This window comes from Bradyrhizobium neotropicale (assembly GCF_001641695.1).
Classification (GTDB): domain Bacteria; phylum Pseudomonadota; class Alphaproteobacteria; order Rhizobiales; family Xanthobacteraceae; genus Bradyrhizobium; species Bradyrhizobium neotropicale.
Map to the genome: position 1 here is coordinate 1 of NZ_LSEF01000092.1, position 56,554 is coordinate 56,554.

The 56,554-nt window shown below is 63.4% G+C and carries 54 protein-coding genes and 2 pseudogenes (1 of these 56 cut by a window edge); 10 read left to right on the top strand and 46 right to left on the bottom strand.

The window, feature by feature from the left end; genetic code table 11:
- Positions 1 to 11: 11 nt before the first annotated feature.
- Entirely contained in the window at positions 12 to 1,142 is a 1,131-nt protein-coding gene (locus AXW67_RS31635; protein WP_063675747.1) for an IS630 family transposase, read from the bottom strand.
- Between the two features lie 38 nt (positions 1,143 to 1,180).
- Here AXW67_RS31635 and AXW67_RS41095 point away from each other — a divergent pair, with 38 nt between their 5' ends.
- Positions 1,181 to 1,462: a LexA family protein gene (locus tag AXW67_RS41095; RefSeq protein ID WP_063675745.1), complete on the top strand. Its 282-nt coding sequence runs from the start codon at positions 1,181 to 1,183 to the stop codon at positions 1,460 to 1,462.
- A gap of 5 nt (positions 1,463 to 1,467) precedes the next feature.
- Here the strand turns inward: AXW67_RS41095 and AXW67_RS44490 are convergent.
- From AXW67_RS44490 to AXW67_RS31660, 6 genes and pseudogenes are all read right to left on the bottom strand, one after another.
- Positions 1,468 to 1,686, bottom strand: a pseudogene (locus AXW67_RS44490) (oxalate/formate MFS antiporter); the annotation flags it as partial.
- A 131-nt stretch (positions 1,687 to 1,817) separates the two neighbouring features.
- Entirely contained in the window at positions 1,818 to 2,030 is a 213-nt protein-coding gene (locus tag AXW67_RS42330) for an MmyB family transcriptional regulator (protein WP_245315785.1), read from the bottom strand.
- Positions 2,031 to 2,551: 521 nt separating this feature from the next.
- A complete protein-coding gene (locus AXW67_RS31645) occupies positions 2,552 to 2,929 on the bottom strand; it encodes a TadE/TadG family type IV pilus assembly protein (RefSeq protein ID WP_245315786.1) in 378 nt (125 codons plus the stop codon).
- Positions 2,926 to 3,429 (bottom strand): TadE/TadG family type IV pilus assembly protein, encoded by a 504-nt coding sequence (locus AXW67_RS31650; protein ID WP_245315787.1) that lies wholly within the window; start codon positions 3,427 to 3,429, stop codon positions 2,926 to 2,928. Before AXW67_RS31650 ends, AXW67_RS31645 begins: the two co-directional genes overlap by 4 nt.
- Positions 3,430 to 3,440: 11 nt before the next feature.
- Entirely contained in the window at positions 3,441 to 4,754 is a 1,314-nt protein-coding gene (locus AXW67_RS31655) for a TadE/TadG family type IV pilus assembly protein (RefSeq protein WP_245315788.1), read from the bottom strand.
- A gap of 167 nt (positions 4,755 to 4,921) precedes the next feature.
- Positions 4,922 to 5,695, bottom strand: coding sequence for a helix-turn-helix transcriptional regulator (locus tag AXW67_RS31660; RefSeq protein ID WP_063681081.1), 774 nt, complete (start codon positions 5,693 to 5,695; stop codon positions 4,922 to 4,924).
- Between the two features lie 109 nt (positions 5,696 to 5,804).
- Here AXW67_RS31660 and AXW67_RS31665 point away from each other — a divergent pair, with 109 nt between their 5' ends.
- Complete coding sequence (locus AXW67_RS31665; RefSeq protein ID WP_063681082.1) at positions 5,805 to 6,884, top strand: zinc-binding dehydrogenase; 1,080 nt, start codon at positions 5,805 to 5,807, stop codon at positions 6,882 to 6,884.
- A 138-nt stretch (positions 6,885 to 7,022) separates the two neighbouring features.
- Here AXW67_RS31665 and AXW67_RS31670 read toward each other — a convergent pair whose 3' ends face one another.
- The 15 genes from AXW67_RS31670 to AXW67_RS31740 form a co-directional block, all read right to left on the bottom strand.
- On the bottom strand, positions 7,023 to 7,724 hold the full coding sequence (locus AXW67_RS31670) for an ABC transporter ATP-binding protein (protein ID WP_027550659.1): 702 nt from the start codon (positions 7,722 to 7,724) through the stop codon (positions 7,023 to 7,025).
- A 7-nt stretch (positions 7,725 to 7,731) separates the two neighbouring features.
- The gene (locus AXW67_RS31675; protein WP_027550658.1) at positions 7,732 to 9,012 is read right to left on the bottom strand and encodes a lipoprotein-releasing ABC transporter permease subunit; all 1,281 of its coding nucleotides are present in this window, start codon (positions 9,010 to 9,012) and stop codon (positions 7,732 to 7,734) included.
- Positions 9,013 to 9,085: 73 nt separating this feature from the next.
- Positions 9,086 to 10,405, bottom strand: a complete 1,320-nt coding sequence (proS, locus tag AXW67_RS31680) for a proline--tRNA ligase (protein WP_063681083.1) — start codon at positions 10,403 to 10,405, stop codon at positions 9,086 to 9,088.
- 153 nt (positions 10,406 to 10,558) lie between these two features.
- Entirely contained in the window at positions 10,559 to 12,121 is a 1,563-nt protein-coding gene (locus AXW67_RS31685; protein ID WP_063681084.1) for a copper resistance CopC/CopD family protein, read from the bottom strand.
- Complete coding sequence (locus tag AXW67_RS31690; protein WP_063681085.1) at positions 12,121 to 12,636, bottom strand: YcnI family copper-binding membrane protein; 516 nt, start codon at positions 12,634 to 12,636, stop codon at positions 12,121 to 12,123. The genes AXW67_RS31685 and AXW67_RS31690 overlap by 1 nt, the downstream gene beginning before the upstream one ends.
- A 20-nt stretch (positions 12,637 to 12,656) precedes the next feature.
- Entirely contained in the window at positions 12,657 to 13,079 is a 423-nt protein-coding gene (locus AXW67_RS31695) for a hypothetical protein (protein ID WP_035684112.1), read from the bottom strand.
- Positions 13,080 to 13,090: 11 nt separating this feature from the next.
- Positions 13,091 to 13,624 (bottom strand): copper chaperone PCu(A)C, encoded by a 534-nt coding sequence (locus AXW67_RS31700; protein WP_063681086.1) that lies wholly within the window; start codon positions 13,622 to 13,624, stop codon positions 13,091 to 13,093.
- A gap of 29 nt (positions 13,625 to 13,653) precedes the next feature.
- The gene (locus AXW67_RS31705) at positions 13,654 to 14,151 is read right to left on the bottom strand and encodes a TlpA family protein disulfide reductase (protein WP_063681087.1); all 498 of its coding nucleotides are present in this window, start codon (positions 14,149 to 14,151) and stop codon (positions 13,654 to 13,656) included.
- Positions 14,148 to 15,359, bottom strand: a complete 1,212-nt coding sequence (locus AXW67_RS31710) for a sialidase family protein (RefSeq protein WP_063681088.1) — start codon at positions 15,357 to 15,359, stop codon at positions 14,148 to 14,150. The genes AXW67_RS31705 and AXW67_RS31710 overlap by 4 nt, the downstream gene beginning before the upstream one ends.
- 26 nt (positions 15,360 to 15,385) lie before the next feature.
- On the bottom strand, positions 15,386 to 17,785 hold the full coding sequence (locus tag AXW67_RS31715; RefSeq protein ID WP_063681089.1) for a TonB-dependent receptor domain-containing protein: 2,400 nt from the start codon (positions 17,783 to 17,785) through the stop codon (positions 15,386 to 15,388).
- Between the two features lie 91 nt (positions 17,786 to 17,876).
- Entirely contained in the window at positions 17,877 to 18,254 is a 378-nt protein-coding gene (locus tag AXW67_RS31720; protein WP_201723742.1) for a DUF2946 domain-containing protein, read from the bottom strand.
- 90 nt (positions 18,255 to 18,344) lie between these two features.
- Positions 18,345 to 19,274, bottom strand: a complete 930-nt coding sequence (gene copD, locus AXW67_RS31725; RefSeq protein WP_063681091.1) for a copper homeostasis membrane protein CopD — start codon at positions 19,272 to 19,274, stop codon at positions 18,345 to 18,347.
- A 14-nt stretch (positions 19,275 to 19,288) separates the two neighbouring features.
- Positions 19,289 to 19,621, bottom strand: a complete 333-nt coding sequence (locus AXW67_RS31730) for a copper resistance CopC family protein (RefSeq protein ID WP_245315790.1) — start codon at positions 19,619 to 19,621, stop codon at positions 19,289 to 19,291.
- A gap of 39 nt (positions 19,622 to 19,660) precedes the next feature.
- Positions 19,661 to 20,713, bottom strand: coding sequence for a hypothetical protein (locus AXW67_RS31735; RefSeq protein ID WP_245315791.1), 1,053 nt, complete (start codon positions 20,711 to 20,713; stop codon positions 19,661 to 19,663).
- 2 nt (positions 20,714 to 20,715) lie between these two features.
- Positions 20,716 to 21,093, bottom strand: a complete 378-nt coding sequence (locus AXW67_RS31740; protein WP_201723743.1) for a DUF2946 domain-containing protein — start codon at positions 21,091 to 21,093, stop codon at positions 20,716 to 20,718.
- 480 nt (positions 21,094 to 21,573) lie between these two features.
- Here AXW67_RS31740 and AXW67_RS31745 point away from each other — a divergent pair, with 480 nt between their 5' ends.
- The 4 genes from AXW67_RS31745 (at position 21,574) to AXW67_RS31760 (ending at position 25,692) form a co-directional block, all read left to right on the top strand.
- On the top strand, positions 21,574 to 21,978 hold the full coding sequence (locus tag AXW67_RS31745; RefSeq protein WP_063681095.1) for a globin: 405 nt from the start codon (positions 21,574 to 21,576) through the stop codon (positions 21,976 to 21,978).
- A gap of 141 nt (positions 21,979 to 22,119) precedes the next feature.
- Positions 22,120 to 23,142, top strand: a complete 1,023-nt coding sequence (locus AXW67_RS31750; protein ID WP_027550645.1) for a sugar ABC transporter substrate-binding protein — start codon at positions 22,120 to 22,122, stop codon at positions 23,140 to 23,142.
- 6 nt (positions 23,143 to 23,148) lie between these two features.
- Positions 23,149 to 24,651 (top strand): sugar ABC transporter ATP-binding protein, encoded by a 1,503-nt coding sequence (locus tag AXW67_RS31755; protein ID WP_063681096.1) that lies wholly within the window; start codon positions 23,149 to 23,151, stop codon positions 24,649 to 24,651.
- A gap of 12 nt (positions 24,652 to 24,663) precedes the next feature.
- Positions 24,664 to 25,692 (top strand): ABC transporter permease, encoded by a 1,029-nt coding sequence (locus AXW67_RS31760; RefSeq protein ID WP_063681097.1) that lies wholly within the window; start codon positions 24,664 to 24,666, stop codon positions 25,690 to 25,692.
- Positions 25,693 to 26,041: 349 nt separating this feature from the next.
- Here the strand turns inward: AXW67_RS31760 and AXW67_RS44900 are convergent.
- Positions 26,042 to 26,806 (bottom strand): annotated as a pseudogene (locus AXW67_RS44900) (IS5 family transposase).
- A gap of 367 nt (positions 26,807 to 27,173) precedes the next feature.
- Here AXW67_RS44900 and AXW67_RS31770 point away from each other — a divergent pair.
- On the top strand, positions 27,174 to 27,656 hold the full coding sequence (locus tag AXW67_RS31770; protein ID WP_145928003.1) for a hypothetical protein: 483 nt from the start codon (positions 27,174 to 27,176) through the stop codon (positions 27,654 to 27,656).
- A gap of 357 nt (positions 27,657 to 28,013) precedes the next feature.
- Here AXW67_RS31770 and AXW67_RS31775 read toward each other — a convergent pair whose 3' ends face one another.
- Entirely contained in the window at positions 28,014 to 29,048 is a 1,035-nt protein-coding gene (locus tag AXW67_RS31775) for an IS110 family RNA-guided transposase (RefSeq protein ID WP_063681100.1), read from the bottom strand.
- A 376-nt stretch (positions 29,049 to 29,424) separates the two neighbouring features.
- Here AXW67_RS31775 and AXW67_RS31780 point away from each other — a divergent pair, with 376 nt between their 5' ends.
- Positions 29,425 to 30,165, top strand: coding sequence for a class I SAM-dependent methyltransferase (locus AXW67_RS31780; protein ID WP_063681101.1), 741 nt, complete (start codon positions 29,425 to 29,427; stop codon positions 30,163 to 30,165).
- 13 nt (positions 30,166 to 30,178) lie between these two features.
- Positions 30,179 to 33,175 carry an ATP-binding protein gene (locus AXW67_RS31785; protein ID WP_161491311.1) on the top strand — a complete coding sequence of 999 codons (2,997 nt, stop codon included), beginning with the start codon at positions 30,179 to 30,181 and terminating at the stop codon, positions 33,173 to 33,175.
- Between the two features lie 33 nt (positions 33,176 to 33,208).
- Here the strand turns inward: AXW67_RS31785 and AXW67_RS31790 are convergent, their stop codons facing one another.
- From AXW67_RS31790 to AXW67_RS31810, 5 genes are read right to left on the bottom strand one after another with little or no spacing between them, the layout of a single operon-like run.
- Positions 33,209 to 34,246 carry an ABC transporter ATP-binding protein gene (locus tag AXW67_RS31790; protein WP_063681103.1) on the bottom strand — a complete coding sequence of 346 codons (1,038 nt, stop codon included), beginning with the start codon at positions 34,244 to 34,246 and terminating at the stop codon, positions 33,209 to 33,211.
- A complete protein-coding gene (locus AXW67_RS31795) occupies positions 34,239 to 35,219 on the bottom strand; it encodes an ABC transporter ATP-binding protein (RefSeq protein ID WP_063681104.1) in 981 nt (326 codons plus the stop codon). Before AXW67_RS31795 ends, AXW67_RS31790 begins: the two co-directional genes overlap by 8 nt.
- On the bottom strand, positions 35,216 to 36,037 hold the full coding sequence (locus tag AXW67_RS31800; RefSeq protein WP_063681105.1) for an ABC transporter permease: 822 nt from the start codon (positions 36,035 to 36,037) through the stop codon (positions 35,216 to 35,218). Before AXW67_RS31800 ends, AXW67_RS31795 begins: the two co-directional genes overlap by 4 nt.
- Entirely contained in the window at positions 36,034 to 36,957 is a 924-nt protein-coding gene (locus tag AXW67_RS31805) for an ABC transporter permease (protein WP_027550637.1), read from the bottom strand. The genes AXW67_RS31800 and AXW67_RS31805 overlap by 4 nt, the downstream gene beginning before the upstream one ends.
- A 59-nt stretch (positions 36,958 to 37,016) precedes the next feature.
- The gene (locus AXW67_RS31810) at positions 37,017 to 38,606 is read right to left on the bottom strand and encodes an ABC transporter substrate-binding protein (protein WP_145928005.1); all 1,590 of its coding nucleotides are present in this window, start codon (positions 38,604 to 38,606) and stop codon (positions 37,017 to 37,019) included.
- A 264-nt stretch (positions 38,607 to 38,870) separates the two neighbouring features.
- Here AXW67_RS31810 and AXW67_RS31815 point away from each other — a divergent pair, with 264 nt between their 5' ends.
- Positions 38,871 to 39,755: a hypothetical protein gene (locus AXW67_RS31815; protein WP_063681106.1), complete on the top strand. Its 885-nt coding sequence runs from the start codon at positions 38,871 to 38,873 to the stop codon at positions 39,753 to 39,755.
- A 127-nt stretch (positions 39,756 to 39,882) separates the two neighbouring features.
- Here the strand turns inward: AXW67_RS31815 and mtnK are convergent, their stop codons facing one another.
- From mtnK to nuoE, 17 genes are all read right to left on the bottom strand, one after another.
- Positions 39,883 to 41,172 carry an S-methyl-5-thioribose kinase gene (gene mtnK / locus AXW67_RS31820; RefSeq protein WP_063681107.1) on the bottom strand — a complete coding sequence of 430 codons (1,290 nt, stop codon included), beginning with the start codon at positions 41,170 to 41,172 and terminating at the stop codon, positions 39,883 to 39,885.
- 118 nt (positions 41,173 to 41,290) lie between these two features.
- Positions 41,291 to 41,638, bottom strand: coding sequence for a hypothetical protein (locus AXW67_RS31825; RefSeq protein WP_027550633.1), 348 nt, complete (start codon positions 41,636 to 41,638; stop codon positions 41,291 to 41,293).
- Positions 41,639 to 41,663: 25 nt separating this feature from the next.
- Positions 41,664 to 41,939, bottom strand: a complete 276-nt coding sequence (locus tag AXW67_RS31830) for a DUF1467 family protein (protein WP_063681108.1) — start codon at positions 41,937 to 41,939, stop codon at positions 41,664 to 41,666.
- A 9-nt stretch (positions 41,940 to 41,948) separates the two neighbouring features.
- Positions 41,949 to 42,353: a methylmalonyl-CoA epimerase gene (gene mce, locus AXW67_RS31835; RefSeq protein ID WP_063681109.1), complete on the bottom strand. Its 405-nt coding sequence runs from the start codon at positions 42,351 to 42,353 to the stop codon at positions 41,949 to 41,951.
- A gap of 66 nt (positions 42,354 to 42,419) precedes the next feature.
- Complete coding sequence (locus AXW67_RS31840) at positions 42,420 to 44,090, bottom strand: ribonuclease J (protein ID WP_027550630.1); 1,671 nt, start codon at positions 44,088 to 44,090, stop codon at positions 42,420 to 42,422.
- The gene (locus AXW67_RS31845; RefSeq protein ID WP_063681110.1) at positions 44,090 to 44,896 is read right to left on the bottom strand and encodes a biotin--[acetyl-CoA-carboxylase] ligase; all 807 of its coding nucleotides are present in this window, start codon (positions 44,894 to 44,896) and stop codon (positions 44,090 to 44,092) included. Before AXW67_RS31845 ends, AXW67_RS31840 begins: the two co-directional genes overlap by 1 nt.
- Before the next feature lies 1 nt (position 44,897).
- Positions 44,898 to 46,334, bottom strand: coding sequence for an NADH-quinone oxidoreductase subunit NuoN (nuoN, locus tag AXW67_RS31850; RefSeq protein ID WP_027550628.1), 1,437 nt, complete (start codon positions 46,332 to 46,334; stop codon positions 44,898 to 44,900).
- Positions 46,335 to 46,356: 22 nt separating this feature from the next.
- Complete coding sequence (locus AXW67_RS31855; protein WP_063681111.1) at positions 46,357 to 47,862, bottom strand: NADH-quinone oxidoreductase subunit M; 1,506 nt, start codon at positions 47,860 to 47,862, stop codon at positions 46,357 to 46,359.
- A complete protein-coding gene (gene nuoL, locus AXW67_RS31860; RefSeq protein WP_063681112.1) occupies positions 47,863 to 49,938 on the bottom strand; it encodes an NADH-quinone oxidoreductase subunit L in 2,076 nt (691 codons plus the stop codon).
- An 8-nt stretch (positions 49,939 to 49,946) separates the two neighbouring features.
- The gene (nuoK, locus tag AXW67_RS31865) at positions 49,947 to 50,255 is read right to left on the bottom strand and encodes an NADH-quinone oxidoreductase subunit NuoK (RefSeq protein ID WP_008547737.1); all 309 of its coding nucleotides are present in this window, start codon (positions 50,253 to 50,255) and stop codon (positions 49,947 to 49,949) included.
- Complete coding sequence (locus AXW67_RS31870; RefSeq protein ID WP_027550625.1) at positions 50,252 to 50,890, bottom strand: NADH-quinone oxidoreductase subunit J; 639 nt, start codon at positions 50,888 to 50,890, stop codon at positions 50,252 to 50,254. Before AXW67_RS31870 ends, nuoK begins: the two co-directional genes overlap by 4 nt.
- 9 nt (positions 50,891 to 50,899) lie before the next feature.
- The gene (nuoI, locus tag AXW67_RS31875) at positions 50,900 to 51,394 is read right to left on the bottom strand and encodes an NADH-quinone oxidoreductase subunit NuoI (RefSeq protein ID WP_157283556.1); all 495 of its coding nucleotides are present in this window, start codon (positions 51,392 to 51,394) and stop codon (positions 50,900 to 50,902) included.
- 8 nt (positions 51,395 to 51,402) lie between these two features.
- A complete protein-coding gene (gene nuoH / locus AXW67_RS31880; protein ID WP_145928006.1) occupies positions 51,403 to 52,470 on the bottom strand; it encodes an NADH-quinone oxidoreductase subunit NuoH in 1,068 nt (355 codons plus the stop codon).
- 10 nt (positions 52,471 to 52,480) lie between these two features.
- Positions 52,481 to 54,556, bottom strand: a complete 2,076-nt coding sequence (gene nuoG, locus AXW67_RS31885; RefSeq protein WP_063681113.1) for an NADH-quinone oxidoreductase subunit NuoG — start codon at positions 54,554 to 54,556, stop codon at positions 52,481 to 52,483.
- Positions 54,557 to 54,561: 5 nt separating this feature from the next.
- Positions 54,562 to 55,887: an NADH-quinone oxidoreductase subunit NuoF gene (gene nuoF, locus AXW67_RS31890; protein ID WP_063681114.1), complete on the bottom strand. Its 1,326-nt coding sequence runs from the start codon at positions 55,885 to 55,887 to the stop codon at positions 54,562 to 54,564.
- 15 nt (positions 55,888 to 55,902) lie between these two features.
- On the bottom strand, positions 55,903 to 56,109 hold the full coding sequence (locus tag AXW67_RS31895) for a hypothetical protein (RefSeq protein WP_027550620.1): 207 nt from the start codon (positions 56,107 to 56,109) through the stop codon (positions 55,903 to 55,905).
- On the bottom strand, positions 56,109 to 56,554 hold the 3' portion of the coding sequence (gene nuoE, locus AXW67_RS31900) for an NADH-quinone oxidoreductase subunit NuoE (RefSeq protein WP_063681115.1). It continues 166 nt past the right edge of the window; the window shows 446 of its 612 coding nt (coding positions 167-612); the start codon falls outside the window, past its right edge; it ends in the stop codon at positions 56,109 to 56,111. Before nuoE ends, AXW67_RS31895 begins: the two co-directional genes overlap by 1 nt.

The following is a 56,554-nucleotide window of genomic DNA, read 5'->3' on the forward strand; positions in this document are numbered from 1 at the left end:
CTAGTGGTTCATCACAGTGGTTTTGACTCTTTGGCGGCAACTGGATAGGCGCGACCGAGTTTGGCGCGGGCTTTGTCGGTTGTGAACATCCATTTGATGCGGTCTCGCGCCTTGTTTCGCTGCCGTTGCCATGCTGCGATTTCTTTTCGAAGCCTTTTGGGATCGTCGATGCGACGGCCGAGACACTGGCGCTGCAGCACGCTGATCTCGCACTCGACCATATTGAGCCAGCTGGCGTGTTTCGGGGTGTAGTGGAACTCGAGGCGGCGCAGGATGCGACGGGCCTCGGCAGGCGCAAATGCCTGATATAGCGCGCCGGCCGTATGAATCGACAGATTGTCCTGCACCACACGGATGCAGGCGGCATTGGGATAGTGGACGTCGACGAGTTCGCGCATGCAGTGCGCGTAGTCGACCGCGGCGCGGTGGTCTGTAACCTTGACATTGCGCCAGCCGCGATGCGGATCGAAGGTGACGAAGAGATTGACGGTACCGTTGCGGCGATATTCGTAATCGTAGCGCTCGCGCTGTCCCGGTTGGGCAGGGATCGGCTGGCGTACCTCGCCGATCAGCTGGACTGGGGTCTCGTCGAAGCAAACCAGGGGCCGCTCGGGATCCGGCGCCTCGGCGTAGAGATCGAGCACATCCTCCATCCGGGCGACGTATTCGCCGTCGACATGAGGAATGCACCACATATCCCGGCGCCACGGCTTGAGGTCGTTGTCGGCCAGCCGGCGGCGCACGGTCTCGCCCGACAGGCTGGCGTGATCGGTGAGCTTGACCATCGCGTCGGCCAGCAATGTCAGCGTCCAGCGTTTGCGGCCGGCGGGCGGCTTGGCGCATGCCGTCGCCACCAGCAGGGCCTCTTCCTTGCCTGTCAGCTTGCGTTCCGCGCCCGGACGCGGCTCCTCACTCAAGGCCCGCTCCAGATTGCCTTCTACGAAACGGCGTTTGGTCCGGCCGACGGTGGAAAGGCTGACCCGGACGGTTCGGGCAATCTCCGCGTCGCAGCTGCCTGAATCGGCCGCCAGCACAATCTGAGCCCGTTTGAGTTTGCGGGCGGAATGCGTGCCGCCGCCGAGCATTGCCGTCAGTTCGTCCCGCTCGGCTTGGCTCAATTCGACCCGATAACGTACATTCATGCTTCGCCTCCTTGTCGGAGGCCGGGACGAATCCAGCTATGAGTCAAAAATCAGGCGCGCACTTCACCGAGAAGCAGGGACACTATCTCGCTTTCATCCATACCTACTCGTACATGTTCGGACAGCCGCCCGCCGAGGCCGACATCCAGCGGCATTTCCGCGTCAGCCCGCCGTCAGTCCACCAGATGATCCTCACCCTCGAACGCAACGGGTTCATTCGTCGCCAGCCCGGCGTCGCTCGAAGCATCGAGATCCTCTTGCCACCCGAAAAGTTGCCTATCCTCGGATGGCTCGGTATCAAAACGTCAAAATCACTGTGATGAACCACTAGCCAGGTTTCAAACAGCACAAAAAGCGTGAACGCCACCTGGATCGAGGCCAGGTTCCAGCCGTGCTTCTGGCTGATGGGAATTGTGAATAGCGTCCAGCCGTACTGGAGATTGGCGATCATCACCATGCAGATGATGCCGATGATCAATTGGCTCCAACGGGTAGCTTCGGAGGCCTGCTCCGCAGGCCGATCGGTACGTGACACAGCAGTCATCGGGGCACTCCTTCACCCCCCTGACCCCTCCGAGTCTTGCTCAGGTTCTGCAGGATCACCATTAGACGGAAGGATGAAGCGAGGCTACGCCCTACACCGGCGTGTAGATCACGGGCTCCAGCGCGGGATCGTCATTGGCATGAAAGCTCGTGTGCTCGAACTCGAGCAGACCCCTTGGTCGGATGGTTCATGGTCTTGCGACCCGACGCCGTGCTGCGGATCTCGTGCGCGTCCCACCATTTGACGAATTCCGGACTGCGCTGGCATAGCCGCGTCCGCAATTCCGTGAGGGCGATCAGTGCAAATGCCCGCTCGGCCGGAAGGCGACATCGCGGCGTTGGCATGATATCAAAGGGCCGCCAACTGAGGCGGCTTGGTCATGTCGTTCACTTCAAACGCGGTCTGGTTAGTCTGGTTGGTGGGCATACCAAGTCTTGGCTTGGCGAATGCCTACTTCATTTGGAAAATGCGCCGAAGCTTGGCACCGGGCTTGGCTCAGTTCAACGGCTATACCGATTGGCGGATTGAGGGGCGGCGCCCCTCCTTTTTGCGAGACCCGTCGGCTTACAGTGAGCGCGGCAAGAAATATCGACGCTGCGCTATCGTGGTCGAGTGTCTATTCCTGCCCTGGTTTTTCGGGGGATTGTTGATGCTGGCATTCCTTCATAGTCGATAATTTCTTCAAGGCCGACGTCCCAAAGTTCGGGGCCGCGTCCGTTCGTGGCCGGACGCGACTTTGCTCTGCGGGGCGGCGATGTTTCCTCCCGGCGCGAGAAGCTGACGCTTGGCCTTTGTGCTCTACGCCCTGGACCGGCGAGCAAATCACGAGCTTCAGCGCAGGATCTTCGTTGGCTTGGCTGCGAGCTCAACTCGGAAAGCATGCCCGGGCAGTCAGCGTCACCGGGGAGAGATTGAGAATTTGCGGAAACTGAAATGCATAACTCGCGCTGACCTGGTTGCCGCATGTTGGCGTGGAATAGGTGAATGTCGCCGCTGGAAGCGTGAGGCCGAACGCCTGCTGGGCAGCGTAATTCGTTATGGCACTGCCGCTTGGGCAGAGCGTGCTGTTGACGGTTGCGCAACGCGCCGCCATTTCAGTCCCATGCTGAATCCCGAGCTGCGTCCAAAACAGCAATCCGAATTCGATGATCCCGAAAATGAACAGGAAAAACACGGGAGCGGTCAGGGCAAATTCCAGCGCGGACGCGCCCCGATTGTCTTGCCATAACGCTGTGAGTTTCACTGCAGCCTCGCAGTGGACTGGGCGCTATAAGAGTACGTGGCCGCCACGATCTGGTAGTTGATGAGCGTATAGTACGTCGCTTGCGCCGAGACCGTCGCATATGTGCCGGCCTGCGCGCCACCGGTGCAAACCGCACCGCAACTGACAGCGCTAACTCCAGCATTCGTTGGGCATCCGCAAAACTGGACCGGCCCAGGTGAAGCGGTGATGGCAGTGGAATTCGTGGCGCTTGTTACGGCGTTGGAAATGCCACTCGCGTCAAAGCCGCGCGCAATTGCGTATTGCGCGCCCGCTTGTGCGGCATTTTCAACCTGCATCTTGCGATAGATTGCGAGCCCAATGTCGGTCACTGAAACGACCATCAGGGACAGCAACGGGATCATGATGCCGAATTCGACGGCCGCGACGCCACGTCTGTCGCTGACCGCAGCGCGCACGTGTCCCGTTAGAGAATCAATCAGTCGATCGCGGATCTTGGATGAAGACTGCTGAATCTGCATCGGGGCCAACCTCATTCGATGAGTTGCGCGGTTTGCGAGCCTATCGTCGCGGTGCCGAGCGCGGAACAATTAACCTGAAGGTTCGAGGTGCCGGTGAACGTCAGCGTATCCGCGATGATTTTGGTGCAGGATGTGCTCGTGCCGTTACCACCACTGAAGCTGAGATTGGCCTTTGGCAGGTAGATGGCACCGCCGAAGTTCTGGGTGCTACCACCCGTGAGATTAAAAGCGGTCCCGGCCGGCATATTCCGGTCGCCATACATGACGATGCCTTTCGTGGAGCCGGTGGTCGGCGCCGTCAAATTGATGGTCGCGTTGCTGCCGATTGAAGCGGTGCCCCAGTTGCTTCCCGACCCCGTAAAAACCAAGGTCACGCCGTTGCCCGTGATTGTGGCGTTTCCCGCGACGCTCAGGTTGGCGCCGTCCAGATAGTAGATACCCGGATCAAGGTTCAGAGTTGCGCCGGCATTGACCGTAACGCTACCCGCGTAGCAGCCGGGACTGAGGGAGTTTGTTTTTCCATTGGCGTTGATCGTGTACTTCTTGCTATCGCAGCTCGGCTCCGATGGGGGAGAGACGTTCGCATAGGGATCAGCGACCGGCTGTATGTGCGTTTTAACGCCATTGGTCGCCGTGATGCTGCTCGCGCCGGAGACGTCGCCGACGACGCCGACCTGGTTCGCAGAGACCGATGCACTGCCGGCAACGTTCAGCGATGGGCTCGCACTCGAGTTGCTGTAAAGATTGCACTTGATCAGGTTGAGCTGGTTGCTGCCGCTCACGTTGACTGCGGGACTCGCGCTCGCGTTGAGCGCAAGCACGCAGCCTGTCCCGGAATTGGGCAAGGCGACCGCGCGCGCGGTGATGAGTACAGGATCCGAGCCGAACAAGCCTGATAACAGCCGCTGTTGCGGTTGGCTCACGATGACTTCGATTGCTTGCGGATTCGAAGTATAATTGCCCGTTTTCGGCGGTTGGTTCACCGTGACCGTGACGTTGTTTGCCGCGTTCGCGTAACCGTAATTTGCCGTAACCGCATTGGCTTCGGACAAGAGGTCGGTGCCTGCACTTGCCGCTGTTGCAGCGCTCACAGCGCCCGAGTCAGCAGCGCTCTGCATATTCTTATGTTTGTAGTACCACCATCCCACTTCAGTGCCGAGCCCTGCTGTGCCGACCAGGACCGGCATCAGCAGCGCTGAAATAATGACATAGCTGCCCGACTGGTCTCGAACGAATTGTTGGAACAGGCTGGCGCTCTGTTCGTACAGACGAGCATTACCCCATGGTGCCTTGAATGAACGACTGCAGGGTCTCCGGCGCTCCATGTCCTCTCCTGGGGCGATTGCCACTTTTTCCCGGATGCTGATGCAGGCCGACTTAAACCCGCCCCAACGCGGGCGAGACAATTTTAGAGAAACTGTGCGAGAACTGATTGCCGCCCTTTTCGCTCGTCCGTCAGAAGCCGAGGCTTCGCTCTTGTGAGCCTGCGCTCCTACACCGGCGTATAGATCACGAGCTTCAGCGCGGGATCGTCATTGGCCTGAAAGCTCGTGTGCTCGAACTGGAGCAGGCCCCTGGTCGGATGGTTCATGGTCTTGCGGCCCGACGCCGTGCTGCGGATCTCGTGCGCCTCCCACCATTTGACGAATTCCGGACTGCCCTGGCGTAGCCGCGTCAGCAATTCGGTGAAGGCCGGATCACCGGCCCAGACGTCGTGGGTGGCGCGAAACATCGCGACCATGCTCTTGGCAACGTCAGCCCAGCCCGCGCCGTAAGTTTTTCGCGTCTGCTTGTTCGTCAGTACCAGGAGCAGCGTATTGCGATCCTGCTCCGGCAATTGCCCGAACGCGAAGATGTCCTCGGCGGCCGCGTTCCAGGCCAGCACGTCCCAGCGCCGCCCGGTGATGTAGGCCGGCTGCTTCAGGCTCTCGATCATCCGCCGAATGGGCGGTGGCACGATCTCGGGCGTAAACGGGCGCCTGTCGCCGTCGCGCGCCAGCGCCTTCAGATGTGCGTGCTCGGTCTTGCTGAGGCGCAGCGCACGGGCCAGCGCGTCGACCGTAGTGACTGAGGGGCTCACGGTGCGGCCCTGCTCGAGCCGGATGTACCAGTCGACACCGATGCCGGCGAGCTGTGCGACCTCCTCGCGGCGCAGGCCCGCGGTGCGTCGCCTCCGCCCTGCGGGAAGCCCGACCATCTTCGGCGACAGCTTCTCGCGGCGGGACCTGAGGAAATCGCCGAATTCGACGCGGCGTGGGTCGGCCATGGCTTGCTCGCTGCGATGGAGGGTCCAGAAAATACTAGGATAATACCAGGCCTTCCTGCGCCTTCAAGGCGGCCGCATATTCGCTTCACCCGAATATGAGGTGAAGCCCATGAAAGCTGCCGTGCTCAAATCCTTTGGATCGCCGCTCGCGATCGAGAACGTCCCCGACCCGGTGCCGGGCACCGGCGAGGTCATCGTCGACGTCGTCGCAACGCGCGTCTTGTCCTACGCGGGCGAGGTCTTCAGCGGGATGCGCGCCTACGCGCTCGACCTGCCCGTCATCCCCGGCCCCGGCGGCATCGGCCGGGTCCGCACGATCGGCCCGGACGCGACCAAGCTTGCTGTCGGCGACTGGGTGTTCTGCGATCCGACCGTGCGCTCCCGCGACGACGCGATGGCGCCCGACATCACGCTGCAGGGCTGGAGCGCGCGCGACGAAGGCGGGATGCGCCTGCAAAAGCATTTTCGCCACGGCTCCTTCGCCGAGCAGATGATGGTGCCGACGGAGAACGTGAAGCGGCTCGGCAAGATCACCTCCGACGAAGCCACGCAATGGTGCGCGCTGGGGACGCTGCTCGTGCCCTATGGCGGCTTCCTCGCTGCCGACCTGCGGCCGGGCGAGACCGTGCTGGTGAGCGGCGCCACCGGCAATTTCGGCAGCGCGGCCGTCGCCGTCGCGCTCGCGATGGGCGCGGCCTGCGTGGTGACGCCCGGCCGCAACGACAAGGTTCTCGCCGACCTCGTCCGCCGCTTCGGGATGCGGGTGCGGCCGGTCAAGCTGTCTGGCGACGAGAGCGATGATCGCGAGCAGATGAGGCGCGCGGCACGCGGGCCGATCGATTGCGTGTTCGACATCATGCCGCCCTCGGTCAGCACGAATGTGGTGCGCGCAGCGATCATGACGGTGCGCCCTTACGGACGCGTCGTGCTGATGGGCGGGGTCGGCATGGCGGGTGGCGCAGGCCTCGACCTGCCCTACCCCTGGATCATGCGCAACTGCGTCACGATCCACGGCGTCTGGATGTATCCGCCGGACGCAGCGACGCGCCTGATCGCCCTGGTGCGCGCGGGCCTGTTGCGGCTCGAGGACTACGAGGCGAAGGCGTTCGACCTCGACCATACCAACGAGGCGGTGGCCTATGCGGCGGCCAATGCCGGCCCGTTCAAGATGACGGTGCTCAGGCCGTAGTGCTCGCCCGGGTTGGCATAAGCCATCGCCCTGCCACTGCTGCGAGCATCGCAACGTGCCGGTGTTTTGCCCGACGTGTCAAATGGCAGGCGTCACCGGCAGCGGCCGGCTACTTTGCATGGGATTGTTTTCGCGTTTTTAGTCGAGCTCGACCACCTGGCCGTTCGACAGCGACACGCGCCGGTCCATGCGGCCGGCGAGCTCCATGTTGTGGGTCGCGATCAGCATCGAGACCCGGGTCGCCTTGACGAGCTGCATCAGGGCCTGGAACACGTGGTCTGCGGTGTGCGGATCCAGGTTGCCGGTCGGCTCGTCCGCCAGCAGCACGCGCGGTGCATTGGCGACCGCGCGCGCGATCGCGACTCGCTGCTGCTCGCCGCCGGACAGCTCCGCCGGTCGGTGCGTGATGCGGTCGCCGAGGCCGAGATAGGACAGGATCTCCTTGGCGCGCTTGATGCTCTCGGAGCGCTTTAGGCCGCGGATCATCTGCGGCAGCATCACGTTCTCCAGTGCTGTGAATTCGGGCAGGAGCCGGTGCGACTGGTAGACGAAGCCGATGTCGGTACGGCGAAGCTGGGTGCGCTCGATGTCGGGCAGCTGCGAGGTCGGCGCGCCCCCGACATAGACCTCGCCGGAATCGGGCGCCTCCAGAAGGCCCGCGATGTGCAGCAGCGTCGACTTGCCCGAGCCTGACGGTGCCACCAGCGCCACCGATTGCCCGGCCCACAGCGCCAGCTTGGCGCCGTCCAGAATGGTCAGCGGCGCCTCGCCCTGCAAGTACTGCCGCTTTATCTCGTGGAGATAAATGACCGGTACATCTTCAGCCCCCTGCTGCTCCATCAGCCCCTCACTCGTACCGGAGCGCTTCGACAGGGTCGAGGCGCGCGGCGCGCCAGGACGGATAGAGCGTCGCCAGGAACGACAGCGTCAGCGCCATGATGACCACCGCCGTGGTCTCGCCGATGTCGATCTCGGCGGGCAGCTTCGAGAGGAAGTAGAGCTCCGGCGAGAACAGCTCGGTGCTGGTCAACCAGGACAGGAACTGCCGGATCGACTCGATGTTGAGGCAGATCACGAGCCCGACGATGAAGCCGACCAGCGTGCCGACCACGCCGATCGAGGCGCCCGTGATCAGGAAGATCCGCATGATGGAGCCTTGCGAGGCGCCCATCGTGCGCAGGATCGCGATGTCACTGCCCTTGTCCTTCACCAGCATGATCAGGCCGGAGACGATGTTCAGCGCCGCGACCAGCACGATCATGGTCAGGATCAGGAACATCACGTTGCGCTCGACCTGGAGCGCGTTGAAGAAGGTCGAGTTGCGCTGCCGCCAGTCGACCAGGAACACCGGGCGGCCCGCGGCCTCCGTCACCGACTTGCGAAAGGCGTCGATCCGGTCGGGATTGGTGGTGAACACCTCGATCGAGGTGACGTCGTTGCTGCGGTTGAAATAGGCCTGCGCTTCCGCAAGCGGCATGAACACGAAGCCGAGATCGTATTCGGACATGCCGATCTCGAACACGGCGACGATCTTGTAGGGCTTGATGCGCGGCGTCGTGCCCATCGGCGTGACCGCCCCCTTCGGCGCAACCAGCGTGATGCTGTCGCCGGCATGGAGCGACAACTGGTCGGCAAGCCGCCGGCCGATCGCAACGCCCTGCCCCTCGTCAAAGCCCTCGATCGAGCCCTGCTTGATGTTCTTGGCAATCGAGGTGAGGTTGTTGAGGTCGTCGGCGCGGATGCCGCGGACCAGCACGCCAGAGGCATTCCAGGGCGAGGACGCCAGCGCCTGGCCGTCGACGACGGGGGCCGCGAGTCGGATGCCCTGCACCTGGCTGATGCGTTCGGCGACGTCCTTCCAGTCGGTCAGCGGCGATTCCAGCGGCTGGACCAGGATATGGCCGTTGAGGCCCAAAATCTTGTCGAGCAGCTCTTTGCGGAAGCCGTTCATCACGGCCATGACGATGATCAGCGTGGCGACGCCGAGCATGATGCCGAGGAAGGAGAACCCGGCGATGACCGAGATGAATCCTTCCTTGCGGCGCGCCCGCAGGTAACGCGCCGACAGCATCCACTCGAATGGCGCGAAAGGCGCGGTTTGCACGGTTTCGGTCATGGCCTCATCCATCGCTCGATAATCCCATGATTCGGGGTCAATTGTGGCCGGATTGGCAGCCTCGATATCGCGCGATGAACAATATTCAGCCGACCAGGCGAGCGACCGCGTCGGCCGGCGACATGGTCTCGCGGGCGCCGTCGCTACGGCGCTTGATCTCGACCTTGCCGTCGGCGAGCCCCTTCGGGCCTATCATGATCTGCCAGGGAATGCCGATCAGATCGGCAGCGGCGAATTTGGCGCCGGCGCGCTGGTCGGTGTCGTCATAGAGCACGTCGACGCCCTTGGCGCTGAGCTCGGCATAGAGCTTTTCGCAGGCCGCATCGACCGCGGCGTCGCCCTGCTTGAGGTTCAGCACCACGGCGCGGAACGGGGCCACCGCCTCCGGCCATTTGATGCCGGCATCGTCATGGCAGGCCTCGATGATGGCACCGAGCAGGCGGGAGACGCCGACGCCGTAGGAACCACCATGGATCGGCACGTCGACGCCGTCGGGACCCGCCACCAGCGCCTTCATCGGCTCGGAGTACTTCGTGCCGAAATAGAAGATCTGGCCGACCTCGATGCCGCGAGTGTTGAGCCGCTTGTCCTCGGGCACTTCCTTTTCGAAGCGCGCGGCGTCATGGACGTCCTCGGTGGCGGCGTAGACCGACGTCCATTGCTTGATGATCGGCGTCAGATCGCCGTCATAGTCGACGTCCTCGCCCGGCACGGGAAGATCCAGCACGTCGCGATTAATGAACACGCCGGATTCGCCGGTTTCGGCGAGCACGATGAACTCGTGGCTGAGATCGCCGCCGATCGGGCCGGTCTCGGCGCGCATCGGGATCGCCTTCAGCCCCATCCGCGCGAAGGTGCGCAAATAGGCGACGAACATCTTGTTGTAGGCGACGCGCGCGCCCGCTTCACTGAGATCGAAGGAATAGGCGTCCTTCATCAGGAATTCGCGACCGCGCATCACGCCGAAGCGCGGACGCTGCTCGTCGCGGAATTTCCATTGGATATGATAGAGATTGAGCGGGAGGTTCTTGTACGACTTCACATAGGCGCGGAAGATCTCGGTGATCATTTCCTCGTTGGTCGGCCCGTACAGGAGCTCGCGCTTGTGACGGTCGGCAATGCGCAGCATCTCCGGGCCATAGGCATCGTAGCGGCCGCTCTCGCGCCAGAGGTCGGCGAGCTGGAGCGTCGGCATCAACAGTTCCAGCGCGCCGGAACGGTCCTGCTCCTCGCGCACGATCTGCTCGATCTTCTTCAGCACCCGGAAGCCCAGCGGCAGCCAGGCATAGATGCCGGCCGCTTCCTGCCGGATCATGCCGGCGCGCAGCATCAGGCGATGCGAGACGATCTCCGCCTCTTTCGGATTTTCCTTCAGGATGGGCAGAAAGAACCGCGACAACCGCATGGAGACACTCGAAGAATCAGTGAGGGGTTGCAGTGAAACCGGATTGGGAGCGAAAACACAAGACCGGGAATGAGGAAAAGCTGCTAACGCAGGGAAATTCCTGTCATTTTTCCGTCGACTTCAGGTTCAGCTTGAACCGCCCTGTCCGGGACCTCACGGCGGCGCGACCTCGAGCTCGTCCTCGAGCGTGATCTTCTCGAAATCGGTCACGAGGGCGTCAATTCGCACATGCCAGCGGCCGGCGAAGGGCAGCTCGGACTTGCGCACATGCCAGTAGCCGTCCGGCCCCAGTTTGGCCTCGCGCTCCATCGGCTCGATGCCGCGCTCGGGCAGGCTCAGGGTCAGCGTCGCCTCCTTGGCCTTCAGCGGCGTCGCCTCGCCGGTCATGAGCTGGAGCACGAAATCGTTCGTGCCGGCCTTGCCAGGCGAAACCAGCACCTGGAACATCGCCTTGTCGCTGTGGATGTGGATCGCCAGCGGCGTCTCCGGAACAATGGTCCGCGGCGGCGGCGTGAAGCGCCAGCCGGCGACGACGGCGAAGATGCCAAGAGCAATTCCGCATTCGAGGAGGATTGAGTGCTTCAGCGCCGGTGCGGCCTTGTGATCGCGCGCGATTGCCGGTGTCAGACGGAAGCGATTGAGCGCGGCGAGCGCCAGCAACACGAGAACCAGCGCCAGTTTGATCGAGAGGATGAAACCGTATCGGGTCTCGACCAGCGCGGCCAGATTTTCGAGCTGGATAATCGCCAGCGCGAGGCCGGTCAGAGCCAGCACGGCGACCACTGGCACGGCGATCCGAGAGAAGCGGTTCAGGATTGGCAATGTTGCGGCCGTGGGGTTCGACGCCAGCGCGGCGAGCGGCGCGAGAGCGCCGATCCAGTAGGCGACGCCGAGGCCATGCAGGAACATGGCCGGCCGCGTCAACATCTCGGGCGGCGCGGTTGCCGCGTGCCCGGTCATGGCGAGCGACAGTCCAACGCCGACGAATGCGATCACCGATAGCCTACATGCATCCGCCGCCCGCTGGAGCGCAAACAGACTGATCAGCATGGCCGCGATGGCAACAAGCAATGCCGGCCCGGCGCTGGTCGCGAATGCAACCTTCCAGGGCGCCGACGTCAACAGCGCCGCAGCTGACAGGCCGAGGAGATCGGCGCCCACCAGGCCAAGCGAGGCCACCGCGCCCAGCACCCCAACGAAGAGCGCCGCACGCGGCACGGCCGTTCCGACGGTCGATCCGGCGATCGCGCGCGCAAAGAACACACCACCGACGCCGACGAAGAGCCCGAGGTAGAGACCGATCCGCGCCAGCCAGATCAGGATATTCAATCCGCCGTCCGCATTTGCGGGCGGCTTCGTTGCCGTAGGCACGCCGACCGAGAAGGTCACCGATCCCGCGACCGGGTGGCCATCCTGGGAAATGACGCGATAGCTGACCACCGCCGTGCCCTGTGGCAGGCCCGCCGGCATGGCGATCGAGATCGTCTCACCGGATGCGCTGACGCGGGTATCGTCGCGCGCCCTCCCCGCACCGTCGATGAGGCGGATCGTACCGGGCGTCACGGCCTCGTTGAAGCGCAGCTCCACCGCCTTCGGCGCGCTCGTCAATATGCTGCCGCTCGCCGGCTCGACCGAGATCAGCGCCGCGTGTGCCCGGGCGCCGGTCGCGAAACCGGCGACAAGGAGCAGCGTCGCGAGCGCGCCGAGAAAGCGCATCAGGGCTTTGGCAGGAGTTTTACGCCCGGTGCCGGCGACTTGCTCTCGGAATGCCCTGCTCCCTCCGTGGGGATCTCGATCCAGCGGCTGACGCCGGTCTCGCACTCCTGGACGACGGGAAAATACAAGGTCGTGTTCGGCTTGAGCGAGTCAGCGAGGACGGTATGCATGATGAACTCGTCATAGTTCTTGTCCGAGAGCCTGCCGCCGGACCACGCCACCTCCTTGACGCCCGAGGAGAGCTTGTTGCCGTGATAGTCGTACTCGCTGGCATATTTGCCCTCGACGACGTCGACGTTCCAGCCCGCCTTCGGCATCGGCTTCACCGCGATTACGCCTTCCGGGATCTGCACGCGGATCTTCACCGTGGGCGAGCCCGCGCAGCCATGCGGCACAGCGAATACGGCCTCGTACGATGCTCCGACCGTGGCCTGCTTCGTTTCCAGAGTGACATGCGCGGCCGCCGGCGATGCGACGAGCGCGGCGATCAGGATCAGGCAGGATCGCTTCGACATGTTCGGCCTCTTCCACAGGGTCACTTGATCAGGATCGGCGATTCCACGCTCACATGATCGGCCTCGGAGATCGAAATACCAAGACCCAGCATCCAGCGTCCGGGCGTCAACTGCGCCACCTTCACGCGCCAGCCCTCATCGCCGTCGCGCGAGGCCTCAACCGGCGCCAGCTTCTTGCCGGTCTGCATGTCCGCGAGCGTCACCGACACGGCTTTCGCAGTTAGCGGCGCCTCGTCGGTGGTCTCGAGCTGGATGGTGATCTCGACCGGACCCGCGCGGCCAGGCGAGACCGTGACATTGGCCATCGCCTTCTCGGTGTGCAGATGCGTGAAGAAGCTGTCGTCGTCCGTCGCCGCCGCAAGCGGCGTGGCGACAACGGCGAGTAGCGCGGCTGCTCCGAGCGCAAGGCCCTTGATGGTTTGGCGCAAGGTCATGGGAATCATGATCGGTTCCCTCACATCTTCATTCCCGAATGATCCGGCATTTTCTTCATTTCCATGTGTCCGGAGTGGCCTGCATCGCCGGGCGCCTGCGCGCCGACGCCCTGGACGTCGAGGGAGATCGCGACCTTGCCGGCCTTCTCGAACTCCAGCGTCACCGGAACCTTGTCGCCCTGCTTGAGCGGCCCCTTCAGCTCCTGAAGCATCAAATGAAAACCACCGGGTGCGAGCTTCACGGTCTTGCCGGGATCAATCGCAAGTCCCTTGTCGAGCGCGCGCATCTTCATCACGCCATTGTCCATCGCCATCTCATGGACGTCGGCCTTGCCCGCAATCTCAGTCGAGACGCTGACGAGCCTGTCCGGCGCCGTCCCCTTGTTCTCGATGGTGAGATAGCCGCCGGCGACCTTTGCGCCGCTCGGCGTCGCCCGGCTCCAGGCCTGCGAGATCACGAGGTCGCCGGCCTTGACGTCGTCGGCGCGTGCGGGGGCAGCGATGAGAGCGAGAGCGAACGTTGCGAGCAGCAGATTTTGTACGATAGCCTTCATGTCGGGTCTCCTTTTTTGCAGACTGAGCATCAGTGTGAGAAGCGTTGTTCGGCGGACCATTTCTCGAGATCGGCAATTTCGGCCGAACCTTCGATCGTCGTGATGGTCCCGTTCTGAGAGATCAGCATTGTCCGGGGAATGTCGCCCTGCCAGGCAGGATCGATCTCGAACCTCAATCGCTCGACAAAGCCGTCGCTGAATATGAAATTCTCGGTCGACGACAGCCCCGCCTTGTCGAGCATGGATTGCGCCGCTGCCGGCAGATTCGGCACGAGATCGGCACTGATCGTGATGACATCGATATCCGGGTGGTCTTTCGCAAACTGCCCGAGCAGTGGCAGCTCGACCTTGCAAGGCCCGCAAGTCACGCCCCAGAAATGCACGAGCGTTGGACGACCGGCGTGATCCCGGAGGACGCGTTGCCAGGTGCCGCGCTCGAAAGGTTTGAGAGCCGGCTGCGCTCCAAGAGCAGATCCCGACGCGAGCAGGATGCCCAGGCACAGAATGCCAGCAATTCGACGCTTCATGGCTGGTCCTCGATCGGCATGAGACGATAGCCATCCGCCTTCGTCATCCATGACAGATAGGACTGCCGGCCATTGGAGACGAGCAAGGGATGGTCGGATGTGTCAGTCGTGCTCGAAATGGTCTTGGGCGGCGACCACGTCGCGCCATCGTCACGGGAGATCATCATCTGGACCGTGGTCTTCTCGCCGTCGAACTCCTTCCAGACCATCACCGTTTCCGCTGCGCCCGCGAGCACAAAGGGCCGCGCCGGATTGCGATCTGGCCGTCCCACCGCCATGGGCGCAGAGAATGTCCGGCCCTCGTCGCGCGAGTGCGCGTAGAACAATCCCTTCCGCGCTTTCCCGTTCGTATACCAGGCGACGTGATAGGTCCCGTTTGGCGCAACCGTCAGGCTCGGCCCGTGATGCGGGCACGCATTGATCTGCCAATCGTCGTTGCTGACCCGATGGATTTCACCTGGGGTCGAGACGTCAGTGAACGTCATCACCGCGTGATCGCGTACGCCGCCCTCGAAGATATTCCTGAAGATCACGACGGGCCGCCCCGCCGCCGCGAAGGCCAGACCCAACCGGCAACATTCGCAGGTGTTGTCGTGCGCGAGACGGGCCTCCGCGTAGGTCGCTCCGCCATCACGTGACGACGCGAAGAAGAGCCCTGCCCCATCGTATTTCTGACCCGCCTGCTTCGCAGGGACACGATTCCGCTTGTCGAGCCAGGCGGCAAAGACCGTCCCATCCTGATCGAGCGCCAGCGCCTCAAAGCGTTGGCTCTCATTGTTTGCGGTGATCGGCCTCAATTCGGCAAAACTCTTCCCGCCGTCGGCCGAGCGCGTGTAAAGCACCTGACCGTTGAATGCTTCATCCCTGAATGTCGCGAACGCGAGCGCGATTCCGCCCTGACGATCGACCACGATTTTGGGCCGGGCGTCCGGCCCCCAATCAAGATTCAACCCCCTTGCTGTGACCTGGACAGGCGCTGAAAAAGTGTGTCCCGCATCATGCGAGTTTGCGACGGACACCTGCCCTCCCGCCATCCAGACCAGCCACAGCGTCCCGTCGTGACCGAACGCAGGCGTCGCCTTGGTCGCACAGCGTAACATGGGCTCTTCGCAGGCGGCTTCGGACGCATGCTGACCATGCATCTGTCCGTGCGCTGCGCCTTGCAAACATGCAAGAGCGAGTATCCCGAGCAAGCCACTTCGAACCATGGCCCTACTCCCTGCGAGAGCCCGCATCATCTGAATGCCACCTTCATACCCGCGACGAACGTGCGGGGCGAGCCCGCGTAGATCGATCCCGTTGTGTTTGCCAGCACGCTCGCGGGGTTTTGAACGCCGGCCGCTGTGACCGAGTTGGTGATGTTGTTCGCCGAGGCAACGTAGGTTCGATCGAACACGTTCCTGACTTCAAAAAACAGGTTCAAAGATCTGAAGTACTCGGAAAGCAGATCCGTCTTGTAGTGGACGTTCACGTTGACCAGCTCATAGCCCGGCGCCTTCAGCAGGTTTGCGTTGTCCATGTAGAAGGAGTCCTTCCACTGCACCTCCACAAAGGCTCCCAGGCCCGCCAGGGGCCCGGCAAACTCGTCGTAGCCGACCCGGGCCGTCAGCTCGTTGGGCGAGATACCCGGAATTTTGTTGCCGGCTCGATTGAAGCTGAAGACGGTCCCGTTGGTGAAGTTCTCGACGTATTCGGTATAGACCTCGTCGAGATAGGTATACGCCGCCAGGAGCCGCCAACCGGGATAGAACTTCCAGTCGGCCGCAAGCTCCACGCCCCGATGTTCCGATCGCGGCGCGTTGAACGCAAAGGTTACCCCGGCGATCGGAGTTGCCTGGTTGACGATCTCGTTGCGGAAGAACTCGTAGAAGCCGGTTGCGCTGAGCTTAAGCGTCCTGTTGGGCGTCCAATCGAAGCCGATGTCGTAGCCAAGATTTTTTTGAGTTTGGAGCTGGGTATTGTTGCCCGACAATCCCGTCGGGAGAACGAAGAGGTTCGAAACCTGAGGCGTACCATACCCGGTCGCAACCCGACCACGAAACAGCCATTCGTTGTTCAGATTGAAAAGCAGCGCCAGCTCCGGTGCGGTGTTCTGAAACTGGCGGTCCGCAGTCGTGATCGCCGTCGTCGTGATTCCAGTGGGACCAGCGTATGAATACGCCGTGTTTATTCCCTTCAGAACGGTGGTCTCCCACCCGATGCCCGCGACTGCCGTCAAGGACGAGGTGAGCTTGAGCTCCTCCCTCGCGCGAACGCCGTAATTGGTCGTTTCGCTGTAGAGATTGCTCGACAGCCGGCCGAGCGTGGCGTTACCCCCGGGCATCAAGTTTCGCGTGTCGCTCGACGCCGTCAGGGTGTTGTAGAAGGCGCCAAAGAACGCGGTCGACTCCAGTCCGAGGATTTCGCCACGCTTGGTCAGATCGCTCATGTAATTGTACGACGGAAAATCCCCGATGGCGCTGGTCGAGCCGGTCGGCTGATTGATGTTCCTGTCGTCGAAAACGAACTGGTTTCGCCAAGTCAACGTATTGTCGAAATCGTGCTCCCACCGGCCGCCAACGATGGTCCGGCGGTCGTTGCGGCCGAGCCCGGCCTGCACGGCCGTCTCCTTGTCGGTGCCGGCCGCCGTGTTGAATCCATTGTTGAACAAGGTCACCGTGCCGCATCCGGGCGCAGCCGTGGCACCGGTCGCGCAGCCCTGCTGCAAGGGGTTTTGATAATACTGGTTCAGCGACTGCCGGATCGGCAACCGCGTGCTGAGATCATTGTTGATGATCTTGACCGTGAAGCGATCGTCCGGCGTCGCCTTGAGCGTTCCGAGGAAATTGACAGTCTGCGTATTGAACCAGCTGTTGCCGATATAGCCATCACCCCGCACGTCGCTCGCAAACAGCGAGCCCTCGAAATTACCGACCTTCTTGCCGGCCGCCAGATAATTGTTGAGGTAACCATAGCTGCCGCCGTCGACTCCGTATTCGACGCCGTCGATCGTACCACCCGGCCGGGTTCGAAAGTTGAGCGCGCCGCCGGTCGCATAGTTGCCATAGAGGGCCGACGAGGGACCTCGGATCACGTCAATGGCGCTATAGGCACGAGGGTCGATCAGGTCGCTTCGCGACAGCCCGTCCGGCTGCGTCACCGGAAAGCCGTCCTCGAAAATCACGAGATTGCGGATGCCGAACCCGTTCCGGGCGTTGGATCCGCGAATCGAGATGCCGAAATCACGGGGGCCATTCCCCTGCTTGACCGAAACGCCCGGACTGTCCCGCAAGACATCGCTGACCGAAAACGCCGGTCGGTTGTCGAACTGCCAGCGATCGATGGTGGTTTCGGTCTGACCGGTCGGCGATTGATAGAGACTGGCTCGCGCTGCGCTGGCGGTCACGGTGTTGTTCTGGGTGGGGCCACTGCCGGTCGAATTCGCTGCGAGCGGCCTGGTCGAGGGGCTGGCCGAGGCAGAGCGCGGCCTCGATGGCCGGGTTGGAGGCTTGGGACGGGCCGCCTGCGGCGCCTCAACGGTGACCGGCGGCAGCGTCTGCTGCGCCTCCTGGGCATGGGCGTTGGAGCCGATCGAGGACAGCACGCCGCAAAGCACGGGCAAGCTCGCGCTGCTGATCGCACGAATACGTAACATCTTGAATTCCTGACGTCCGGCGCGTCGGCCGGTTCATTGAGCACGCCGTCGGCACGGCAGCGCCGGCCCAACGGTTCGGTGTGTCGTTAGGTCAAGAAACCTGCGGAGGTGCGCGCGCCTGGGCGCTGGAGCCGCGTGGAGGTGCGGCGACATGGTCCGCCGCGTCATGCCAAACCACGCTCTCGGCGTGGCGGAAAGGACTCGAGAACGTCGCTGGCAGCGGCGAATCGAGGGAGGCGTTGGCCTGTGCGAGGCAGCACAGCGCGCACGCACCGGAATGCGCAGTCGGCGCTCCCGTCTGATCATCGAGGCCGGCGCCCTGCTCGCCTGCGCTATGACAGATGACGGCGGTCTGGAGCGGATCGGCAACGGCCTGACCGGCCGCCCAGCACGCGGCAATCGGCGCCAGTACCTGCATCACCAAGGCGAGCAGGACGATGGGTAGGAATTTTTGCAGCCGCGCGCGCATCCGCCGAACCATTCGTTCGCTTACTAACTAGACACGATCCGTCACGGAGTCGAGATCGCTTCTTGCACCAGGTTGACGCAGAGCAATCATTCAGTTCACGAGGTGTATCGCAGGGTGCATCGTGCCAAGCAGCCCGACAATGGCGAGAATGGCGAGGCCGAGAGCAAGCTCGATGGCGCAGTTGCGCTTGAGCCAGTGCAAGGCGCCGTTGCCGAACGCGGAAAGTCGCGGCGTCAACACCAATCGGTTGATCAAGGCGAGTAGTAGCATGAGCGCGACGAGGACAAGCTTGACCAGCAAGAGCTGTCCATAGTCGGTTACGACCAGCGCATGCAGCGAGCCGACAAGGATGGCCGCGTTGATGAAGCCGGTGAGCAGGAGCGTGATCACACTGACCATGCCCATGATGGAAAACCGCCCTACGACGTCGCAGGTGACCGAGACTGCCTTGCTCTGGTAGGCCGCCGCCAGGAACAGTATCAATGACGCCAGGCCACCGATCCAGGCCGCGGTGGCCGTCAGATGCAGCGCATCTGCGGCAAGATGCAGGTACCCCGCCTCGCCAGCGGTCGAGCCGGCATGGCCAATCCAGGCGAGGCTGGCGGCAAATGCGACCGCAGCCGCAAATCCGAGCCTTCGCGCGATCGTCACGCGATGACAGACGAGGCAGGCGGCCAGACAGACTGCAAGGCCTGCCCGAAGCGTCGTCACCTGACCGAACTGCGTTTCGTTGATCACAGTCGACAACACGTCCGCCGACATTGCCTCATCGAGCGGCATCCCACTCATCGAGACGGCTTGAAGCAACAGCCAGATCGCGCCAGAGATCACGGCAACTCCAAGACCGAGCCACGAAACCCGTAAGGTCGGCGCCCTGAACGCTGCAGGCATAACCGCATCAGGGCGGAAGGCTGACGCGGCGATAGTCCGGAACATGACATCTCCGACCGTGATCGCAGTCGCGGCAAAATGCACGGCGCGGGTTGCGACCAATGGCGCTTGGGCTGCTGACCAATCCATCGGCGGTCAAGCCCTTATGGACCGACCTGGAACGTGAAGCTCCCATCGGTCGTGTGAGCATCCACGGACAGCACGCGCCAGTTCACGTGGTACGTGCCCGCCCCTGCCGGCTTCAGCGAAATTGACATCCGGTCGCCGCTGACGCGCGGCTTGCCGGCGTCCACGCGCTGCCCGGAGGGGCCCGTGACGGTTATCGAACTGAAGGCCGCCTCAAGTTTCTGGGTGAACCAGAGCGTCACATCGCGCGGAGGGCTCGCGACCGTGTTGCCGACGCGCGGTTCGGCATGGTCGAGAAAGGCGTGGGCGCACGCTTCGCCGGACATCACCGAAGCCAGGAACAGGACCATGAACGGTATCATCGAACTTAGAGATGAGCGTCGCATCGGTCAGTTCCTTGCGAAGGGGCTGGCGGGCTGGACCGCCCCGCCGAAGAGCGGCTTGCCTATGCCGCGTGGATCAATGTCGTCGAGATAGAAGTGCAGCTGCCCGATCACACCGACACGCGTTCCGCTTTGCCGGTTGATCGGAATCAGTGCCTCGATGCCCACCTGATACTTGTTGCCGACCCAGAGGACGCCGGGATTGATGGTACCTGTTGTCGTTGTGCCCGAGGTGAGCGTATTCGCGACCGGTGTTTGCAGATTGGCTTCGACGAGCGGGATCAGGTGATTGAGGAACTCCGGCAAGCCGAGGTCCACGACGGATGATTTCAGGTAAGGCAGGCTGTACTGGATGGTTCCGCCCCAATTCAGCACGCGCGGATGGAATTCGGCATCGGCGGTCAAATCGCCGGTATCGGGATCGATCCCGAAAGTGGTCGTGACATTCCTGGCGGGAATCGCGTAGCCGACCTGGCCGGTGATGGCCACGGGGCGAAGCCAGGAGAACCTGTCCGGCAGGTCGCCAAAACCTTTGCCGAACCACAGCATCGGCGTGTAGGTGTTGAAGGGATCGGCCCCGACGTTTTGCGCGCCAGTGCCGCCCCATTCGATGTTGAGACCGACCGACATCACGAATTCATGCACGGGATCTCTGAAGACCCGGTACTTGAACGTGGTCTCCAGGTTCTGAAATCCGTTGGCGCCCGGGATAGTCGGATCCCTCGGATTGAGAAAGGTGTAGGTCGAGCCAAACGACACCGCAAAATCCTCGGTGATACGTTTGGAGAACTCGCCGGACACGTCGTGCTGCCGAACGGGCGGAACATCGCCGGTCTTGAAACTGTCGACCGTTGGAAGCGACAGCTCATCGTTGACGCCGGGATCGTCGATGCTGAGCGTTGCCGGGAAGAAGCGGTTGCCGACGATTTCGTGGGCCATGCTTCCGGAAAGAGGAAGAATCGCGATCGCCACCGCCAAAAGGCTGGCACGCGGATGAGAGATAGGCATGGAAGGTCTCCGCCAACTGACGTGCAAGTTCGGCAGCCGGACGGCCGCCATGCTCACGCCAACTGCGGAGGCGCGCGGGCCTGGGCGCTGGAGCCGCGATGAGGTGCGGCGACATGGTTCGCCGCGTCATGCCACGCCACGCTTTCGGCATGGCGGAAGGGGCTCGAGAACGTCGCTGGCAGCGGCGCATCGAGGGAGGCGTTGGCCTGTGCGAGGCAGCACAGCGCGCACGCGCCGGAATGCGCAGTCGGCGCTCCCGTCGGATCGTCGAGGCCGGCGGCCTGCTCGGTTGCGCTATGACAGATGACGGCGGTCTGGAGCGGGTCGGCAACGGCCTGACCGGCCGCCCAGCACGCGGCAATCGGCGCCAGTACCTGCATCGCCAGCGCGATCAGGACGATGGGTAGGAATTTTTGCAGCCGCGCGCGCATCCGCCGAACCATTCGTTCGCCTGTTAACTAAACACCCCAACCAGCCCGAGTCGAGGTCGCTTCGGCCGGCTTTTTGTCCTAGGGCAAAATTCCGGAAAACTGTGCGCGAGCGCCCCGGCTCAGGACGCGGTCAAGCCTTTCAGGCAGCTGTCGCAGCCCGGCATATCCACAGATTTCTTATATCTGTCATATACTTATGGAGCGAGAAGCCCGATCATTTCGTCAGCTGCTCGAATTTTGAACAATCGTTGCCGAAAATGATGACAAGTGAGAAAAGTTGATCTAGCATCCCTCTTGCTCAGGCTGGCCGCGAGGTCGAAGTCTGGTGGTCCAAGTCTCGGGAGGAGCCCCTGACGCGCAAAACGCAGCGTCGCCCCGTCAATCAAGATCAAATCTTAGAATCGGGGATAATAGGGTCGACACAATTTTTGAGCGGGGCCAGGGCCCCGCTCTTTTTTTGCGTGCATGGCTTCTGCGCCGATGAGTGCTTCCCCCAATCCGGTTGAACTGAGCTTTGATCTCGCGGCGATGCGCTGCGCGGACCTCACGCCGCTGGTCTATCAGCGGCTGTTTCACGAGCATCCCGAAGCGCGGGCCATGTTCCGCGTGCAGGGAAGCGAACTCGTGCAGGGATCGATGCTCGCGCTGACGATAGAGGCCATCCTCGACTTCGCCGGGACACGGAGCGGGCATTTCCGGCTGATCGCCTGCGAAGTGTCCTCGCATCACGCCTATGGCACGCCCCGCGAGCTGTTCATCGCCTTCTTCGCCGTCATCAGGGATACGCTGCGCGACCTGCTCGGCGATGACTGGTCACCTGACGTGGCGCGGGCCTGGGACAAATTGCTCGCCGACATCGAGGCATTCGCCAGCGTTTCGGCTTAGCGCTTCGCGCTGCACCAAGGCGCCGCGGCGATTTCCCGCGCGATTGCAGATTGGGTGGCGTGAACTCATCGATTGTGAGAGACTTTCCGCTCGGCCGCGCAATCAATGACGCGCCGACGATAAGATATATGGGAGCGAGCGATGTCCGGGACGAAAGATTTCTCGACGACGAGGCGCGATCTTCTTCAGGCGGCAGCGGCCGCCGGCGCCGCGACTGCCATGCTCGGCAGCATGGGCATAAACCCCGCATTGGCAGCCGAAGTCGGACGATCCGAGAAGCCGCTGAAGGCGGCGTTCTCCAATGCAGGCCTGCAGGCGACGTGGTGCGCGCAAGGCAAGCAGGCCGCCGAGTTTTGGGGCAAGCTGTTCAACGTGGAGGTGACCTGGTTCGACGGCCAGCTCGACGCCGTGAAGCAGCGTGCCGCGATCGACAACATGGCCTCGCAAAAATGGGACTTCGTCGCGATCCAGGCCTTCGGCATCGGCACCCTCACCCAGCCCGTGCAGAAGATGATCGATGCCGGCACGCCTGTCATCGACATGGACACGCTGATTGCTCCGCTCGACCAGATCAATGTCCACTCCTTCCTTGCCCCCGACAACGAGTTCATGGGCGCCTCGGTGACGCAGGCGCTGTGCAACGCCATGGGCGGCAAGGGCAAGATCATCATGACGCAAGGTGCGCTCGGCCACACCGGGGCACAGGGCCGCGCGAAAGGCTTCAATGCGGTCGTCAAGCAGTTCCCCAACATCGAGGTGCTCGACACTCAGCCGGCCGACTGGGACGTCTCCAAGACCGCGCGCCTCTGGGAGACCTATCTGACGAAATATCCGCAGATCGACGCGGCGTTCTTCCACAATGACGACATGGCGCTCGCCGCCTACAACATCATGAAGGCCCGCAACCGGACCAACATCCTGATCGGCGGCGTCGATGCCATGCCGCCGGCGATCCAGGCGGTGAGCGAAGGCCGCATGTTCGCAACCGTCCGCAATCCCTCCTGCCGCATCCATGGCGGCGCGATCATCGCGGGCGTTGCCGCAGTCGTCGGCGGCGAGAAGAGCGGACAGGGCATCCCCAAGAACGTCGTCACCGACGGACCGGTCGTGACCAAGGCCAACGCCGCCGGCATGCAATGGATGGAAGACCACTTCCTGATCTGAGCCTCCATGCCCGAGGGTCGCTCGCCCATCCTTGAACTGCAGGGCATCACGAAGAGCTTCGGCGGCGTCGAAGCGCTTCGTGGTGTCGACCTCGCGCTCTATCCCGGCGAGATCCACGGTCTCGTCGGCGAGAACGGCGCCGGAAAAAGCACGCTGATGAAGATCATCGCCGGCGTGCACACCGAATTCTCCGGCCGCTTCCTGATCGAGGGGCAGGAGACGCATTTCCGCTCGGCCCGCGACGCTCACGCGGCCGGCATTGCCATGGTGCACCAGGAGCTCAGCGTCGCACCCGACCTGACGGTCGCGGAAAACGTCTTCCTGGGCAATCAACCGACCAACCGATTCGGCCTCGTGCAGTGGCGGCGCATGGCGCGCGAGGCCGGCGAGCAGCTCGCCCGCTTCGGCATCGACGTCGACCCGATGTCGCGGCTCGCCGATCTCCCGATCGGGCTCCAGCAGCTGATCGAGATCGCCCGTGTTCTGTTCTCGGGTGCGCGCATCGTCATCCTGGACGAGCCGACCTCCGCCCTCTCCCCGCCCGAGGTCGAGCGGCTCTTCTCTACACTCCGACGATTACGCGAGGAAGGCACCAGCATCGTCTTCATCTCGCATTTCATCGAGGACATCTTGCGCGTCTCCGACACGGTGACCGTGTTCCGCAACGGCCGGAAGGTCGCCGAGACCGCGGCCGCCACGACCAGCAAGGGCGCTCTGATCGAGGCCATGATCGGCCGCGGCGGCGAAGCACTCGAGCACAGCTATACCGACGATCTGATGCTGCCGCGGCCGAGCGACAGCAAGGTGGTCCTGAAGGTCGACCGGCTTTCGCTGGCCCGCAGCCTCCAGGACGTTTCCTTCGAGGCGCGCGCCGGCGAGGTGCTCGGCATCTACGGTTTCATGGGTTGCGGGCAACAGGAACTCTCTCGCATCCTGTTCGGCAAGCTCAAACCGGACAGCGGCACGCTGGCCGTGGGCGGCACGCCAAAAACCTTTGCCAGCACCGCGGCGGCGCGGCGCGCGGGCGTGGCGCTGGTCCCGGAAAGCCGCCGCGCCATGTTGTTCCACCAGGAGCCGGTCTACAAGAACATCTCGATCAGCATCCTGGATCGCATCTCCGCGCTGCTGCTCAAGCCGGCGCAGGAGCGCGACATTGCCAAGCGCCAGGTCGAGCAGTTGCAGATCAGGCCGCCCGTCGTCGGCCTCGACCTCGGCATGCTATCCGGTGGCAACCAGCAGAAGGTCGCGCTGGCGAAATGGCTGACCTATCCGCCCAAGCTGCTGGTCCTGTGCGAGCCGACCCGCGGCATGGATGTCGGCGCCAAGAACGACGTCATCAACATCGTCCGCGACCTCCGCGCCAAGGGTCTTGCCGTCATCGTGCTGTCGACCGAGCCGGAGACGGTGCTCTCGCTGGCCGACCGTATCCTGGTGCTCAAGCGTGGCGCGCTGGTGCGGGAATTTGCCAACGAGCCGGTCAGCAAGGACCGCCTGCTGGAGGCGGCGTGACGGAGAAGCACAATGGCGAGCAGTGAGACGGTTCCAGCGGCGGGTCAGCGGGCGCGCGGCCTTGCACCTTTCCTGCGCTCGCAGATGCGCAACATCGCACCGTTCCTCACCCTGATCTTCCTGTCCGGCTTCTTCGCCTTCGCCAGCCCCTCCTTCGCGACGCTCGACAATCTCGGCAACATCCTGACGCAGGTGTCGGTAACCGGCATCATCGCTGTTGGGCTCACCTTCGTGATCCTCTGCGCCGAGATCGATCTGTCGATCGCCAGCATCGCCAACGTCACCGGCATCGCGGTCGCCTACTTCACGCTGCAGGAATCCTACGTCAACATCGCCAACGTGCCCTTGCCCGGCGTCGCCGCAATCCTGTTGTCAATCCTGCTCTGCGCCCTGCTCGGGCTCGTCAATGCGTTGGGACTGACCGTGATCGGCATCCCCTCCTTCATCATGACGCTGGCGATGATGCAGATCGCGGCCGGCATCTCCGCGCTGCTGGTGCGTGGCCAGATCGCCTACAAGGTGCCCGACCTGATCGCGACGCTCGGCTCCGGCTCGATCGGCGGCATTCCGTGGATCGTCGTCGTCGCCGCGGTGATGCTGCTCGGCGGCCATCTGGTGCTGACCTACACGCGCTTCGGCCGCTACGTCTACATGGTGGGCGGCAACCGCGAGGCGGCTGAATATTCCGGACTCAACGTCAAGCTCATCCTCGGCGCGGTGATGGTGATCTCCGCGGTGTGCTCCGGCATCGGCGGCATGCTGGGTGTGGCCCATTTCGGCAGCGCGCAGCAGAACGAATTCGACACCTACCTGCTCGATTCCATCGCCGCCGTCGTTGTCGGCGGCACCAGCCTGTTCGGCGGCCGCGGCGGCATCGGCAACACCATCGTCGGCCTGTTCGTGCTTGGCGTCCTCAACAACGGACTCGACCACGTCAACATCGACAGCTTCCTGAAGATCCTGATCCGCGGCCTGATCCTGCTGGCAGCGCTGATCATCAACGTCTATGCCCAGCGGCTGCGGGAGAAGGCGGCGGAGTAGATGGACGTTCTTACGGTGGCGGTTGAGGGGCCTTTCTCCCCACGTGAGACCGGCGAGATACCCCCCTCACCCGCATCGCAAGAGCGATCCGGCCCCTCCCCGCAAGCGGGGAGAGGTGCAAGGGACGGCGCGATACCCGCACTCAAAAAATCTCGAAAACAACCCCATGCAAAGTGGAAATCGCTCAACAATCCGTCACGACGTGACTTTACCCTCGCCGTGAAGGCGTTTGACACGTCGGGCAAAACAGGAGCACAACTCCATCGTGGCACCGATCGCGTGTCTGGAGCGTTAAGCTCAAGCCGGGCACGCCCGGCTGTGTCGTCGACAGCAGACCTATTGTGCTCAGCTAGGGCGTGGACTCATAAGCGCGCAGCCAGCCACAGCCTGATTGACGCGAGTTGAACGAAGGCAAGGTAATTGGCTGCAAGCCTGTCGTAGCGGGTCGCGACGCGACGACATTGTTTGATCCTGTTAAAGAAACGCTCGACATGGTTGCGAGCGCGGTAGAGATGGCGGCTGAAGCAGATTGGATCGCTGCGGTTGCTTTTCGGCGGTATATTGGCCCACGCGCCCTTCTTCATGGCAAGCTCCCTAATCCAGTTCGCGTCATAGCCACGGTCCGCAAGCAGCATTGACCCAGGTTTCAGACGAGACAGCAGTTTTCCGGCAAGACGAACGTCATGGGCCTCGCCGGGGCTCAGCGCCAGCCGTATCGGCAGACCATTGCAGTCGACCACCGCATGGACTTTGCTGGTCAAGCCGCCGCGAGACCTACCCATCGATGGCGCTCTTTTCCTGTGATGCAGGATCCATGCTGATGCACGCGGACAATGGAGGTGTCGCTCATCTGGACGGCGGCATCTTGCGCAACGGCAAGTGCGTCTATGATGCGGCCCCAGACACCAGCCCGCCGCCAGCGAACGAACCGGTTGTAGCACGTGGTGTATGGGCCAAACGCTGCCGACAGATCACGCCAGGGTGCTCCAGATCGGAGGACCCAGAAGATGCCATTCAGGACCCGTCGGTCGTTCACCCGAGGAACGCCACGTGGCTTGTTCGGCAGCATCGGCCTTATGGCAGTCCATTCATAGTCGGCGAGTTCATGCCGCATGCTTCGAGCCCCCAGTTTGGGAGTTTGAATCACTGGGTCCAGCCAAACGCAACGCATCCGGCTCGGGCCCCGTTGGGCGCTTGCGGGCAGAAGCCGACATCAACCTGCCGACAATCCCTGATAAATCGGTCGAAAAATGACCCTGAGCGAACGGACCTAACTTGCGCGCGTGTCACGGTAGGCACTTCACGGCCGCAATCTGCACAAGGCGGGCTACGCCGTATTGGAGGAGTTTCTTGGAATGATCGTTACATGCCGCTTGTTGACCGTTGCATGCTGCTTCGTTGGCACAGCAACTTTGGCCGCAGAGCCAACGAGGACGTTTAAGTGCGAAGGGCCTTTCGGACGCGAGGCAACTCACGCCAAGTTGGCTTCAAAGTACGGTGCTGCCAACATTGCGACCGAGTACGACGGCGAGGCCGACGCGGAAGTAACGATCTTATTTCCTAATGATCCCGAGCGCCGACTAAGAGTCCAATGGAAAGATCAGAAGGCCCGACGAAACCCCGGATACTTCACGATCGAAGGGCGCTCATCGTGGTCGGTAGCAGGAGTTACGATAGGAACCTCACTTATTGAACTCGAGCGCCTCAACGACGGACCATTCAAACTTAACTATTTTGAAGGCGACTACGGCGGTGCGATCACCGATTGGCTCAAGGGCCGCTTCGACGCCCCGGTATCGGGTGGTTGCGTGCTTGGAGCCTTTGTCGGAATTGACGAACAGCTTCCCGAAAGCAAAGCGCTAGACGAGGAAGTCACGCCAGATCGATCACTGCATTCCAGTGGGGCGAAGTTGCGCGCCGCGAAGCCGGTGGTGAGCAAAATGATTGTCAGCTTCCCAAGATAGCATGGGCTTTGTGGCCCATCGCGCCGTTCGCCGCGGTTGCACAAGGGCGGTCGGTATCGGCGTGAACCGGACATCGACGAGATCTATGAGTACACGCCCTTCTGTAATGGGCCTGATGATGTCAAGCCTCCCGAGTGGACGTCACGCCGCCGAGCTCATGCTTCTGTCCGTGGTCAACGCCTGGCCGCCACATCATGCTGTTAGAGGGAGCGGTGAGCCTATCTAGATACGCGTGGTTCGTCAGATGACGGCCACTGGGCGTGTAACGGCTTCACCGGATCCACCGTCCCGGCGACGGGACTTCGGGCACTGGGCTTCAGTTTAGCCCGGTTGCGTTCTTAATTTCCTCCACATGTTCTATGCTGCAGTCGGCTCCGCCTCAGCCCATCGGTAAGTTGTGCCGTCGACCCAGATCCGATGCAGGATCACTGCGAGCTTACGTGCCAGGGCGACTTTCGCGCGCTTCGAACCGCGCCGCTTGGCGACGTCCATCCCCCAACGCTTGAGTTTTGAGAACCGCGTGATGCGCGATAACAGAACGTTGGCAGCCTCGTACAACACCGTGCGCACTATCTCGTCTCCGGCCAGCGTGATTCCGCCCGTGACGTCCTTTTCTCCTGATTGGTATTTCTTTGGCGTGAGCCCGAACAGCGCGCCTGCCGCCTTCGATTTTACGATGCGATGAGGGTCATCAATCGCCGATTTGTAGGTAACAGCCACCAGGGGACCAACGCCCGGCACTGTCATGAGCCGGCGACAAACCGCATCGTCACGCACAATTGCCAGCACAACCTTGTGTAGCCTTCCGTACTCCACCTTCAAGGCCGATCGTGCCGAAAGCATCGCTGAAGCGACGCGCTCCAATGTCGCCTGACCCGCAACCAACTCTCGGATCCGCGCTTCGAAGTTCTTCCGCGTGACCGGGCCAACCTTCAGCCCAAAGCCACGCAAGATCCCGCGGATGCTTAACTCCACGTCGATCAGCCGCCCGAGAAGCTGTTTACGTGCGATCAGGAGGGCCCGGATCTCCTGCGCATCGACCGACTTTGCGTGGACCGGCCGGAACCATCCCATCCGGATCAACTGGGCGATCCCGCACGCATCCTTGCGATCCGTCTTGACCGTCATCGCAGACAGTGCGGCCTTGACATGCCGCGTTTCCAGCAGAACCGTCTCGAGTCCTGCTCTTTTCAGGCCCGCATGCAGCCATTGCGACAGCGGCCCAGCCTCCAGACCGATCCGCTGCACTGCAAAGCCAAGCGTCTTAAAAAATCCAACCAAGGCGTCGGGTTCGCTCGCGACCTTCGCTTCCTTCAGGATTTTACCCTGGGCATCCACGACGCATACGCTCGACAGTTCCAATGACACATCGATTCCGGCATAGTTCTCCACGGCTGTCCTCCGTCTCTGGATGCTTGGGGCCGACTCAAGTCGTGACCCCGTTTCATCATCTATCGGGGGACAGCCACCATCATCACCCCTTGCTCGGAGCAGGGCCCATTACGGCATCTAGAACCTTGTCGTTCATGACTCACTTCAGACGTCATCCATTTCGCTATACGATTTGAAAGAGACTGCCGATGACGGAAGCGCGAGAGCGCTTTCGGCAAGAGCGACCTCGGAGGTTCCCGTGGTCACCAAGAGAGCTCACAGATCTTTTCGCTACAAAGCCAAGACCGCTTGGACTTCCACAAGGCACGGGGCACTTTCGGCCACCGGAAAATCTTCGCAAAGTGGACGACCGCGCATGGTTCCTGGCGGATCCTCAATGACGCTAGTCCGCACGGTAACGATTGTCGTGGCACTGGGTGCAACTTGGGCAGGCGCCGCAGACATTGGTTATCTGAGCCCGCCAGGAGTCCCTGCAAAGGAGTTTCCTTCACCTCGGCGTCCGGTTGCGCCGATCGCCAGCCTGAGCCGCTCAGCCGACGAGCACCGCGACTCCCTGAATGAGGTCGGCGAGGTCGCACGCCTTCTTGAGCTGAAACCAGGCATGACGATCGGCGATATCGGCGCAGGCAGCGGCTACTACACGGTCCGTCTCTCACACCTCGTCGGCCCCAGCGGCTCCGTCGTCGCTCAGGACGTCATGCGGGATTACCTCGTCGAGCTCCGTGCGCGAACGGACCAACTGGGGCTGACAAACGTCACATTCGCGATGGGCGAACCACACGACCCCCGCCTCCCCACTTCCTCGCTGGATGCCGCCATCCTCGGGCACATGTATCATGAGATAGCCCAACCCTATGCCTTCCTCTACAATCTCGCGCCCGCCCTGAAGCCGGGCGCGCAGATCGGAATTGTCGACTTCGAGCGTCCGATCTCAAAGCATGGCACGCCGATTGAGCTATTGCGCTGCGAACTGACCGCCGTTGGCTATCGCGAGGTCGCGACATATCAGCTCGCGGGCGATGGCGGATACTTGGCGGTGTTCGTTCCACCGCAAGAAGCGGGTCGAAAATCTCCCGGCTATATCGTTGCTTGCGCGCATCGTGCTGGCTCTCGCTGATTATAGATGCTGGATGCTGGCAGGAATCCAGGCCGGCATCGTGAATGAGAGATGCCGCGATCCGGGAAGCCAAAATGCGATCCGAGGAGCTGCTCGTGCGCGGCCAGATCGCCTACAAGGTGCCGGACCGATCGCCACCCTCGGCTCAGGCTCGACGGCGTTGCACAACACCATTCCGCGAATTAGAACTGAAAAAACCCTGAAACAGGACGTCAACTTGGCTCCGTGCGAACAAGGCGTTTTTGGCTCCAGCGAGTGGGAGCTCGATCTTTCGACGCGCCAGTTGCGCGCCAATGGCGTCACCGTTTCGATCGGCAGCCGCGCTTTCGAGATCGTCGAGACGCTGGTGAGATCAGATGGCCAGCTCGTGACCAAGGACGAGCTCGTGAGGCACACCTGGCCGGGCGCCACCATCGTTGAAGATGGCACGATCCGGGTTCATATTTCGGCCATCCGCAAAGCGCTTGGCGCGGATCGGGGTATCCTGCAAACAGTGTCCGGTCGCGGTTATCGCCTGCTCGGCAACTGGACGATCCGGCAGGACCGTGCCCCTGCCGAGCCTGAGCAAGCGACAGCGGCGCCAACTTCGTTTCGGACAAATGTTCCGATAGCGGCAAGCGCGCTCGTCGGTCGAGAATCGGCGGTGCAGCACCTATGCAATCTCGCCTCTGCTTACCGTGCGGTGACGCTGACGGGACCCGGCGGGATCGGGAAGACCGTGTTGGCATCCGAGGTGGCCCGAAGGCTCTTTGCGACCATCGCCAGTGACGTCTTCTTCGTCGAACTGGCCTCACTGTCGGATCCCGCCTTGGTGCCGTCCACAGCGGCGAGCGTGCTGGAGCTTCAATTGGGTAGCGACGATATCACGCCGGCTTCGGTCGCCCGGGCCATCGGCAAGAGGAAGGTGCTGCTGGTCGTCGACAATTGCGAGCACGTCATCGATGCTGCGGCGGAGTTGGCCGAGACTCTCCTTCACCGGTGCCCACATACGACACTGCTGGCGACCAGCCGGGAGGTGCTCCGGATTGAGGGTGAGTTCGTTTACCACGTCGCCCCGCTGGACGTGCCATCGCAGCATCAGGAAGCATCGAGCGATGTTCTTGCACGCAGTGCCGTGCAACTGTTCATCGCAAGAATGGGTTCAGTGCAGGAAAACGTCCTGGCCCAGGACGAGAACCTTCCGGCGATCAGATCAATCGTTCGACGGCTGGACGGCATTCCACTTGCCATCGAGCTTGCCGCAGCGCGCGCCGCCACGTTTGGCATCCAGGACGTCGCCGCCCGTCTCGACGATCGCTTCGCGTTGCTCACGGGCGCTCGGCGTACGGCGCTGCCACGGCATCAGACGCTCCGCGCGACGCTCGATTGGAGCTACAAGCTCCTGCCCGAGACAGAGCGGGTGCTGCTGCATTGCCTCGCGATCTTCGTCGGCCCGTTTTCGGTGGACGCGGCCAGCGCGGTTGCGAGCATGACTGAGGCGGATCTTGTCGACAGGATCGGCGGTCTTGTCGCCAAATCATTGCTCCTGAAAGTCGAGAACTCCGTCGGCCCGCAGTTCCGCCTGCTGGAAATGACGCGCGCCTATGCTTTCGACCGGCTCTCCGAGAGCGGCGCCTTTGCTGAAGTGGCCCGCCGTCACGCCGAGTATTTTCTGAAGGTGCTGGGCCAGGCCGAAGTCGGAGCACAGTCGTCCGGTCAACGTCCTGCCGCGTCCGGCCGCCGTGCCGATGAGATTCACGCGGCACTGGATTGGGCATTCTCCGGCGCGGGGGACCCGTCGCTCGGGGCGGCGCTGACGATCGCGGCCGTTCCTTTGTGGTTCGACCTGTCCCGACCGACGGTCGCCCGTGGTCGCATCGAACAAGCTCTGCCCCATGCCGAGATGGGCGGCGATGACGAAATGCAACTGCGCATCGCCCTGGGTTATTCGTTTTGGTACCTTGGCCCAGCTACGCACGCCATCGGAGCGAACTTTGCGCGTGCGCTGGAAATCGCCGAACGCATCGGCGCCGTTGCGGTGCAGACCAGGGCATTGTGGGGACTATGGGCGGCGCATCGCGGCAGGGAGGATCATCGTGCCGCGCTCGACGTCGCGCTTCGCTTCGCGGATGCTGCCCGCAAGGCGGGCGATCTCGGCGCCACCCATCTCGCCGACCGCGTCATTGCTCTGACCCATCATCTGCTGGGTCATCAACAACTCGCGCAGGAATTGACTGAGCGCACGCTCCGCCAGCCGCACCGCCTCGCCCCTTCGATGGGCATGGGTTATCAGGTCGAAACACCAGTTGCGATGCCGGCTCTGCTGGCTCGCATCTTGTGGATTCGGGGATTCCCGGATCAGGCGTTGGCGGCGGCGGCGGCGGCGACATCGGCCGCAGGCGCGACTGGACACTCGTTCGCCCTCGCCTATGCATTGGCTTTTGCGGGCTTGCCGGTGGCGCTGTGGACCGGCGCGCCCGAGGCGGGACGGCTGCTCGATATGTTTGCCACACACGCCGCTGGAAATCGGAACCTGGAAGAATGGCGGCTGTGCTATGCACGAGCGCTCGAATTTCGGCAGGGCAGCGAGGGTGAGGCGTTGATCGCGTCGTTTGTCGAACCGCGTGTGGACCCGTCGCGGATCGCGCCGTTCGCGGATCGGCCGATCGGGACGCACATCCTGGTGCCGCCGCCAGGCGAGCCGCCGGTCGACCTGCCCTGGAGTGCGCCGGAGCTGCTTCGGGTCGATGCCATGTTGCTGCTCTGGCATCGCGCGCCAGGGGCCGATGACGCCGCGGAAGCCAAGTTGCTCCGCGCCCTGGAAGTGGCCGGCGAGCAGTCGGCATTGTCGTGGGAGCTGCGTGCCGTGATGAGCCTTGCACTGTTGTGGCAGCGTCACGGCCGAACCGTTGAGGCGCGCGATCGGCTGGTCGCGACATACGAAAAATTCACCGAAGGGTTCGGCACCCGCGACCTGGTCCAGGCGAGAAGCCTGATCGCGGACCTGGAATCGGACAAGACATCGGCATGACGCGGACGCCAACCGCCGCCGTCGTGATCCCATCTAGGGATGTCCACCCTCGGTCGAGACTAATGCCGTCTGAGCGGCAATCTCGTCAGCTCGCCAGCACCGAACCGAGTGCCCGTCGGGACGCATTTCAAGCGATGGACTGGGCTCGCGGCGACAAACGGCCTCGGCGTAACGACAGCGAGGGCTGAACGCGCATCCGTCCGGCGGATTGAGCGGATTGGGGAGGTCACCCCCTGTCGTCGCGAGCGGTGCATGGCGCAGCGGATCGGGGATGGCGGAGATCAGGGCTTGCGTATACGGGTGCGCCGGCCGTTCGAAGATTTCCCGCCAGTCGCCATTCTCCACGATGCGGCCGAGATACATCACGGCGACCCTGTCGCTCATATGTTCGACGACGCCGAGATCGTGGCTGATCATGATGTATGAGAGACCGAGAGTTTCCTTCAATTCCAGCAGCAGATTGATGATCTGGGCACGGATAGACACATCGAGCGCCGATACCGGTTCGTCGCAGATGACGATCCTGGGATTGAGGATCAGCGCGCGCGCGATGCCGATACGCTGGCGCTGGCCACCCGAGAATTCATGCGGGTAGCGGCCGGCCTGTTCGGGCCGCAAGCCCACATGCCGCAGCATCGTCGCAACGCGCTCCTCGATCTCGCTTGCGGCGGTCACGCCATGCACGCGCAGGGGATCTTCAAGCGTGCGGCGAACGGTCTGGCGTGGATTGAGCGAAGCGTAGGGATCCTGGAAGACCATTTGGACGATGCGGGCCAATGACTTTCGATCGCCGGATTGCCCGCCCGTCACGACCTGTCCGCCCACCTCGATGCGGCCGCGCGTCGGCGTCAGGAGACCAAGGATCGACAATGCGACCGTCGACTTGCCAGAGCCGGACTCGCCGACGAGGCCGAGGCATTCGCCTCGTTTCAGCTTGAGATCGACACCGTCCACGGCACGGAGCAGCCGCCGGCCGCGGCCCAGCAAGCCGCCTCCCAGAGGAAAATGGACCGCGAGATCCTCGACGCTGAGAATGAGATCGTCGCCCGGCCTGCCCTGCGGCTCATGCATGGTGGTGACACCTCACCAGACCGCCAGCTTCCAGCAAATCCGTCTCCGGCGTGACGGTTCGGCAAATATCGGTCGCCTGCGCGCAGCGCGGGTTGAACCGGCACCCATCGGGGAAACTCGTGATCGCCGGGACGACGCCCGCGATCTCCTTGAGCCGGATGCGGCCGAGCGCAGCACGACTACCGAGCCGCGGCAGCGAGGCGACCAGGCCTTGCGTATAGGGATGCGAGGGTGCCCGGAAGATATCGGCCGAGCCGCGCTCCTCGACGATGCGGCCGGCATACATGACGGCAACGCGGCGGCAGACATTGGCGACCAGGCCGAGATCGTGGCTGATCATCAGGATGGCCGTTCCCCTCTCGGCGCACAGATTCCGCATCAGCTCGATGATTTCGGCCTGCACGGTCACGTCGAGGGCGGTCGTCGGCTCGTCGGCGATCAGAAGATCCGGACCGCATGCGAGCGCGATGGCGATCATTGCGCGTTGACGCATGCCGCCGGACAGCTGGTGCGGGTAATCGTTCACGCGCCGCTCGGGCGCGGGGACGCGGACACTCGCCAGCGCCTCGACCGCCAGCTGGTTGGCTTCGCGCCAGCTTTTGCCCTTGTGCAGCACGAACATCTCGGCGATCTGCCGGCCTACGGGCGAGACGGGGTTCAACGCCGTCATCGGCTCCTGGAAGATCATGGCGATGCGATTACCTCGCAGCTCTCGCTGCCCGGCGGCGGAGAGCCGCTGAATCTCCCGCCCCTCAAACCGGATGACGCCGCCGCCGATCGACAGCGGTTGCCGCAACAGGCCGATCAAAGCCAGCGCCGTGATGCTCTTGCCGCAGCCGGATTCGCCGACGAGGCCGAAGGTCTCGCCGCGATCGATGCGGAATGAAATGCCCTCAGCCGCCGCAACGCACCTCGATCCATCGTCGAGATCGATGCGTAGATCCTCAACTTCGATCAGCGGCACGCCCGTCATGTCCGCCGGCTCCGCGATTGTGGGTCGAGAACGTCGCGCAGGCCATCGCCGAGCAAATTGAGCCCGAGCACGGTCAGGAAGATGGCAAGGCCCGGAAATACGGAGAGCCACGGCGCCGTCGTGATCTGGTCGCGGGCGTCCGACAACATGCTGCCCCAGCTCGGAAAAGGCGGGCGCACGCCGAGACCGAGGAACGATAATGCGGCTTCGGACAACACCGCGCTGCCCATGCCCAGTGTGCCGATGACGACGATCGGCCCGAGCATGTTCGGCAGGAGCTGCGTGATCATGATCCGCAGATCGCCGTAGCCGAGCACGGTCGCCGCCTGCACATAGCCCTGGCTCCTCAGCGACAGCGCCGAGGCCCGTGCAATCCGGCACGTAAAGGACCAGTTGGTCAGGCCGAGTGCGATCAGCAGGCTGGTCAGGCCGGGGCCCAGCACCGCCATGATGGCGAGCGCGAAGATCAGCGAAGGGATCGCGAGCATGAGATTGGTCAGGGCGTTGACGACATCGTCCCACCAGCCGCCCCAATAGCCGGCGCTCAGGCCAAGGGCCACGCCGATCACGCTGTTGATGAGCTGCGAGACGATGCCGACCGTCAGCGAGACGCGTGCGCCGTACACGACGCGGGAATAGATGTCGCGGCCCTGGTCGTCGGTCCCGAACCACCAGGTCCAGCTCGGAGGCTCTTCCGCGTTCAGCAGGTTGGCGTCCAGGACGGGATCGGTGTGCGCCAGCCAGGGCGCGAGCAGGCCGACCAGGATCGCGAGCGCGAACAACGCGCCGCCGATGATGAGATTGGCGCGGAGCTTCATGCGTATCTGATCCTGGGATCAATCACGCCGTAGAGCACGTCGATCAGCAAGTTGATCGCGAGAAAGAACAGCACCACCACGAGAATGGAGCCCTGGACGGCCGGAATGTCGCGCTGCAGGACACTGTCGACGAGCAGCGAGCCGATGCCCGGCCAGGAGAACAATTTCTCGACCACGACCGCCTGCCCCATCAACGCGCCGAACTGCAGGCCGACGGTGGTGAGAATGATGACGAGCGCATTGCGCATCACGTGCCACTTCACCACCCGGGTCTCGCTCATGCCCTTCGAGCGCGCGGTACGGACGAAATCGGCGGTCATGATCTCGAGGACGGCGGCGCGCGTCGTCCGGGCCAGCAGCGCCATCGGCGAGACACCGAGTGTCACGGCAGGCAGGAGCAGATATTTCAGCCCCCCATCGCCATAGCCGAAACTCGGCAGCCAGCCGAGCTTCAAGGCAAAAAGATACATCAGCACCAGTCCGAGCCAGAATTTGGCAATTGAAAGACCCGACACCGCCACGACCATCGCGGCACTGTCGACGAGACCGCCCGGCCGCAATGCGGCGATGAAGCCGAGCGGCACGCCGAGCACGATGGCAAACGCCATGGCTGTGAAGATCAATTGCAGTGTCGGCCATGCCCGTTTGGCGATCATGGTCGTGACCGGCTCGCGCGTCCGGAACGACGTCCCGAAATCGCCGGTGGCGAGCTTGGCGATGTAGACGCCGAAACGCACATAGACGGGATCGTCGAGGCCGAGCTGCTTCTTCATGCGCAGTTCGACCTGAGGATCGGCGTCGTCGCTCATGGTCGAGACGATGCTGCCGGGAACGACGCTGAACAGCACGAAGACCAGCAGCACGACAGCGAGCACGGTCGGAATGGTTTGCAGGAGTCGACGGATCAGGAAGGAGAGCATCGGCACTTTCTTCCCTCCCCCCATCGCTTATTGCGATGAAGGGAGCACGAGAATGCGTGTCACTTCGCGGGCGAGGTCTCGTCGATCCATAGGTCCTCGACGTTCTGATGGGTCAGCTCCGTCGCATTCAGCTGAATCCCCTTGAGCCACGGCTGCACCGCCATGACCGCCTTGTTGTAGTTGAAGAACCAGACCGGCGCCTCTTCATAGAGCAGGGCATTCGCCTTTTGCAGAAGCTGGCCGCGCTTTGCGGCGTCGTCGGCCTGCCCTGCCTCATCGATCAGCTTGTCGAACTCGGCATTCTTGTAGTTCATGTAGTTGCAGGCCGATTGTGGCGTCGACGAGTGGAAGCATTTCAGCGCCGCCTGGGGATCCGGGCCGCTCTGCTGGGAATAGATAAAGGCCTGATAATCGCCGCTGCGGATCACCTCCGACAGCACCGCGGTCTCGACCTGCTTGACCTTCGCCTTGATGCCGACCTTGTCCAGCATCGGGATGACGGCCGCGACGATCGGCAAGCCCCAGCTCTCATTCTGGCTGGTGGTCCATTCGAACTCGAAGCCCGCGGGATAGCCCGCTTCAGTGAGCAGCTGCTTGGCCTTGGCGGGATCGTAGGGGTACGGCTTCATGGTCTTGTCGTAGAGCGGCGAGGTCAGCGGCAGCCAGCTTGTAGCGCGATAGGCCTTGCCCTTGACCAGCTTGTTGATGATCAGGTCGGTATCGATCGCGTAGTTGATCGCCTGCCGGACGCGCTTGTCGGCGAACGGCTTGAATGCGGGATTCATCCCCATGTAACGGGTGAAGACCTCGGCGACTTCGACGATGGTGCCCTTGAGGTCCGGGTCGGCCTGATAGGCGACATACTGCGCGGGCCCGAGCACCGAGGTGTCGATCTCCTTGTTGCGGAAGGCGACATCGCGTGCAGCGGCCTCGCCCATGACCGACACGACGAGCTTGTCGGCATAGGGCTTGCCGGGCTTGTAGAACCGGTCCCACCGCTCCAGAACGATGCGCGATCCCGGCACGTGCTCGACAAACTTGAATGGCCCAAGACCGATCGGTTTCTGGAGAAAACTTTCCTTGGCGGCCTCGTCCGCAGGATAGATCGAGGTCAGCGCGGTGAAGAAGTAGAAGCCCGGATCGATTTTCTCCGTCAGCTTCATTTCGAGGGTGAAGTCGTCGATCTTCTTCAAACCGGATATTTCCTTGGCCTGGCCCTTCTCGACCGCGGCCGCGCCCTCGATCACACGGACAAAACGCGCACCGGGATAGGCCTTGGTGCCGTCCATGATGCGGTTGTAGGACCAGATGATGTCGTCGGCCGTCATCTTGCGGCCGTTGTGGAAATAGGCATCGTCGCGCAGCTTGAAGGTGTGAACGAGACCTCCGCCCGAGACCACGTCCTCCTTGGCAAGCTCCAGAACCGGCTTGCCTTCGGCGGAATTCCAGATGTAGAGCGACCGGTGCAAAGCCTTGGCGTAGATCTCGTCCTGGGCGCGCTGTGTGGTGTGAATGTCCAGGCTGGTGAAACTCGAGCCATAGGGCGCGGTCATGCGAATGGTTCCGCCCTTGCGCGGTGTCTGGGCCTCCGCCGAGGTGGCAAGCGCCAGTCCCAAACCCGCGACGATCGCCATCATCCTGAACATCATGTGTCCCCCAACAACGCAGGTGCAATCCGACAAGAGATTTGATCATTCGTCGCCTGTCGAAAGCAAGCTTCGTTTTGATGGCGACGGGGCGGTTCCTGAGGTGGCCCTTCGACGGAGACCTCGGGGGGCAGGTTGCATCCCCCAACGATGCAAGCCGCCGATTGAGGCGGTGCGTCATCGAGCGACCGGGACCAGTGAACATTTTTCCCGATCAACGCGACCAAGCTCAGGATCGTTATCTGAGCTCCAAGGATCGCGAAAGAAATGGACCGCCGAACGCTAGGTACCTTGCTCGCCGGCAGCCTGGTCGCCGCGACGGCCGCGATGGCGATGCCCGTCACGCCGGACCCGGCCCGGGACAGTTCGACTGACACCATCCAATTCGGCTGGTCCCACACCTCGCGGTCAAACGGGTATGTCGACGACACCTGGTGGGCGGTCAGGGACCGTTGCGCCCCGGACTATCTCGGTGAGCGCCTGCTCTGCGATGCCGTCGGGGTTCTGGCACGGGCAACAAGCCGGACGTTCGAGGCCAAGATGTCCGAAGAGGCCGGTCTGCCGCTGCCAGCAGGCTGGGACCTGATGACAGCGAAGAATTCGCCCTTCATCAGGTCGGCTCACGTCGAGACACCAATCGATCTTAAGGCCGTGCTCGGCTTCTATCGCGCCGCACTCGGACAGCGCGGCTGGACCGAGAATGACGGTGCGGTGGTCGGACCGGAGCGGGCCGTGATCGCCTTCACGACAACCGATGGAGCGGGGCTGCTCCGGCTTACCCGTCAGGGCGGCAAGACAATCGCGGATCTTTCGCTGCGCAGGCCAGCGGTCGCAACGGCCGGCCTCCGGCCGAAGCCGGGGCAAGTGAGGCTGATGCTCGGCAACAAGACGGATGAAGCGGCTGACATCACCGTCAACGAGCGAACCATTAGATTGGCGGCGCACGCCGGCGAGAAGCTGGCGAACTCCGACGACGCGGCAGGCGAATTGCCTGACAGCCAGAACATCGATCTGCCGCCGGGCAAGTACAAGATCACGCTCAAGGTCGAGGGCGGCGCGGCGCAGAACCGGGAGTTCGAGGTCACGGCCAACGAGACCTGGGGTCTCCTGGTCGGTCCGGATGGCGCCCCGCTCTCGATGCGCCTCTATTGACGTTCCGCTCCCTCCCTCGTCATTGCGAGCGCAGCGAAGCAATCCAGACTGCCGCAGCGGCAAGATTCTGGATTGCTTCGCTGCGCTCGCAATGACGGAGCGTGCGGGTACGCCTCGCACGACGTCTTCAGCCTGACAATTCCGGCTGCCAGTCCCGGAATTTTCGCGCGGCGCCGGTGACGTCCGCGATCGTCCGAAACGTCCCCGTCTCCACCATCATCGCACGTGCCAGCCGCACGGCGCGGGCTTCGCTGATCGCCCGCCGTTGCGGGTCCTCGATCAGCTCGAAATCGATGTTGTGGGCGAGGCCGAAGATGCGGCGGATGATTTTTGCGGCAGCGAAGCCGACGGTATCGGCGAAGAGACGCTGCATGTAGGCCTGCCGTTCGGCCTCAAGCCACACCGCGCCCTTCTCGCCGACAAAGAGCGTGGCCGGATACGCATCGCCCGCGGCTTCAGTCCGCCAGAGTTCGAGGAACTTTCGTTCGAACTCGCTCCAGACTCTCTCGACCGTTTCGAGCACCCAAACCTCGAAGGAACGCCGCTCGCCCGGCGTGCGCTCATGGCCGGCGGAGGCGAAATAGGCCATCAGGAGATTGGCAATGACGGCGCCGACGTCGAACCCCATCGGGCCGTAGAATGCGAATTCGGGATCGATCACCCGTGTCTCGCTATCCGTGACCATGATCGAGCCGGTATGAAGATCGCCATGGAGCAGCGCCTCAGGGCTCGCCATGAACTTCAGCTTCAGCCGCGAGATGGCCACATGCAGCTCCATGTCCTCGCGGAGGCTCGCGGCCAGGGCATCGAGGTAAGGCGCGGTCCAGCGGTTCTGCTCGGCGACGCGATAGGGATCGGTGAAGATCAAATCCTCGGTGATCTTGCACAGCGCATGATTGCCGGCGAAGGCCGCAATGGCCTCCTTCTTGTCCGCGGCGGCGAGCGCGAGGTCGGACGTGAAGAACAGCGTCCGCGCCATGAAGGTGGTGATGTCCTCGACGAAGCGCGGATAGTGCGTTGCCGCGATCAGCCCCTTGCGCATGATGATGTGGGGCTGCAGCAGCTCCATCACCGTCAGCGCCAACACCTCGTTGTGATGCAGCAACGCCGGCACGAGGCCGGGCGCCAGCTCGGCCTGCCGCGACAGCGCCAGATATTCGTAATGGGCCCGCGACAGCGGCAGCGGCCAGCTCTCGCCGACGAGGCGAACGTAAGGCAGCGCCTGCTTCACGGCGATGCCGCCGCGCGCGCCCTTCACGATGAAGACGAGGTTGAGATTGCCGTCGCCGACCTCGGTGATCGACCAGGCGGCGGGCTGCCCGCCGAGGGCCGCCGCGAGGTCCGGCAGGCCTGCGAGATAATCCCGCAAGGCCGCCTCATGCAGAATCCGATAGCCCCCTGCCCGCCCCTGCGTCATGACGATCCCATCCCATCCTAAAGCGCGATGAGATCGCGCTTTAGGTTGTTGTTTGAGCATGATCTTTTCGGAAAACCGCTTCGCGCTTTTCCGGATCATGCCCGTCATGGCCGGATCGTTACTCCCGCTCCAGGAAGCTCGAGCCGATCTCGGCCTTTCTTTTGATCGGATCGTAGTCGCAATAGACGCTGTCCGCCACCAGCGTGTAGCTGGCGCTGACGTTGTATTTGTCTGTTTTGACCGAGTTCAGCCCGATGACCGAGGTGCTTTTGCCGCCGTTCCATTTGAACGGCGTCGAGCTCTTGGCCTGCTCGCAGGCCATGACCGCCTCGTTGAAGACGTAGCCTTCGACGAACGCCTTGAGGGTCCGGGCCTGCACGGCGATCTTCCACTCGACATAGCCGATGGCACCGAGACCCGCGACGATCAGCACCAGAAGCGCAATGACGATCCTTTGAAAAGTCATTTGTCCCCCCAACAACGAACAAACTCTAGAACGGCATTCCCATCAATTTCGACAAACGTTCGATCGACAAATATCCGGCGTGGTAGGCCGCCATGCCGAGCGCAAAGATGATCGCCGAGATGATCGTGGTCCAGATCAGCTTGCTCCGCATGCCGGTCAGGATCGGCGCGCCGGGATCGGTGCCGGGCGCTCCGACGCCGTCCTCGTGCTGGCTGCGCACGCCGAACGGCAGCGTCAAAAACAGCGCGATCCACCAGATGACGAAGTAGATCGCGAGCGCGGTTGAGATCTGGTAGGCCATGGGGTGGCCTTATGCCTGCTCGATCTCGACGAGCGCGCCGGAAAAGTCCTTGGGGTGCAGGAACAGCACCGGCTTGCCATGCGCGCCGATTTTCGGCACGCCGTCGCCGAGCACCCGCGCGCCCTCCTTCACCAGCGCATCGCGCGAGACGATGATGTCGACCACCTCGTAGCAGACGTGGTGGATGCCGCCGTCGGCATTGCGCTCGAGGAATTTTGCGATCGGCGAGCCCTCGCCATAGGGCTCGATGAACTCGATCTTGGTGTTCGGCAGGGTCACGAACACGGTGGTGACGCCATGCTCGGGCAGCGCGACGGCTTCCGAGATCTGCGCCCCGAACGCGGCGCCGTAGATCTTGGCGGCCTTGACGGCATCCTTGGTCGCGATCGCGACATGGTTGAGCCGGCCCAGCATGGTTCTCTCCCTTCGCGCATGATCCGGAAAAGTGTGAAACGGTTTTCCGAAAAGATCACGCTTAAATTAGACTGTCAGCACATGTACCAGACAGGGGGGCTTTTTGCCCCAATGTTCGTTGATCACCGCCCGCACCGCGCGTCGGACCGACTCGCCCAGCGCGTCGGGATCTCGGCGGCGCGGCTTGGGCAGGCCTTCGATGGTGGAGACCACGGCGTCGAAGACGAGCTCGTCGAAGGCCTCGCCCGCCTTATTCTTCTCGGGGATGCCGACGAGATCAACCTCGGGATCGTCGGCGAGCTCGCCCTGCTCGGTCATGGCGATGGCCACGAAGGCACAGCCGGAAAACGCCATCCGGCGCCGCTCGACCACGGCGCGCGACTTGGAGTCTTCGAGGATCGTGCCGTCCTTGTAGAGCCGGCCCGACGGCACCTCGCCGACGATGCCGGGATCGCCGGGACCGAGCTTCACCAGATCGCCGTTGCGGCAGACCAGGACGCGCGGCACGCCGGCGGCGCGCGCAAGCTTGGCGTGCTCGTGCAGGTGCAGGGCCTCGCCATGGACGGGGATCAACAGCTGCGGCTTGGTCCAGGCGATCATGTCGCGCAATTCGTCGCGGCGCGGATGGCCGGAAACATGAACCAGATGGTCACGGTCGGTGATGATTTCGACGCCCTGGAGCACCAGATTGTTGATGATCGAGCCGACGGCCTTTTCGTTGCCGGGAATGGTGCGCGAGGAGAAGATCACACTGTCGCCGCGGTTGAGCGTGATCTCGGGATGGTCGTCATTGGCGATGCGGGCCAGCGCCGCGCGCGGCTCGCCCTGGCTGCCGGTGCACAGCGCCAGCACCTTGTCCTGCGGAAGATGGCCGTAGACCTCCGGCGAGCGGAAATTCTGCACGCCGTCGAGATAGCCGGTCTCGCGCGCGACCTGCACCACCCGCTCCATGGCGCGCCCGACCACGACGACCTCGCGGTCGGCGGCCTTCGCAGCATCGGCCACGGCCTTGATGCGCGCGACGTTGGAGGCGAATGTCGTCACGGCGACCCGGCCCTTGGCGGCCTTGACCAGCTCGATGATGGTCTTGGCGACCTCGGCTTCCGAGGGCGAGCGGCCGTCGCGCACGGCGTTGGTGGAATCGCCGATCAGGGCAAGCACGCCCTCCTCGCCCAGTTCGCGCAGCCGCTTTTCATCGGTCGGACTCCCAAGGGTCGGGGTCGGGTCGATCTTCCAGTCGCCGGTGTGCAGCACCGTGCCGGCCTCGGTGTGGATCGCCAGCGCGTGCGCTTCCGGAATCGAATGCGCGACCGGGATGAACTCGACGTTGAACGGGCCGACATCGATGCGGCCGCCGGATGGCACCACGGTCACCGGAATCTTCGGCTGGTTGCGCTCGGCCGCGCATTTGGCCTCGAACAGCGCCGCACTGAACTGCGTCGCGTAGATCGGGCATTGCAGCTTCGGCCAGAGATCGATGATGGCGCCGAAATGGTCCTCATGAGCGTGGGTGAGCACCAGCCCCATCAGGTTCTTGCGTTCCTTCTCCAGGAAACTGATGTCGGGCATGATCAGGTCGATGCCCGGCAGATGCTCCTCGTCGCCAAAGGACACGCCGAGATCGACCGCGAGCCAGGCGCGCTGGTGGCGGTTGCCGAGGCCGTAGATCGACAGGTTCATGCCGATCTCGCCGACGCCACCGAGCGGCGCAAAGACCAGTTCGTCGGGCCTCGCCATCACGCAGCTCCCACGGAGGCGGCCGCGCCGAAGAACACCTCGCCCGCGGCCACGGGCACGCGCCGCCCCTCCGCGGTGCGGACGATCAGGCAGCCGGTGTCGTCGATCGTGTCAAAAATGCCTTCGAGCGTCATCGTTCCCGTATGGATCGCGACCTTCTCGCCGAGGCCGGCGGCGCGCTCCAGCCAGAGGCGGCGGATCTCGGCAAAGCCGCGGCCATTGTCCCAGATGCCGCGGAACTCCACCCAGGCGTCCGACAGCGCCGCGAACAATTCTTCCGCGCTGATTTGAATGCCGAGTGCGGCCAGCGACACCGCTGGTGTCGGCGTGCCCTCAGGCGCTGCGACGACGTTGGTGCCGATGCCAGCGACCACGGCGAGGCGGTCGCCGACGGCCTCGGCCTCGAGCCCGATGCCGACCAGCTTCTTGCCACCGGCCAAGACGTCGTTCGGCCATTTCAGGACGTAGCGGGGCCGGTCCGGACCAAGGCGCAGTGCCGCCTCCAGGCTGACCTTCTCCAGGGCGGCCTCCTCGGCCAGCCCAGCCGCGAAGCCGATCGTTGCGGCAACAGAAGGCGCGACGTCCATGACTTCGAGGATGCTGGCCGCCAGATTGCCCCGCGGCGCGATCCAGGCGCGCTGGCGCCGGCCACGGCCGGCGGTCTGCTCTGTCGTCACGAACCAGATCGGGCCGCGCTCGCCGGCCCGGGCGCGTTCAATCGCCTCGGTATTGGTCGAGCCGATCTGATCGAAGGCTGCGAGCCGGTGGCCCGCGGACGATGCGCGAGGACCGAGCGCGAACCCCATCCTAGAACAGCGACTTTGCCGCTGCGGAGGCCACGCTCACCACCGGGCCCGCGAACAGCGCAAACAGGATGTTGAAGAGGCCGGCGACCGCCAGAACCGTCCGCACCTCGACGCGCACCGGGTCGACCTGACCGGCCGGCTCGTCGAAATACATCGTCTTGACGATGGCGAGATAGTAGTAGGCGCCCACCACGCTGGTCAGCACGCCGATGACCGCGAGCGTGAACAGGTTGGCCTTGATCGCGGCGACGAACACGTACCACTTGGCGAAGAAGCCGGCGAGCGGCGGGATGCCGGCGAGCGAGAACAGCAACATCGCGAACAGGAAGGCGAGCAGCGGGTTGGTCCGCGACAGGCCGGCGAAATCGCTGATCTGCTCGACCGCCTGGCCGTTGCGCTTCATGGCGAGGATGACGGAGAACGAGCCGAGCGTCATCGCCACATATATCACGATGTACATCAGCACGCCCTGCGCGCCCTCGACCGTGCCGGAGGCGAGGCCGACCAGGGCAAAACCCATATGGCCGATCGAGGAATAGGCCATCAGGCGCTTGATGTTGGTCTGGCCGATCGCGGCGAAGGAGCCGAGCGCCATCGAGGCGATCGAGACGAACACCAGGATCTGCTGCCACTGCGGCACGATGCCGGGGAACGCAGTCAGCGTCGCGCGGGTGAAGACGGCAAGTGCCGCAACCTTCGGCGCAGAAGCGAAGAAGGCCGTTACCGGCGTCGGCGCGCCCTCATAGACGTCGGGCGTCCACATGTGGAACGGCACCGCCGAGATCTTGAAGCAGAGGCCGGCAAGCAGGAAGACGAGGCCGAACACGAGACCGACATTCGCGGTCGTCGCAGCGGCCGCGATGCCGGCGAAGCTGACCGTGCCGGTGAAGCCGTAGATCAGCGAGGCGCCGTACAGCAGCATGCCCGAGGACAGCGCACCCAGCACGAAATACTTCAGGCCCGCCTCGTTCGACTTGGCATTGTCCCGGTTGGAGGCCGCAACGACATAGAGCGCGAGCGACATCAGCTCGAGGCCCAGATAGAGCATGATCAGGTCGCCCGCCGAGATCAGCACCATCATGCCGAGGGTCGAGAGCAGCACCAGGATCGAATATTCGAAGATGCGGCGCGACGGGTCGGAGAGGAACTCCGTCGACAGAAGCAGCGTCACGGCCGAGCCGATCAGCGCCAGGATCTTCATGAAGCGCGCGAAATCGTCGACGATGAAGCTGCCGCCGAAGGTCACCTGCTTGCCGGCCGGCTGCAGGTATTCGAGCACGCCGACGACGATCAGGAGCAAAACCGCGAGCGAGGTGACCGCCCTGGTCGTCCCCTGCCCGCGATAGGCGCCCAGCATCAGGAGCGCCATGCTGCCGACCGCGAGCACGAGCTCGGGCACGACCGGCGCCAGTTGATATCCTGCAGTCTCAAAGCTCATGGCGATATCCTGACCTGCCCGCTCACTGGAGCAGTGCGGCGGCCTTCACGGCCGTCACCGCGGTGTTGTAATTGTTGACGAGTTGCTGGACCGAGGCGGCCGACATGTCGAGCACCGGCTTCGGATAGACGCCGAACAGGATCGTCAGCGCGATCAGCGGGAACAGCGTCACGCACTCCCGGAAGGTGAGGTCCTTGATGGTCATCAGCGACGGCTTCACCAGCGCGCCGAACACGACCTTGCGATAGAGCCAGAGCGCATAGCAGGCCGACAGGATGACGCCCGTCGAGGCGAAGAACGCGGTCGGGATCGAGGTCTTGAAGGTGCCGAGCAACGTCATGAACTCGCCGACGAAGCCGCTCGTGCCGGGCAGACCGACATTGGCCATGGTGAAGATCATGAAGGTCATGGCGTAGAGCGGCATCCGGTTGACGAGGCCGCCATAGGCCGCGATCTCGCGGGTATGCATGCGGTCGTAGACGATGCCGACGCAGAGGAACAGCGCGCCGGAGACGATGCCGTGCGAGATCATCTGGAACACGCCGCCGGCGACACCCTGCATGGTGCCGGCGAAGATGCCCATGGTGACGAATCCCATATGCGCGACCGAGGAGTACGCGATCAGCTTCTTCATGTCCTCCTGCATCATCGCCACCAGCGAGGTGTAGATGATGGCGATGGTCGAGAGCGTGAAGATCAGCGGCGCAAAGTCGTGCGAGGCGAGCGGGAACATCGGCAGCGAGAAGCGCAGGAAGCCGTAGCCACCCATCTTCAGGAGGATCGCCGCCAGGATCACCGAGCCCGCGGTCGGCGCCTCGACGTGCGCGTCGGGCAGCCAGGTGTGCACCGGCCACATCGGCATCTTCACCGCGAAGGAAGCGAAGAAGGCGAGCCAGGCCCAGGTCTGCAAAGACCGCGGCACGGCCGTGTGCATCAGCGTCGGGATGTCGGTGGTGTTGCCGTTCCAGTACAGCGCCATGATGGCGAGCAGCATCAAGACCGAGCCGAGCAGCGTGTAGAGGAAGAACTTGAAGGAGGCGTAGACCCGGCGCGGGCCGCCCCAGACGCCGATGATCAGGAACATCGGAATCAGGCCACCCTCGAAGAACAGGTAGAACAGCACGAGGTCGATCGCCGAGAAGGTGCCGACCATCAGCGTTTCCAGGATCAGGAACGCCATCATGTATTCGCGGACCCGGCTCGTGACCTTCCAGCTCGCGATGATGCAGAACGGCATCAAGGCGGTGGTCAGGATCACGAAGGGCAGCGAAATGCCGTCCACGCCCATGTGGTAGGTGATGCCGGTGGCGAGCCAGTTCGCCTTCTCGACGAACTGGAAGTCGGCGGTCGAGGAATCGAAGCGCGCCACCAGGATCAGTGACACCGCAAAGGTGATCAGCGTGGTCCAGAGCGCGATCCAGCGCGAGTTGCGCTGCGCCGCCTCGTCATCGCCGCGGCTGAGATAGACGATCAGCGCGCCGACCAGCGGCAGGAAGGTGGTGACGGAAAGGATGGGCCAGGTTGTCATTTACTGGCCTCCAAAGCCGAACATGAACCAGGTGATCAGGCCGGCGACGCCGATCAGCATGGCGAATGCGTAGTGATAGAGATAGCCGGTCTGGATCTTCACGACGTTGCGGGTGATATCCAGCACGCGCGCCGAGACGCCATCGGGACCGAGGCCGTCGATGATGAAGCCGTCGCCCTTCTTCCAGAGCTGATAGCCGATCCACTTCGCCGGACGGACGAAGATGACCTCGTAGAGCTCGTCGAAGTACCATTTGTTGAGCAGGAACTGGTAGAGCATCGGCTGCGTGTTCGCGAGCTCGACCGGCAGATACGGCCGGCGGATGTAGAACAGGTACGACACCAGGAAGCCCAGCACCATCATCACCGTCGGCAGGAAGGCGATGGTCTCGGGGATGTGGTGCATCTCCTCGATGATGTGCGGGTTCATCTTCACGGACTCGCGGAAGAACTCCTCGATGCCGTGGCCGGCGAACAGCTCCTTGAACGGGAAGCCGGCGACGATCGAGCCGACTGCGAGCACGCCGATCGGGATCAGCATCCAGATCGGGCTCTCATGCGCAGCCTCGTAGTGTTGCTCGTCATGCGGCTCGCCGTGGAAGGTCTTGAACACCAGGCGCCAGGAGTAGAACGAGGTCAGGCCGGCGGCCACGACCGTCATCAGGAAGCCGTACACCGCGAACGGATTGTGCGAGGCATAGGCGGACTCGATGATCGCGTCCTTGGAGAAGTAGCCGGCGGTGAGCGGGAAGCCGGTCAGCGCCAGGGTGCCGACCACCATCACCGCGTAGGTGTAGGGGATCTTCTTCCAGAGGCCGCCCATGTTGCGGATGTCCTGCTCGTGGTGCATCGCATAGATCACCGAGCCGGAGCCCAAGAACAGCAGCGCCTTGAAGAAGGCGTGCGTGAACAAGTGGAACATGCCGACCGAATAGGCCCCCGCCCCCATCGCCACGAACATGTAGCCGAGCTGGGAACAGGTCGAGTAGGCGACGATGCGCTTGATGTCATTCTGGACGAGGCCGACGGTCGCGGCGAAGAACGCGGTGGTCGCGCCGAAGAACATCACGACGGCCTGCGCGTTCGGCGCGAGCTCGAACAGCGGCGACAGGCGCGCCACCATGAACACGCCCGCGGTGACCATGGTCGCGGCATGGATCAGCGCCGAGACCGGGGTCGGGCCTTCCATCGCGTCCGGCAACCAGGTGTGCAGCAGGAACTGCGCCGATTTGCCCATCGCGCCCATGAACAGCAACAGGCAGGTCAGCGTCAGTGCGTCGGCGTGCCAGCCGAGGAAGTTGATGGTCTTGCCGGTGAGGCCCGGCGCGGCATGGAAGATCGTCTCGAAATCGGTCGAGCCGACGAGTGCGAAGATCGCGAAGATGCCGAGCGCGAAGCCGAAATCGCCGACGCGGTTGACCACGAAGGCCTTGATCGCGGCCGCATTCGCCGACGGCTTCTGGTACCAGAAACCGATCAGGAGGTAGCTCGCCAGACCCACGCCCTCCCAGCCGAAGAACAGCTGCACGAGGTTGTCGGCCGTCACCAGCATCAGCATGGCGAAGGTGAACAGCGACAGATAGCCGAAGAAGCGCGGCCGGTACGGGTCCTCGTCCATGTAGCCGATGGAATAGAGGTGCACGAGCGAGGACACGGTGTTGACCACGACCAGCATCACGGCCGTGAGCGTGTCGACCCGGAGCGACCAGTAGACCTGGAGGTCGCCGGAGAAGATCCACGGCAGCAGCTGGATGCGGGCGTCATGGTGCATGAAGCCGACGTCGACCAGCGTGAACCAGGACAGCGCCGCCGACACGAACAGAAGCCCCGTCGTGATCAGCTCGGCCGCGCGCGAGCCCGCCGCGGCCGGCTCGGAGACGTGGTGGTCGTCATGCCCGTGATCGTCGTGCGCATGGTCGTCATGGGCCGCCGACGCATGGACGTCGCCATGACCGTGATCATCGCCGTGATGCTCGACCGTGTCGCCCGAGGGGTTGCGGGCATGCGCGCCGACCAGCGAGATCAGGCCGGCGAGAATGGCGCCCAGCAACGGCAGAAAAACGATTGCCTGAACCATGACTGAGCTCAGCCCTTCATCAGATTGACGTCCTCAACCGCGATCGAGCCGCGGTTGCGGAAATAGACCACCAGGATGGCGAGACCGATCGCTGCTTCCGCAGCCGCGACCGTCAGCACCAGAAGCGCGAAGACCTGGCCGACGATGTCGCCGAGGAAGGTCGAGAACGCCACCAGGTTGATGTTGACCGAGAGCAGGATCAGCTCGATCGACATCAGGATGACGATGATGTTCTTGCGGTTCAGGAAGATGCCGAGGATCCCGAGCGTGAACAGGATCGCGCCGACCGCGAGATAGTGTCCGAGCCCGATCGTCATTTCACCCACTCCGCCGCATCGGTATCGGACAGCCCCTGCCCCGACGCCACCTTGCGCAGCGCCATCGCCATCTCGGGCGTGCGCGCGTTCTGAACGTTGATGTCCTGCCGCTTGATGTACGCCTTGTGCCGCAGCGTCAGCACGATGGCGCCGATCATCGCGACCAGCAGCACCATGCCGGCGAGCTGGAAGTAATGGATGTACTTCGTATAGAGCACGAGGCCGAGCGCCTCGGTGTTGCTGACATTGGTCGGGATCGCTGCCGTGATCGTCTTGGCAACGCCGGGGTTGATGACCCAGAAGCCGACGGTGAGCAGCAGCTCGAACAGGAAGATGCCGCCGATCACGAGGCCAACCGGCAGGTACTCGATGAAGCCCTCGCTCAGCTCGGTGAAGTCGACGTCGATCATCATGATCACGAACAGGAACAGCACCGCGACCGCGCCGACATAGACGACGATCAGCATCATCGCCAGGAACTCGGCGCCCATCAGCACGAACAGGCCGGAGGCGTTGACGAAGGCCAGGATCAGGAACAGCACGGAGTGCACGGGATTGCGCGAGACAACCACCATCACCGCCGAGGCGACGCAGATGCCGGCGAACAGATAAAAGAACAGCGCGGGAAGGATCATGCCCTCACCTCACCGGTACGGCGCGTCGAGCTCGATCGCCTTGGCGATCTCGCGTTCCCAGCGGTCGCCATTGGCGAGCAGCTTGGCCTTGTCATAGTAGAGCTCCTCGCGGGTCTCGGTCGCGAACTCGAAGTTCGGGCCCTCGACGATGGCGTCGACCGGGCAGGCCTCCTGGCAGAGGCCGCAATAGATGCACTTCACCATGTCGATGTCGTAGCGCACGGTGCGGCGGGTGCCGTCGTTGCGGCGCGGGCCGGCCTCGATGGTGATGGCCTGCGCGGGGCACACGGCCTCGCACAGCTTGCAGGCGATGCAGCGCTCTTCGCCGTTGGGATAACGGCGCAGCGCGTGCTCGCCGCGGAACCGCGGCGAGATCGGCCCCTTCTCGAAGGGATAGTTCAGCGTCGGCTTCGGCTGGAAGAAGTAGCGCATGGCGAGGAAGAACGCCGAGACGAATTCCGACAGCAGAAGCGAGCGTGCAGTGGCGTTGACGTTGATACCCATGACGGCCCTCACTTCGGCGCGATGCCGGCGAAATGCAGCACGCCGGCCACCACGACCACCATCACGAGCGACAGCGGCAGGAACACCTTCCAGCCGAGACGCATCAGTTGGTCGTAGCGGTAGCGCGGCACGATCGCCTTCGCCATCGCGAACAGGAAGAACATGAAGAACAGTTTCAGCGAGAACCAAATGATCCCCGGCACCCAGTTGAAGGGCGGCAGGTCGACCGGCGGCAGCCAGCCTCCCAGGAACAGGATGGTCGCCAGCGCGCACATGGTGACGATGGCGACATACTCGCCGAGCATGAACAAGAGGTACGGCGTCGAGCCGTATTCGACCATGAAGCCGGCCACGAGCTCGGACTCGGCTTCGACGAGGTCGAACGGCGGACGGTTGGTTTCCGCCAGCGCCGAGACGTAGAACACCACGAACATCGGGAACAGCGGCCACACATACCAGTTCAGGATGGTGAGCTGCGGCAGGCCGATCAGGCTGGCGAGACCCCGCGCATGCTGCGCTTCCACGACGGCCGACAGGTTCAGCGTGCCGGCGCAGAGCAGCACCGTGATGATGACGAAGCCGATCGAGACCTCGTAGGACACCATCTGCGCCGCCGAACGCAGCGCGGCCAGGAACGGATACTTCGAGTTCGACGACCAGCCGGCCATGATGATGCCGTAGATCGACAGCGACGAGATCGCGAAGATGAAGAGGACGCCAACATTGATGTCGGAGATCACCCAGCCGAGATTGGTCGGGATCACCGCCCAAGCGGCGAGCGCGAGCACGCAGGAGACCAGCGGGGCGAGCAGGAACACGCCCTTGTTGGCGCCGGCCGGAATGATCGGCTCCTTCAGCACGAACTTCAGGAGGTCGGCGAAGGACTGGAACAGGCCCCAGGGCCCGACGACGTTGGGACCGCGCCGGATCTGCACCGCCGCCCAGATCTTGCGGTCGGCGAGCAGGATATAGGCGATCGCGACCAAGAGCACGACGAGCACCAACACGCTCTCCGCGACCATGATGATCAACGGCCAGAGGAACCCGGTCCAGAATGCGCTTTCGAAGAATTCCATCAGATCACGCTCACTCCGCTGCGGTCAGCATCTGCCCGGAGGCAAGCCGCGAGCACTCCGCCATCACGGCGGACGCACGCGCGATTGGGTTGGTCAGGTAGAAGTCCTCGACGAGAGGCTTGAACGGCGCCTTCTCCGGCGTGCCGCCCTTGCCTGCGAGCTTCTTGATCTGGTCGGCCGAGCCTGTCTCGATCTGGTCGAGACGGATCAGATGCGGCACCGCCTTGAAGATCGCCTGGCGCAGCGCCGCCAGCGAGTCGTAGCCGAGCTTCTTGCCCAGCGCCTCCGACAGCGCACGAACGACCGCCCAGTCCTCGCGGGCCTCGCCCGGCGGGAACGCGGCGCGGCCGGTCATCTGCACGCGGCCTTCCGTGTTGACGTAGATCGCGGACTTCTCGGTATAGGCCGCCGCCGGCAGGATCACGTCGGCGCGATGCGCGCCGCGGTCGCCGTGGGTGCCGATATAGACGACGAAGGTACCGTCCGGCGCCTTGATCTCGTCGGCGCCAAGCAGGAACAACACGTCCAGCGTGCCGAACGTCGTCATCTGCGCCGCGTTCAGCCCGCCGCCGGTCGCGGCAAAGCCGATGTCGAGCGCGCCGACGCGCGAGGCGCTCTCATGCAGCACGCCGAAGCCGTTCCAGCCATCCTTCAGCGCGCCGACGTCGAGCGCCAGCTTGGCGGCGGCGGCAAGAATCGCCGCGCCATCGTGACGCCCAGTCGCGCCCGCGCCAACCAGGATGATCGGGTGCTTGGCGTTCTTCAGCACGTCCATGAAGGAGTGCTTGCCGGCCGCGAGCTCGCCCAGCGTTTCGGTCCCCGCGCCGAGATGGTCGTAATCGTAGGTCAGGTCGGCCTTGGCGCCGATCACGCCGATCTTGAAGCCGCCGGCACGCCAGCGCTTGCGGATGCGGGCGTTGAACACGGCCGCCTCTTTACGCGGATTGGCGCCGATGATCAGCAGCGCATCGGCCTGCTCGACGCCCGCAAGCGTCGGATTGAAGATATAGGAGGCACGGCCGAGCGCGGGATCGAAGGCGTCGCCACCCTGCACCGCGAGATTGCCCGAGCCGAATTTGGCGAGCAGGTCCTTCAGCGCGAACATTTCCTCGACGCCGGCGAGATCGCCCGCGATGGCGCCTATGCGCTTGCCATCGGTACGGGCCGCCTTGGCCGCGATCGCGGCAAAAGCTTCCGACCAGCTCGCCGCGCGCAGCTTGCCGGCTTCACGGATATAGGGCCGGTCGAGGCGCTGGGTGCGCAGGCCGTCGACGACGTGACGCGTCTTGTCCGAGATCCACTCCTCGTTCACGGCCTCGTTGATGCGCGGCAGCACGCGCATCACCTCGCGGCCGCGGGTGTCGACGCGGATCGCCGAGCCGATGCCGTCCATCACGTCGATCGACTGGGTCTTGCCGAGCTCCCAGGGCCGCGCCGCGAAGGCATACGGCTTCGAGGTCAGCGCGCCGACCGGGCAGATGTCGACGAGATTGCCCTGCAATTCCGAGGTCAGCGCATGCTCGAGATAAGTCGTGATCTCCATGTCCTCGCCGCGGCCCGTCGCGCCCATCTCCGGGGCGCCGGCGACTTCCGCCGAGAAGCGGACGCAGCGCGTGCACTGGATGCAGCGGTTCATCGAGGTCTTGACCAGCGCGCCGAGATACTTGTCCTCGACCGCGCGCTTGTTCTCGGCGAAGCGGCTGGTGTCGACACCGTAGCCCATCGCCTGGTCCTGGAGGTCGCACTCGCCGCCCTGGTCGCAGATCGGGCAGTCCAGCGGATGGTTGATCAGCAGGAACTCCATCACGCCTTCGCGTGCCTTCTTCACCATCGGCGAACGCGTGGAGATCTCCGGCGGCTCGCCCTTGGGACCCGGGCGGCAGTCGCGCACACCCCAGGCGCAGCTTGCGACCGGCTTCGGGCCGCCCTTCACCTCGACGAGGCACATCCGGCAATTGCCGGCGATCGACAACCGCTCGTGATAGCAGAAGCGCGGAATCTCGGCGCCGGCGGCCTCGCACGCCTGGAGCAGCGTGTACTCCGGCGGGACATCGATCTCTTTGCCGTCGATGATGAGCTTGGTCATTCTTCCTACTCCGCCGCGACCATGTTCACGGGATCGCGGACGCCGGCATCGTCGATGTCGGCCTTGTGCGAATATTGGTCGATGCGCGCTTCGATCTCATGACGGAAGTGCGCGATCAGGCCCTGGATCGGCCAGGCGGCTGCGTCGCCGAGCGCGCAGATGGTGTGGCCTTCGACCTGCTTGGTGACTTCCAGCAGCATGTCGATCTCGCGCTTGTGGGCGCGGCCCTCGGCCATGCGGGTCAGGACGCGCCACATCCACCCCGTGCCCTCGCGGCACGGTGTGCACTGGCCGCAGCTCTCGTGCTTGTAGAAATAGGAGATGCGGGCAATCGCGCGGATCAGGTCGGTCGACTTGTCCATTACGATCACGGCCGCGGTGCCGAGGCCCGAGCGCAGCTTGCTCAGAGAGTCGAAATCCATCGGCGTGTCGATGATCTGCTCCGCCGGCACCATCCGCACCGAGGAGCCGCCGGGGATCACGGCCTTCAGATTGTCCCAGCCGCCGCGGATGCCGCCGCAGTGCTTGTCGATCAGCTCACGGAACGGAATGCCCATGGCCTCTTCGACGTTGCAGGGCCGCTCGACATGGCCGGAGATGCAGAACAGCTTGGTGCCGACATTGTTCGGACGGCCGATGCCGGCGAACCAGGCCGCGCCGCGACGCAGGATGTCGGGCGCAACCGCGATCGACTCGACGTTGTTGACGGTGGTCGGGCAGCCGAACAGGCCGACGTTGGCCGGGAACGGCGGCTTCAGCCGCGGCTGGCCCTTCTTGCCCTCGAGGCTTTCGAGCAGCGCGGTCTCCTCGCCGCAGATATAGGCGCCGGCGCCGTGCGCGACGTAGAGGTCGAACGGCCAGCCGTTGACGTTGTCCTTGCCGATCAGCTTGGCCTCATAGGCCTGGTCGATCGCAGCCTGGAGGTGCTCGCGCTCGCGGATGAACTCGCCGCGGACATAGATGTAGCAAGTGTGCGCATTCATCGCGAAGCTCGCGATCAGGCAGCCCTCGATCAGGAGATGCGGATCGTGCCGCATGATCTCGCGATCCTTGCAGGTGCCGGGCTCGGACTCGTCGGCGTTGACGACGAGATAGCTCGGCCGGCCGTCGGTCGATTCCTTCGGCATGAACGACCATTTCAGGCCGGTCGGGAAGCCCGCCCCGCCGCGGCCGCGCAGGCCGGAGGCCTTCATCTCATTGATGATCCAATCGCGGCCCTTGTCGATGATGGCCTTGGTGCCATCCCAGGCGCCGCGGCGCCGCGCGCCCTCGAGCCCCCAGTCATGGAGGCCGTAGAGGTTCTTGAAGATGCGGTCCTTGTCCTCGAGCATTTCAGTGCTTTCCGATCAACGGTTGGCCTGCTTGTAGGCAAGCCCGGCGGCGCAGACGGCGAAGGTCAACGCCCAGAGCAGACTGGATTCCAGCGTCGCGCTCAACGCAAAGCGCTGGAGCAGGAACATGAAAGCGGCCGCAACGGCGGCGTGCATGGCGATGAAGCCCCATTTCTTCACGGCCTCGCTCCCTCCCCTTGCCGGCTTCGAGAGATCACGCATCAGGTGGTCTCCTTCAGCGTGGTCGGCCCGGTGATGGGCGCGGAGAACTGGCGGCCGTTCTGCGGGCCGGGCTTGGGCGGATTGCCCGAGGCGAAGCCGTCGAGCACCTTGCCGAAGCTGTCCTTGGTCAGGTCCTCATAGGTGTCCTTCCCGATCAGCACCATCGGCGCGTTCACGCAGGCGCCTAAGCACTCCACCTCTTCCCAGCTGAAATTGCCGTCCTTGGAGAGATGGAAGGGCTCGTGATGAATGCGGCTCTCGCAGACATGGATGAGATCTTCCGCGCCGCGCAGCCGGCACGGCGTGGTGCCGCAGACCTGGACGTGGGCCTTCTTGCCGACGGGGGCGAGCTGGAACATCGTGTAGAAGGTCGCAACTTCCAGAACGCGGATATAGGGCATGTCGAGCATGTCGGCGATGACGCGGATCGCGGCTTCCGACACCC

Coding starts and splice junctions, on each gene's coding strand:
- AXW67_RS31635 (WP_063675747.1), bottom strand. CDS start 1,142: ATGAATGTACGTTATCGGGTCGAATTGAGCCAAGCCGAGCGGGACGAA.
- AXW67_RS41095 (WP_063675745.1), top strand. CDS start 1,181: ATGAGTCAAAAATCAGGCGCGCACTTCACCGAGAAGCAGGGACACTAT.
- AXW67_RS42330 (WP_245315785.1), bottom strand. CDS start 2,030: ATGCCAACGCCGCGATGTCGCCTTCCGGCCGAGCGGGCATTTGCACTG.
- AXW67_RS31650 (WP_245315787.1), bottom strand. CDS start 3,429: ATGCAGATTCAGCAGTCTTCATCCAAGATCCGCGATCGACTGATTGAT.
- AXW67_RS31655 (WP_245315788.1), bottom strand. CDS start 4,754: ATGGAGCGCCGGAGACCCTGCAGTCGTTCATTCAAGGCACCATGGGGT.
- AXW67_RS31660 (WP_063681081.1), bottom strand. CDS start 5,695: ATGGCCGACCCACGCCGCGTCGAATTCGGCGATTTCCTCAGGTCCCGC.
- AXW67_RS31665 (WP_063681082.1), top strand. CDS start 5,805: ATGAAAGCTGCCGTGCTCAAATCCTTTGGATCGCCGCTCGCGATCGAG.
- AXW67_RS31670 (WP_027550659.1), bottom strand. CDS start 7,724: ATGGAGCAGCAGGGGGCTGAAGATGTACCGGTCATTTATCTCCACGAG.
- AXW67_RS31675 (WP_027550658.1), bottom strand. CDS start 9,012: ATGGATGAGGCCATGACCGAAACCGTGCAAACCGCGCCTTTCGCGCCA.
- proS (WP_063681083.1), bottom strand. CDS start 10,405: ATGCGGTTGTCGCGGTTCTTTCTGCCCATCCTGAAGGAAAATCCGAAA.
- AXW67_RS31685 (WP_063681084.1), bottom strand. CDS start 12,121: ATGCGCTTTCTCGGCGCGCTCGCGACGCTGCTCCTTGTCGCCGGTTTC.
- AXW67_RS31690 (WP_063681085.1), bottom strand. CDS start 12,636: ATGTCGAAGCGATCCTGCCTGATCCTGATCGCCGCGCTCGTCGCATCG.
- AXW67_RS31695 (WP_035684112.1), bottom strand. CDS start 13,079: ATGATTCCCATGACCTTGCGCCAAACCATCAAGGGCCTTGCGCTCGGA.
- AXW67_RS31700 (WP_063681086.1), bottom strand. CDS start 13,624: ATGAAGGCTATCGTACAAAATCTGCTGCTCGCAACGTTCGCTCTCGCT.
- AXW67_RS31705 (WP_063681087.1), bottom strand. CDS start 14,151: ATGAAGCGTCGAATTGCTGGCATTCTGTGCCTGGGCATCCTGCTCGCG.
- AXW67_RS31710 (WP_063681088.1), bottom strand. CDS start 15,359: ATGGTTCGAAGTGGCTTGCTCGGGATACTCGCTCTTGCATGTTTGCAA.
- AXW67_RS31715 (WP_063681089.1), bottom strand. CDS start 17,785: ATGTTACGTATTCGTGCGATCAGCAGCGCGAGCTTGCCCGTGCTTTGC.
- AXW67_RS31720 (WP_201723742.1), bottom strand. CDS start 18,254: ATGCGCGCGCGGCTGCAAAAATTCCTACCCATCGTCCTGCTCGCCTTG.
- copD (WP_063681091.1), bottom strand. CDS start 19,274: ATGGATTGGTCAGCAGCCCAAGCGCCATTGGTCGCAACCCGCGCCGTG.
- AXW67_RS31730 (WP_245315790.1), bottom strand. CDS start 19,621: ATGGTCCTGTTCCTGGCTTCGGTGATGTCCGGCGAAGCGTGCGCCCAC.
- AXW67_RS31735 (WP_245315791.1), bottom strand. CDS start 20,713: ATGGCGGCCGTCCGGCTGCCGAACTTGCACGTCAGTTGGCGGAGACCT.
- AXW67_RS31740 (WP_201723743.1), bottom strand. CDS start 21,093: ATGCGCGCGCGGCTGCAAAAATTCCTACCCATCGTCCTGATCGCGCTG.
- AXW67_RS31745 (WP_063681095.1), top strand. CDS start 21,574: ATGAGTGCTTCCCCCAATCCGGTTGAACTGAGCTTTGATCTCGCGGCG.
- AXW67_RS31750 (WP_027550645.1), top strand. CDS start 22,120: ATGTCCGGGACGAAAGATTTCTCGACGACGAGGCGCGATCTTCTTCAG.
- AXW67_RS31755 (WP_063681096.1), top strand. CDS start 23,149: ATGCCCGAGGGTCGCTCGCCCATCCTTGAACTGCAGGGCATCACGAAG.
- AXW67_RS31760 (WP_063681097.1), top strand. CDS start 24,664: ATGGCGAGCAGTGAGACGGTTCCAGCGGCGGGTCAGCGGGCGCGCGGC.
- AXW67_RS31780 (WP_063681101.1), top strand. CDS start 29,425: ATGACGCTAGTCCGCACGGTAACGATTGTCGTGGCACTGGGTGCAACT.
- AXW67_RS31785 (WP_161491311.1), top strand. CDS start 30,179: ATGCTGGCAGGAATCCAGGCCGGCATCGTGAATGAGAGATGCCGCGAT.
- AXW67_RS31790 (WP_063681103.1), bottom strand. CDS start 34,246: ATGCATGAGCCGCAGGGCAGGCCGGGCGACGATCTCATTCTCAGCGTC.
- AXW67_RS31795 (WP_063681104.1), bottom strand. CDS start 35,219: ATGACGGGCGTGCCGCTGATCGAAGTTGAGGATCTACGCATCGATCTC.
- AXW67_RS31800 (WP_063681105.1), bottom strand. CDS start 36,037: ATGAAGCTCCGCGCCAATCTCATCATCGGCGGCGCGTTGTTCGCGCTC.
- AXW67_RS31805 (WP_027550637.1), bottom strand. CDS start 36,957: ATGCTCTCCTTCCTGATCCGTCGACTCCTGCAAACCATTCCGACCGTG.
- AXW67_RS31810 (WP_145928005.1), bottom strand. CDS start 38,606: ATGATGTTCAGGATGATGGCGATCGTCGCGGGTTTGGGACTGGCGCTT.
- AXW67_RS31815 (WP_063681106.1), top strand. CDS start 38,871: ATGGACCGCCGAACGCTAGGTACCTTGCTCGCCGGCAGCCTGGTCGCC.
- mtnK (WP_063681107.1), bottom strand. CDS start 41,172: ATGACGCAGGGGCGGGCAGGGGGCTATCGGATTCTGCATGAGGCGGCC.
- AXW67_RS31825 (WP_027550633.1), bottom strand. CDS start 41,638: ATGACTTTTCAAAGGATCGTCATTGCGCTTCTGGTGCTGATCGTCGCG.
- AXW67_RS31830 (WP_063681108.1), bottom strand. CDS start 41,939: ATGGCCTACCAGATCTCAACCGCGCTCGCGATCTACTTCGTCATCTGG.
- mce (WP_063681109.1), bottom strand. CDS start 42,353: ATGCTGGGCCGGCTCAACCATGTCGCGATCGCGACCAAGGATGCCGTC.
- AXW67_RS31840 (WP_027550630.1), bottom strand. CDS start 44,090: ATGGCGAGGCCCGACGAACTGGTCTTTGCGCCGCTCGGTGGCGTCGGC.
- AXW67_RS31845 (WP_063681110.1), bottom strand. CDS start 44,896: ATGGGGTTCGCGCTCGGTCCTCGCGCATCGTCCGCGGGCCACCGGCTC.
- nuoN (WP_027550628.1), bottom strand. CDS start 46,334: ATGAGCTTTGAGACTGCAGGATATCAACTGGCGCCGGTCGTGCCCGAG.
- AXW67_RS31855 (WP_063681111.1), bottom strand. CDS start 47,862: ATGACAACCTGGCCCATCCTTTCCGTCACCACCTTCCTGCCGCTGGTC.
- nuoL (WP_063681112.1), bottom strand. CDS start 49,938: ATGGTTCAGGCAATCGTTTTTCTGCCGTTGCTGGGCGCCATTCTCGCC.
- nuoK (WP_008547737.1), bottom strand. CDS start 50,255: ATGACGATCGGGCTCGGACACTATCTCGCGGTCGGCGCGATCCTGTTC.
- AXW67_RS31870 (WP_027550625.1), bottom strand. CDS start 50,890: ATGATCCTTCCCGCGCTGTTCTTTTATCTGTTCGCCGGCATCTGCGTC.
- nuoI (WP_157283556.1), bottom strand. CDS start 51,394: ATGGGTATCAACGTCAACGCCACTGCACGCTCGCTTCTGCTGTCGGAA.
- nuoH (WP_145928006.1), bottom strand. CDS start 52,470: ATGGAATTCTTCGAAAGCGCATTCTGGACCGGGTTCCTCTGGCCGTTG.
- nuoG (WP_063681113.1), bottom strand. CDS start 54,556: ATGACCAAGCTCATCATCGACGGCAAAGAGATCGATGTCCCGCCGGAG.
- nuoF (WP_063681114.1), bottom strand. CDS start 55,887: ATGCTCGAGGACAAGGACCGCATCTTCAAGAACCTCTACGGCCTCCAT.
- AXW67_RS31895 (WP_027550620.1), bottom strand. CDS start 56,109: ATGCGTGATCTCTCGAAGCCGGCAAGGGGAGGGAGCGAGGCCGTGAAG.